Origin of the sequence: Curtobacterium sp. MCSS17_006, assembly GCF_003234215.1 — a bacterium.
Classification (GTDB): domain Bacteria; phylum Actinomycetota; class Actinomycetes; order Actinomycetales; family Microbacteriaceae; genus Curtobacterium; species Curtobacterium flaccumfaciens.
Map to the genome: position 1 here is coordinate 56,104 of NZ_QKSO01000018.1, position 40,604 is coordinate 96,707.

The window sequence follows — 40,604 nt, forward strand, 5'->3', positions numbered from 1 at the left end:
CAACCACAGTGCGGTGCGGCCGTCTCCGGTGTCTTGGTTGTCGCGCCAGGAGAAGATGAATCCTTCTCCTCGGCGGAGCTTGGATGCGATGACGATCTGGAGGTGCGCGAGGACTCGGTCGTCGAAGTCCGCGACCAACGTCGAGTCGTACGTAAGTTTTCCCATGACGCTTCCTGACCCGGTGATTGGGTAGCGTGCGCCCGGCTAATGACCAGTATGCCAGAGTCCTCCTGATCGGGCCCCAGGCCTGCTCATACTCCAGGTTCGACTTCTCAGTCAATCCCCTTCATCGCGGGGTCCGGGCGTCTTTACCGTTGGTGCACGTTCCGCAGACGCCTGGTTTCGGCGGGTTCAGGGAAGACCTGCTCCAGGCGTGCCGAACGTTCGAGGACAGCCATGATGACCGTGCGCGACGTTCGGACCAGGGCGTCCATTCGCGACACCGAATGGCGTCCGCAGCCCTCCGCCACACGCCGGGAGGTTCGCACTGTCCCTTGCGTGGAGGACGTGCGGCTGGAGCTGGTCGGCGATGACCAGTGGCGGGTCATGAACGCTGCGCTCGAGCCCACCGACGTGACCGCGCTCCTCGGATTCGTCGAACGCATCGCAGGGTTCTTCGAGGCGACGTTCTTCACCGACCCGACGACGATCCACCGGTTCCTGACCGGCGAGGATGCGCGGCGAGCGTTCGCCCCGTCCGACCCAACAACAGACGCTCCGGTGGTCGTGGAAGCCGGAACATCTGGACCGGGAGCCATCCCGATGTGGCTCCAGCGATCCGGACCGGAGCGTCACCCGGTCGCGGCTAGCGATTTCTGATCCGCCTGACCCAGGACAGGGATCGGACGGGGAATGTTCCTTCCCGGCTGAGCGGGAGAGAGCACCCGGCCGACATCGCATTCCGGCGCGGACGGCGCCGACAGAACAACCGACCGCTGCCAGCAGGCAGCCCGACGACGAAACAGGACGACCCGTGGGCCAGTACATCTCCAACCGTGACACCGCACCAGCTCAGCTGGTGACGCACACGCGCATCGCGCGGTTGCGCGCGCACGCGTCGCTCGAGGGTCTGCCGACGCATGATTCGGTTCTCTCCCAAGGCTTCTTCTGTAACGAGGCGTCGGTGCGTCGGGGGTTGGCAGCGATGAGCATCGCATCCGTCGCCACTCCAACAGACATGGCATCACACGACGTGTCAGCGGTCCGGGTGGAAGCTCGCGGATCCGGCAGGCGGTGGAGTACCTCCACGAGCACGCAGCGGAACCGGTGATGATCGGTGATGTCACCCAGGCGACGGGGCTCAGCGTGCGCAGCATCCAAGAGGCCTTCCAACGGCACCTCGCGGCAACCCCGATGGCTTACCTGCGTGAGCTTCGACTCGCCACGTCCGCGAGGAACTCCTCCAACAGACCCCAGAGACGACTGCCGTCGGCACGATCGCCCGCCGCTGGGGATTCGCCCACCTCGGCCGGTTCGCCGGCGAGTACGTCCGGAAGTTCGGCGAATACCCGAAAGACACCCTCCGCAGGTGAACACGCCATCAGCACGCGTGCTCGACGAGGCCCTGAGTGGACGTTCTTCCACGCTCACGCTGCAGGGCGCATCCACGACTGAGGGCCGCGCGCGCGTTGCACGAAAGACTCACCCGGTCGACCCCTATCCGCGGGGTGTGGGTGGGCGTAGCTTCAGGGCATCGCTTGCACCGCTCGGGGTGGAGCTGGGCAGGCGCCCGGCTCCCGGGCCGGTTGGCGCCAGAGGCGTACCGATGAACGCTCATCGAGCCCAGGCTCAAGTTGTCCCGGAGTACACCTTCGCGGACCGGTTCCGCTCATGACGAGCCGCTACGAACCCGACCCGAATATCGAGGCGGCACGCGTGGACTCCTACCGGCGTCGCCGTGCCCGCTTCCGGCGCGGCGAACCAGCCGACACCGTCGCCGAGGCACTCATCCGGCGCGTGTCCTGGGAACCGGTACCCCCGCCCGGACGCACCCGGAGTTCGACATGACCGATCCGATCGCTGGCGGTCCGGCCGGGGAGTGCGTGGTCGTCGCGGTCGCGTTCATGCACGCCCACGCGGGCAGGCCGGTGACCGTCGGGGAGATCGCCGCGGCGGCCGATGTCACTCCGCACGAGCTGCACCAGCAGTTCCGCGACCAGATTGGCGTCTCGCCGCTCCGGCACCTTCAGCAGCTTCGACTCGACGGCGTCCACGCCGCCCTCTGCACGACCGGCTCCGCTGTTGCCGTGCACGACCTCGTGCGGCACTGGGGATTCGTCCACTACGGCCGGTTCAGCGCCGCCTACACGGCCAGGTTCGGCGAAACCCCGAACACCACCCTCGACCGCTCACCCTGACCGGCGAAACCACGCCCGCCGCTCATGCCGAAGAGCGCATCACCGACTCGTCCCAGCCAAAGGCCGACCTGCCGCGCACGATTCGTGCGGGCCAGGTTCGGCACTCAACGAAAAGACACACCATGACTGACCTCCAGACTGCCCTCAGCAGCATTCGCTCCGCGTCCGTTCCGGACTCCGGCCTGAGCCCGCCCTTCCTCACCCTCATTCCGGGGGAGGGGGCATCAGTTGCGACGTTCGGAACGTTCGCCGGCAACGAGACGATCTCGATCACCGACAACCGCGCTGCCCGGATCGACCAGCTCCAGTTCGACCTCAACGAAGGCCCCTGCTGGGACGCACTCCAGCAGAACCAACCCATCGCAGAACCCGACGTGCGAAACCACCCCACGAACCGGTGGCCCGCATTCCTTCCGGCTGCTGCCGATGACGGGGTGGGAGCGTTGTTCGCGATACCGCTCCGGTTCGGGCCGTTCCTCCTCGGCGCCGTCGACGTCTATGCACGGGGCCCGCTCCATGTGTCAGCAGCTGCGGCGACAGCTGCGATGACCCTCGCCGACGCCGTCAGTCGACGGATTCTGCACCGCCTCATCGTTCACCGCAACAACTACGCCCCCATCCGACAGTTGCAGCGGCGCAGCGTGCACCAGGCGGCCGGCATCGTTCTCGCCCACCTGGACCTCACACCCAGCGACGCGTACCTCCTCATCCAAGGACACGCCGCCGCCCGCAACGAGACCACCGCGGACACCGCCGACCAGATCCTCACCGGCGACCTCCGCATCACAACCCTCGGCGACCTCACCACCGACCCGCACGCACTCCGGACCAGGGCTGACGTGTGAGCAGCGCTGCACGGCGACACACCGTCGTCTCGTATGACGATCGGCTGCCGGACGCCGTTGGAGGTGGATAGCGTCATGTCGTGATCACGATCGAGGCCGTCGCTCCGACCAATGCCCTAGCGGCTGACATCGTTCGGGAATACATGACCGACGTGGCGACACGGTGGTACCAGCGCCCGGTGACAGACGACGAGCTGGGCCAGGCACTCCAGGACGAGCCCTACGGCGATCTGCATGGGGCCAACGGTGTGCTGCTCATCGCCGTAGAACGTGGGCGAGTTGTCGGCTGCGCGGGCGTTCGCTTCCTAAACAGCGTGGCTGAACTCACCAAGGTCTTCACGACGCCGTCGCACCGAGGCCGGGGAGTCGGCTCACAGTTGCTGCGCGCGGCCGAGCAGGTCTGCCGACAGCGATCAATGGGTACGGTCCGGCTCGATACCCGCGCGGCCCTCGCGGAGGCATGCGCGATGTACGAGCGGAACGGCTACGAGCGGGTGGCGGCCTTCAACGACGAGCCGTACTCGGATCGTTGGTACAGCAAGACTCTTGGCGCGGGTGTCCGATAGCCGATCGCCTACCGGACGACTGAAGGTCAGGTAGTTGGCCTCAACCGTCGTCGCGCTCTGCGCGAAGTGCGCGTCGACCGGCGATTCGCTGATAGAGCTTGTACACGAAGACGGCTTCCAGCGCACCGAAGAGCCCTAGGGCTGCGACGGCGAGCAGGACACTCGCCGGAGGCTCGCCAGTGGTGAATGCGATGGTCGGCGAACCCACCACAAGTCCATCGCCCAGGACAGCGTTGAACCAAGCACCGGAGAGCCCGCCCGGAGCATCGGGCAGCCTGTCTATCCAGCGATCAGTCACGGCGCGACGGTGCTCGGAGCCCGCCTCGAGCGCCGTCCGATAGCCGGTCGGGTATCGAAAGACCGTCCAATCACGTCGCCCTGATCCCTACCGGTTGATCCTTCGACCCTCGCTAGTAGGCTCGTTGGGTGAAGGTGCGCTTGCTCGATGCCGATGACTCTGCCGCTCTCGTTCCCCTCCTCGACCAGCTCGGCTACCCGTCCTCGGAACAGGCAATCCGTGATCGCCTCGAGTTCCTCCTGTCCGACAGCGCCGTCGGCTGCTGGGTCGCCGAAGACGACGCGGGGCTCGCGGGTCTGCTCACCGGCCAGCTGAGCCGGAGCATAGAGACCGACGGGCCAGCAGCACGCCTGACAGCACTCGTCGTCGACGAACGCGCGCGCGGGCAGGGGACGGCGCGCTTGCTGACGGCAGCGTTCGAGGACTGGGCACGAAGCAACGGCGCCGCCAAGGCTGGGCTGAGTTCGAACACGAGCCGTGCAGACGCCCACGCTGCGTATCGGAAGCTCGGGTGGACCAACACGGCGTTGAGCTTCACAAAGGACCTTTCCGAGCCTGCCGCACGCTGAGGGTTGACCACTCACTGGGCACAACCTGCGGCGGTTGATGGCGTCCGACAGCCGGTCCTTCAACGCACGCGCCAGCGATGCCTGCTCTCACCACAACTTCTTCTGTCTCAGATGACTAGTCCGGTGATGTTCTCGCTGAGGGCCCGTATGCGGACGTCGGTGCGAGCTTCTACTGTCGCGCTCATGGGTCGTCGTCGTTCGGATCGTTGGATGCCCGGCTCGCCGTTTTCGCTCGAAGAGGATGCTCGCGGCACGGAGGTGCGCGAACTGCCGGAGCCGTTGCCGGTGCATGCGTGGTTCCAGTTGCCCGATCGCCTGATTCGTCGAAGTGACGCCCAGGCGTACCGCCTCACCCGAGACGCGGTTTGGGTGGAAGCCGGTCGTGGCGAGACCAAGCTGGCTGCTTGGGTGTGGCGCAGTTCGGTGAAGCACCGCCGGCAGAGCGGTGCGACTCCGATCTGATCGATCTCCCGCCGTCAGCTGGGCAGGTTGTGTCGCAGGTCGTACCCCGTGTCGGCGAGAAACTGCAGCCGGTCGCGGACTTCTTGCAGCGATGCCGCATCGTCGGCGTTGCGGTAGTCGGCGCGGAGAAGCGTGTTGGCGGTGATGATGTCGTCGGTGCGGTCCGTATAGCCGGCGGCGGCTGCGGTGAGGAAGATGGATGGGTCGGCGGGGCGGATGAGTTCGGTGCCGGCGAAGCCGATCGTGTCGGGTTCGAAGCCGAGCGCGACCATGTCGACTTCCTCCTCGGTGAAGGCGACGAGCCGGTAGGGCATCTCGCGCTTGCTGATGGCGGGGTAGCCGGGCCGGTCGGAGATGGCACGGCCGGAAATGCGGCAGCCCGCGTCCATGAGCCGCTTCGCTTGCTCGACCAGCGGGAGGTCGGACGTCCACCGGGTCCTCACGCCGCCGGGTCCTGGGTAACAGGCGATAGCAAAGTCGACGAGGCCGCCGACCTGCCGGGACTCCCAGCCGATGTCAGTGCGACGCACGCGTTTCCCAAGGCGTGCGAGGCCGTCATCAACCTGTCCGGCGGTCAGCCCTGCCCGGACGAGCCGGTCGAAGGTGGCGCCGTTCACGGCGAGCATGCGAGCGACGGCGAAGGTGACGTAGATGGGGGCGGCGTCCTTCCACCGTTCCTTCGTCCCGAGGGCTTGTCTGCCGTCAATCCAGACGCGGCGCCGGTCGACGTCGACCAGCAGCACCGTCGCGGTCTGTTCCGCGAGCGCAATCTGCGTGGCAGTGACGGTCCGTGGTGCCAGGAGGAGCAGTTCCGCGTCATTTGGGTCGTCGTTGCGGGGGCGTTGGGTGAGTGTTGGGAAGCGTGCGCGGCGACGGTCGGGGAGGCGGATCGTGTCGTGCGACTCCACGATCGCGCGAAGCCCAGCGAGCTTGAGGACCGAGAGAGCGATGGTGAGGTCGGTGGTGTCGCCGAGCCCGTACGGCATCGTGATCTGCGGCCTACCGGAGTACGCGGCGGTCACCCATTCGAGCCCAGGCATCATCAGCTGCGCTCTTCCGGGGTGTCGGGCCGTGTGAGGGCGATGAGCCAGCGAGCTTCCTCGAGGAACGGTTCCCATCCGGTGCGGTTGTCGCCGTGGGGTGGTTCGCAGATGTTGCCGGTGTCGGTGCTGCGGATGATGACCTGCCGCAGCGTGGTGCTGGGTGGGTCGCGGAAGAACACCTGCCCGTGCACGCCGGTGACGTCGTAGGCGACGTTGAGGAGGAACAGGTCGGGCCGGCTGGTCATGGTCGCCACCGTCGTCCGCGGAACAGGGCGATGATCGTCGCTAGCGGCCGGCCCTGCTGGAGCCAGGTCAACGGGGTCAGCGACACATCATCGACGGTTAGGAAGGTGCAGGGTGTGGTCATGAACTCCGTCATTGCGGCTGCGTCGAGGAGCGGTTGGGGTGCTGCTGCGTAGAGGACGTCCAGGCCGGGCAGCAGTGACGACGGGTCGCCGAACTCGGGGAGGGCGGGCTTGACGAGTTGCCAGTCGGGGATGCGTTCTTCGCCGTCGAGGTCGAAGCTCGTCAGCCGGTTCGCTTCAAACAGCTCCCCGACCTCGTCGATGCTGATCTGCAGGGCTGCGGCTACTTCCGGCTCGGTGAGGGTGGTGTTGAGAAGGTTCCGGCGGATGCGGGCTTGTGTGGCTTGCCACCAGTCCTCGGGTACGTCCGCCGGGCCGACGGCGGAGTGGTCGGGTTGGCGGGGGATCTGTCGGCCTTCGTCGGCGTATGCGGAGAGTTGTTCGCGGGTGACTTCACCGCGGGCGTACATCCACAGCTGCGACTGCCACGGCATGTCGTCCGGGAACCCTTCCAAGTAACCGGAGTGAATCACCGCTCGGACGGCCTTCTCCCGTCGTGCGATCTCGGATGCGGGGATAAGGAGGGTCTGCACGATGCGGTTCGCTTCCCGCACCGCCGGCACCGTGAGGTCCGACAGGACCGTATTGGTTCTGTCGTAGAGCTCGTACCCGGGCTCGACGTCGATGGGGCGGACGAGGATCTGCGTCAGGTGCGCGTCCGGGTTCTCGGTGTCCTCGAGGAGCACGTGCCCCCAGAGGATCCGGTCGTTCGAGAGGTGCATGGACAGCAGGCGCATCATCAGCAACTACCTCCAGGGGATTGGGCGTGAGCAGGGCGGGGTTAGGGCTGGGGGAAGTCGGCGGGGGTGCGGCCGATGCGGCCGGGCGTATAGCGGAGGAGGAACCGCATGACGCGGTCCGCTTCGACCATCGCCGGCACCGACGTGTCTTGCTCGTCCGGGTCGACGTTGGTGAGGCGGAACCAGGGCGGTTCGTCGGCGTGGTCGATGAGGACCGTGGCGGGCTTGTGGTTCGGGTGGTCGGGGTTGGTGAACATGACGGAGCCGAAGAAGCGGGTGTCGTCGTAGGCCAGCGTCAGCGACAGCAGCTGCAGCATCAGTTCATCCCGCCCGCACCGCTGCCGTTGTTGGGGTGCCAGCGGAGGTCGTGGGCAAGATCCGACTTGAAGTGCAGCAGCTGGCGCAACCCGTTCACCGCGTCCGTGTTCGCGGCCACCCAGCTGTCTTCGTAGAGGACGTGCGCGGTGATGAAGTCGTCCGTGCAGCACCCCTCTGCGGTGGCAAGGATGGTGGTGTCCTGCGGAATGACGACCGACACTGTCGCCTCGTCAACTGTCGCGGGCTCGTAGCCGAGCGCTGCCATGTCGGGGTGCTGGGCGAAGAACGCCGTCAGCCGGTTCGGCGGGACGATGACGCCGGACTGGTGCGCCGCCCACCGATCCGACATCACCCCACCCAGCACAATCAGCTGATCCGCCTGCGCGTCGATGGTGGTGTCGCGGCGCCAGTAGGTCCGGATTCCGCCGTAACCCGGGTACGCCGCCAGGGCCCAGTCGCACAGGGCGGCCTGGTCGGCTGCTTCCCATCCAATCGGCGTGTGGAACACATGCGTCCCGAGAGTGGGCATCGCGGCGCGGACGTCTTCGAGCGGGATGCCGATGCGGTCCGCGATAGCGCGTGTGCCACCGCCGTGCAGAGCAATGATGCGGGCGATGGCGAACACGGTCCGCCATCCAGGGGTCGCGTCCCGCTCCATCGACGACCCGGACACCTGCCGTCCGTTCGCCCAGACGCGTTGCCGTTTCCCGTTCACGACCACCAGATCCGGGTACCGGCGGACCAGCGAGAGCACGCCGCCTTCCGAACCGCCGGGCAGGACGATCAGGTCTTCGGTCCGTTCGGCGGGGGTGCCGTCGTCGTTGATGGTCGCGGTCGGGTTGGGGGTGGACAGGAATCCGGATCGGCCGTCCTCGAACCGGAGCCGATCGAACGCTTCCACACGAGCGGGCATCCCCGCCGTTTCGAGAGTGACCAGCGTTTGTGTGATGTCGATCGTCCACCCGAGCCCGAACGGCAACGACAGGATCGTCTGCTGGTCCCGGATGTCCTGCACCCACTGCCGGTCACTCATCAGCGCTAACCCCACCCGGTGATGACGGACGGGGTGCATCATGGCCAGCGAGCCGCGGGTCGTCTTCCGAGAGCCGCTCCAATCCGAGGCCGGATGCGTCGAGGATGGCGTTCTCGGACTCTTCGGTGGCGACGAACGACCCGATCTGCGCGTTGACCGCGACAAGAGTCCCGATCCGGCTGCTTGCGTCCAACACGACCGAGGCGACCTCCTCAGCAGTGCAATCGGACGTGAGCTCCGGCTTCGTCGGGTGCAGGGCGGGGAATTCGAGCTGTTGCACCGGCGGATGCCACTTCACCCCGATGCGCAGCACCCGTCCGTCGGCGTCGTTGCGGTAGAACATCGACCCGAACGGGTGCCCCATGTCCAGGGTGAGGTCCGCGCCGTACAGCGTCCAACCGTTGGCCGCGTAAGCGGGATCCCAACGCTGAACGGTGAGAGCGCCGAGCCCCATCTTCAGCCCCGGGATCAGTGCCTGGCCGTCGTGCAGTTCGGCGTAGAGGGCCTGGAGGTTCGGGGGACTCTGGTCGCGGACGGCCGATAGCGGGATTCGAGCGAGCCCGAATCTCGCGGACACTTGCCGCATCTGGCTCTCGAAGCCAAGCTCTCCGCGCAAATCGTCATGTTCGTTCTTCAACGCCGTTCCCCTCGTAGCTGCTTCAAGAGCGCTCCCACTGCTGTTCACCGGCTCTTCAGGACTCACGAGCATCGGCAACGCATCGGTACTCAAGCGCGGCGCTTCGTCGTCGTTGTCACGCAGCTCGCGAACTTTCACGTCGCCCCTTGGCCGAACCGACTTGCAACGACTTCGTCGAGCAGGCCCATGGGCTCAACCCGGGCGTATGGAATGCCCTCGACAGTGAGGACAATCTGTCCACCGCCATTCATGACGACCACCCATGCGACAGGGTGAGCGCCGAAGTCGGCAGCATCGACATATCGGACAGCGGGTGATGGCCCGCGGGAGGGGAGATCGTTGGAGACCGGCACGAGTGTCCCTTCGTTTGCAGCGAGGCCTGATTCGCCGTCGCCCCTCGATGGCAGGTTCGTGGCATGGTGCTCGCGGTCGAGTGGCGCGCGTGTTCACGATAGTGGCATTTTTGCCACTGCGTCGAGATGTGGTTTGCACCAACGTCGAGCGGTGGACACCCCCGATCGGCCAAACGTCAGCGCGCTGCGTGAGGCTGTCGAGGCGCAGCGCATCCGTGTGGGGATGACGTTCGACGCGCTCGCGGTCAGCACCGGGCTGGATCGTCGTACGGTCATCAGGTTGCTGCGGGACGACCAGACGCGAGGCGGGACGATCGATTCTTGGTGGCGCCTCTGCAGGGCGCTTGGGGTAGACCTCTCGGACTTGATTGGCCTACTGGACCATCGGGAAGGCGACCCGATCGCGGATGCGACTCAGGGCCCCGACGGGCGTAAGGTTGTCACTTGACCAGTGGTTGACACCCCTCAACCGCTAGAAAACCACTTCATCGAGGTCTCCCTCGACGAGCAGGACCGGGTCTGGCTCTTCCTGCACTCCGGGTCGCGGGGTGTCGGCAACAAGATCGCGCAGCGCCACATCAAGGTCGCCAAGAAGGCGATGGAGCGGTGGTGGATCCAGCTGGCGGACCCCGACCTGGCGTACCTGGTCGAGGGCACGCCGGAGTTCGACCGGTACATCGCCGAGCTGCGGTGGGCCCAGCACTTCGCGCTGCTCAACCGCGAGGAGATGATGGACCGCGTCGTCCGGCAGCTGTCCGAGGCCGTCGGCACGCCCGTCGACGAGCGCGAGCGGATCAACTGCCACCACAACTTCACGCAGCGTGAGACGCACTGGGGCAAGTCCGTGTGGGTCTCGCGCAAGGGTGCGATCCAGGCGAAGGCCGGTCAGCCCGGCCTGATCCCCGGGTCGATGGGCACCGCGTCGTACGTGGTCGAGGGACTCGGCAACAAGCCCTCGCTCGAGTCGTCCCCGCACGGTGCCGGCCGGCTGTTCTCGCGGAGCGCTGCCCGGCGGACCTTCACCCACGAGCAGCTGCGCGAGGCGATGGCCGGCATCGAGTACCGCGACACCGACGCGTTCCTCGACGAGATCCCGGCGGCCTACAAGCCGATCGACCAGGTGATGGCGGACGCCGAGGACCTCGTGTCGATCCGGCACACCCTGCGGCAGGTCGTCAACGTGAAGGGCGACTGAGACGCGCCCACCGACGGACGGGAGGCCCGTGGCGGCACCGCCACGGGCCTCCCGTCCACCACGGGGCGGACCGCACGGCCCGGCGCGCCCCGGACAGGACGGCACGCGTCGGGCACGCTGGTGCGTGATGAGCGACACGGCGGAGCACGCAGCGAAGGAAACCGGACGACAGGTCCGGCGGGCGGCCGACAGCCGCTGGTTCGAGGTCACGGCACGCGCCGGGTTCGTCGGCAGCGGCATCGTCCACCTGCTGATCGGGTACCTGGCGATCCTGCTCGGTATCGGCAACGCGTCCTCCGGCGGCGAGACGGACCAGTCCGGTGCGCTGCAGCAGATCGCCGCGGTCCCCGGTGGGGTGTTCCTGCTCTGGCTGATCGCCGTCGGCACGGCCGCACTCACCGTGCGTCTGGTCGTCGAGGCGATCGTCGGCGGCCGTTCCGACACCACCCGTGGCTGGCTCGCCCGGCTGAAGGACGTCGCGAAGGCCGTGGTCTACGGCGTGATCGCCTACTCGGCGGCCTCGTACGCGCTCGGTGCCGGGTCGAGCTCGAGCAGCTCGTCGCAGAGTGCTGCGGCGAAGACCCTGGCGACACCGGGCGGGGTGTTCGTGCTGGTCCTGGCCGGGGCGATCGCGGTCGCGGTCGGCATCGGCCTCGTGGTGATCGGCTGCCGCCGGTCGTTCCGCAAGCAGATCACGCGACCGTCGGGTCAGCTCGACCGCGTGGTCACCGTGCTCGGCGTCGTCGGGTACGTCGGCAAGGGGATCGCCGTGGTCATCGTGGGCGTGCTCATCGCCGTCGCGGGGCTGCAGAGCGACCCCGACCAGGCCACCGGCCTCGACGCCGCGTTCGACGCGGTGCGGAGCATGCCCGGTGGGGTGTTCGTCCTCGTCGCGATCGGCATCGGGTTCCTGGCCTTCGGCGTCTACAGCTTCTTCCGCGCGCGGTTCGCCCGCCTCTGACCCGCGGGCGCCGCCGCGGACTTTCGCGCTGCCCGACACCTCACGGGCCGAAAGGGGCGTGAGGTGTCGCTGAGCACGTGAACTCGCGGCCGTGCCACGAGCGACCTCGCGGCCGTGCCGCCTGAGCGACCACGGACCGCCCCCGCGGTAGACGGGGTCGATGAGCACCAACGTCACGACCGGCCCCGCGACCGTCTTCGCCGACGCCCGAGCGGTCCTCGCCGAGAGCATCGTCTGGGACCCGTCCGCACAGCTGCTCCGGTGGGCCGACATCACCCTCGGCACCCTCAACACCGCCGAGGCCGACGGCACCGTGCGCTCGAGCGTGCCGCTGCCGCCCCCGCTGGCGAGCTTCCAGCCCCGGGCCTCCGGCGGGTTCGTCGCGGCCCTCGGCGACACCGTCGTGGTGACGGACGAGCAGGCATCCGTGGAGCGTGAGATCGCCCGCGTCACCCACAGCACCTCGGGCAACCGGTTCAACGAGGGCAAGTGCGACCCGTTCGGCCGGTTCCTGGTCGGCAGCATGAACGTGACGACCGGCGAACCCGACGCGGCGCTCTACTCGATCGAGGCCGACGGCACGACCCGGGTGCTCCGCGGCGGCTTCGGCGTGACGAACGGCATGGAGTGGTCGGAGGACGGCAGCACGATGTACGTCACCGACACCAGCGCCTCGACCGTCTTCCGGGGGTCGTACGGCCCGGACGGCGAGCTCGGCGAACTCGAGCCGTTCATCGTCGGTCAGGCGCACGACGGCCTGGTCCGCGACGACGAGGGCTGCTTCTGGAGCGCGATCTACGGTGGGTCCCGCGTCGAGCGCTACGGGCCGGACGGCTCGCACCTGGAGACGGTGGAGCTCCCCGTCGCCAACCCGACGTCGGTGGCGTTCGGCGGCCCGGACATGTCGACGCTCTTCGTCGGGACGGCCCGCGAGAACCTCACCGAGCAGGACCTGGAGCAGGCGCCCCGGTCCGGCGCGGTCTTCGCGGTGCCGACGACGGTGCACGGGTTCCCCGCGAACACCTTCAGCGGCTGAGCACGTCGTCGCCGCCCGCACGGACGGCGACCGGGTATCCTGGGCGACCGCCCGACCGGAGGAGACCCACGTGGACGACGAACGCCAGGCACTCCGGCCGGACCCGGCCGGCGAACTCGCCCAGGCCGAGGACGCCGACGTCACGGTGCAGGTGGACCGTGTCGCGGTCGACGGCACCTACGTCCGGGTGAGCTCGATCGGTGAGCCGGGCGAGCGGGCCTTCCTGCTCGTCGCGGGGCTCGGCATCGCCTCGACCTACTACGAGCGGCTCGCGCCGCACCTCAATGAGAACGGTCCCGTGCACGCGCTCGACCTGCCGGGCTTCGCCGGGGTCCCGCGGTTCCGGGGGAAGGTCTCGATCGAGCGCTACGCCGACGCGGTCGAGCGGGTCATCGACGACCTCGGGCTCCAGGACCCGGTCCTGGTCGGGCACTCGATGGGCACCCAGGTCGTCACCGAGGTCGCCGCCCGCCGTCCGGGGATCTCCGACCTCGTGCTCATCAGCCCGGTGGTCGACTCGTCGGCACGGACCGTGCGGCAGTCGGCGTTCCGGTTCCTCCGGTCGACGCTGCACGAGCCCGCCGCGGTCCGCTGGCACGGCATCACGGCGTACGCACTGTGCGGCTGGCACTGGTTCCGGAAGGTCCTGCCGCGGATGATCGCGTTCCCGATCGAGGAGCGCGCCGCCCACGTGCAGGCCCGCACCCTGATCGTCCGCGGTGAGCACGACGCGATGGTGCCACGGGACTGGGTCCGTCGGCTGGCGCGGGTGTTCCCGTACGCGGTCCTCCGCGAGGTCGTCGACGGCGCACACTCGGTCATGCACGCACAGGCCGACGCGGTCGCGCGGCTCGCGGTGGCGCACGTCGACCACCGGATCCCCGACCGGGGCGTGTCGTCGCTGCAGCGGGTGCGCGACGACTCGACGTCGTCGGACCTGGCGCGGCTCAGCCCGGGGGACGCCTGGTTGCTGGTCAAGTCGCGGTTCATCGAGCTGTTCGGGATGGCCCGGAACGACGACGAGACGCTCGAGGCGGCCAAGTCCGCACACGCCGTCGCGATGGCGGACGGCGACGACCTGCCGGTCGACCCGGTCGATCGCCGTGCGGTCGTCGACGAGGTCGCACCGGAGTCGAAGTAGCCAGCGCCGTCGAAGTAGCGACCACGGTCGGACCATCGTCCGCCGCGATCTGCGGGTGACCGCCTGGAGGCCCGGTGCCGGTCCGACGGACCGGCACCGGGCCTCCAGGCAGCCGCGACCACCGCGACGGGCGAGCGGTCAGGGCGTGATGCGGCCCGGCAGCATGTCGGGCGTCAGCGCGTTCGCCTCGGCGAGGACCTTGCGGGCCTCGTCGGTCTTGTCCCACACGTTCCAGAGCAGCACGCCCCGGACCGTGTCGTCGTCGTCCAGGTAGTAGACGACGCCGGTCACGGTGGGGTCCTGCCAGTCCTCGACCGTGCGGAGCTTCGAGCTGACCTGCCCAACCGCCTCGTACCCCATGTCGAACACGTCGGAGTAGAACATCGGCGTGTGGTCGTAGGTCTCGTCGGCGTCGGCCAGGTTGCGGCCGGCCTGACGACCCTGCTGCTGGGCGTTGTCGACGTGCTCCACCCGGCGGGTGCCGAGGATCCGGTCCGGGTACTCGGCGACGTCACCGGCGGCGAACACGGAGTCGTCGTCGGTGAGCAGCGTCGAGGTCACCACGATGCCGTCGCGGACGGTGAGGCCGGCGTCGGCGGCGAGCTGCGTCGCGGGTTCGATGCCGAGCCCGGCGACGACCGCGTCGGCCTCGACCACGGAACCGTCGTCGAGCGTCAGTCGCACGCCGTCCGCCGTCTCGGTGCCCTCGGACACCCGGCGGCCGGTGCGGAGCTCGACGCCGTGGACGACGAAGCGCTGCTGGAACGCCCGGGCCAGGTCGTCGGGGAACATCCGTCCGCCGACGACCTCGTCCGGGTCGACCAGCGTGACGCGCGCACCGTTCTGCACGATGCCTGCCGTGATCTCCTGACCGATGTACCCGCCGCCGACGACGGCGACGTGCGCTCCGGCGTCCGCGAGTTCGCGCAGCCGGCGGTAGTCCGACGCGCTGCGGTAGTCGAGCACCCGTGCCGACGGGGACAGCCCCGGCAGCCCGCGGGGCTTCCCGCCGGTCGCGAGCAGGAGCCGCTCGTAGCCGTGGGTTGCGCCGTCGGCCGTCGTGACGGTCTTCGCGGCACGGTCGATCCCGGTGACCGCGGTTCCCAGGACGAACTGCGCCCCGGTCTCCTCGGTGTGCAGGTCGACCTTGTCGTCCCAGCTGAAGTCCGGGTCGGTCCAGAGCTTCTTCGAGAGCGCGGGTCGGGCGTAGGGCCGGTCGACGTCCTCGCTGAGGATGCCGATCGACCCGTCGGTGTCGAGCTCGCGGATGCCACGGGCAGCGGCGTCGGCGACCATCCCGCCGCCGACGATGAGGTAGCGGAAGTCGGTCATGACGCCTCCTGGCGGTGCTGTGGTGCCACGATCAGATCGTGGCGACCGAGCCGGAGTCGACCCGGTAGTTGGCGCCGTTCACGAAGCTGGCCAGGTCCGAGCACAGGAAGGCCACCACGTTCGCGACCTCTTCCGGCTCGCCGCGGCGCTTGAGCTCCATGTACGGCCGCTCTTCTTCGAGGAAGCTGCCGATGGCCTCGTCGAACGAGGTCCCGCGCTGCTTGGCCCGCTTGTCCATCATCGCGTCGGTCATCGGCGTGTGGATGAACGCGGGGGAGACCGTGTTCACCAGCAGGCCCTCGGAGGCGTAGGAGCGCGACAGGCCCTTCGCGAACGAGAGCACCCCGGCCTTCGCGGCGCAGTAGGGCAGTTCGTCGTCGTACGGCTGCGAGGCGTCCTCGGACACCAGGTAGACGATGCGTCCCCAGCCGCCCTGTCGCAGGTCGCCGATGAACTCGCGGGTGATCCGCACCGGCCCCATCAGGTCGATGTCGATCGTCTCCGCCCAGCCGGCCTCGTCGATCTCGTGGAACATGCCCTGGGCACCGGTGACGCCCGAGGACTGCACCAGGATGTCGATCTCGCCGACGGCTTCACGCACCTTGTCGTGCAGGGCGGCGAGGCTCTCGGCGCTCCGGACGTCGGCGGCGAAGGCGTGCAGCTTGCCGATCGGCGCCTCGAGCTGGTCCGCACTGGTGTCCAGACGGCTCTGGTCGATGTCGGTGACGACCACGGTCGCACCCTCTGCCAGGAGGATGCGCGCCGTGTTCCAGCCGATGCCGGAGTCGCCGCCGAAGACGAGTGCGGTCTTGCCCTGGATACCGAGGTCCACCCGGGCCCCTACGCGTGTGCCGACGCGTCGGCGACGGCGGGCGTGGTGGCGGAGGCCAGCGGGGTGCTGGGCGCGCGGTTCTCGGCGGAGACCATCCACGCGAGCTGCTCGAGGCGCTCGATGAAGCCGTGGAGCAGGTCCGCGGTCGTCGGGTCTTCCTCGTCGACCTCGTCGTGGACGTCGCGCATGGTGCCGGTCGCCTGGTACAGCCGGAGCGTGACCTGGTCGATGGCGTCGTGCGTGGTGATCTCGCCCGAGGGGAACGCGTCGAGGTGGCTGCCCGCGGAGACGGTCGCCGAGCGGCCGTCCGGCACGAGGTACAGCGCACGCATGCGCTCGGCGGTGTCGTCGGCGAACTCACGGGCCGCGTCGACGATCTCGTCGAGCTGCAGGTGGAGGTCGCGGAAGTTGGTGCCCAGGATGTTCCAGTGGGCCTGCTTGCCCTGCAGGTGCAGGTCGATGAGGTCCACGAGGACCGCCTGGAGGTTCTTGGCCATCTTGTCCGAAGCGTGCATGGTTGTGGCTCCTTTCGCGTCGGTGTGACCGTTCCGGTCTACGCGGTGCCGCAGTGCACGCTCTCAGTGCGCTCGGAGGCAGCGTCCCCCGGGGGCGTCCGGCGCGGTGCCGCTCAGTGCGACGGCGCGGGGTCGACCTGGTCGACGGCGTCGCGCATCTGCTCCAGGAACCCGGCGACGATCCGCGCCTCGGACGCGGGGAGCCCCTCGGCGATCGACATCATCCGGCGGTGCATCACGCCGAGCGTGGCGCGGACCTCGTCGTCGGTCTCGGTCGTCGGCGTGATGACGAGGGCCCGGCGGTCGGTGGGGTGCGGATCGCGGCGGACGTGGTTCGACTTGACCAGGCGGTCGATGAGGATGGTCGTCGAGGCCGACGAGATCTTGAGGTACGCGGCGAGGTCCTTCGGGCTCACGGCGGTGCCGGAGCGCTGCGCCTGCAGCAGGAAACGCACGGCGAGCAGGTCGGTCTCGCCCATGCCCATCGAGTCACGGGTCCGGCGGCGCATGGCCGTCTCGGCGGATCGGTACCGGCGCAGGGCGTTCAGCACCGCGACCCCGCGTTGGGTCGCGTCGTCGTCCGGGAACCAGTACCCGGACGCCTCGGTGATCTCCTGCGTCGACATGGCGTTCAGGGTAACCCGTCTCGTATCTCGGCCGTCTAGTGAACTCCCGGGTTCTGCCGCGACCGGTGCGTCCGCGACGTCCGCGACGTCCGATGCGTCCGCACCGGACGGACAGGAGGCCCGTGGCGGGGTCGCCACGGGCCTCCTGTCCGACGGTCGGTCGCGTTACGCGGCTGCCTGCTCGTCCGTGCCGGCTGCGGCCTCGGCGAGCGCGGTGAGCGCGCCCTGCACGAGCGTCGTGACCTCGGCGTCCTCACGCGGGTGGGTCTCCGCGAAGCGGACGACCGACTGCGGGATGGCGACCTTGACGTCCTCCAGGACCTTCGCTCCGGCGATGCCGGCGGCCTTGCGGGCGTCGTCGTGGGCCCAGACACCGCCGTACTGGCCGAACGCCGAACCGATCACGGCGAGGGGCTTGCCGGACAGCGGCGAGGCGCCGAACGGACGCGAACCCCAGTCGAGCGCGTTCTTCAGGACGGCGGGGATGGTGCCGTTGTACTCGGGGGTGATCAGCAGGACGGCGTCCGAGGCCGCGATCGCGTCGCGGAAGGCGACGGCAGCGGCGGGCGGGGTGTCGCCGTCGATGTCCTCGTTGTAGAACGGCAGGTCGACGATGCCGTCGAAGGTGTGCAGCTCGATGCCCTCCGGTGCGTGGTGCGCGGCGGCCTCGGCGAGCTTGCGGTTGATGGAGTCGGCGCGCAGGCTGCCGACGAGGACGAGGACGTTCGTCATGGAGCTCCTTCTGTTGCGGGATGTTGTTGCTGGACGGAAAGGTGTCAGCGACAACCAACGCGATCGTAGGGCGCGCTGTTCCCAGCAGCCTGGGTACGGTGGCGGCGTGACCACGCTTCGGACCCCGGCCAGCACGCCACGAACCACCGACCCGACCTGGTGGCGCGATGCCGTCGTCTACCAGGTCTACCCGCGCAGCTTCGCCGACACGGACGGCGACGGGCTCGGTGACGTCGCGGGCATCACGAGCCGGGTGCCGTACCTGGCGTCGCTCGGCGTCGATGCCCTGTGGCTCTCCCCGTTCTTCCCGTCGCCGCTCGCCGACGGTGGCTACGACGTCGCCGACTACCGCGCCGTCGACCCGAAGCTCGGTTCCCTCGACGACCTGGACGCCCTGGTGCGGGCCGCGCACGAGCACGACCTCAAGGTCATCGTCGACATCGTGCCGAACCACACCTCGGACCAGCACGAGTGGTTCCGGGCTGCGCTGGCGTCCGCGCCGGGGTCGGCCGAGCGTGCGCGGTACGTGTTCCGCGAGGGCTCCGGCGCCTCCGGGGAACTGCCGCCGAGCGACTGGGTGTCGAACTTCGGCGGCAGCGCGTGGACCCGGGTTCCGGACGGGCAGTGGTACCTGCACCTGTTCGCCCCCGAGCAGCCGGACCTGGACTGGTCGAACCCCGAGGTCCGCGCCGACTTCGAGGACACCCTGCACTTCTGGTCGGACCGCGGCGTCGACGGGTTCCGCGTGGACGTCGCGCACGGGCTGGCGAAGGACCTGTCGACCCCGTACCGGCCGTCGAACGAGCAGGACCTGCCGCTCGACGGCTCCGACCCGCTGTACGACCGCGACGAGGTGCACGAGATCTTCGCCACCTGGCGCCGGGTGCTCGACGAGTACGACCCGCCCCGTGCCGCGGTCGCCGAGGCCTGGGCCCCGGCACCCCGCCGTGTCCTGTACGCCCGGCCGACGGAGCTCGGGCAGGCCTTCAACTTCGACCTGCTCGAGGCCCCGTTCGAGCCCGATGCGTTCCGTCGGATCATCGAGCGGAACCTGGCCGCCTCGGAGCAGTCCGGTGCCTCGAGCACCTGGGTGCTCTCGAACCACGACGTCGTGCGGCACCCCACCCGCTACGGCCTGCCGGACGGCACCGACACCGACGCCTGGCTCATGACGGACGGCACGACGCCGGAGCTCGACCGTGCACGGGGGCTCCGTCGGGCCCGAGCGGCGACGATGCTGATGCTGGCGCTGCCCGGGTCGTCGTACGTCTACCAGGGCGAGGAGCTCGGGCTGCACGAGGCCGCCGCGATCCCGCGCGACCTGCTGCAGGACCCGAAGTGGCTCCGCACCGGGCACACCGTCAAGGGCCGGGACGGCTGCCGCGTACCGATCCCGTGGACGCGCTCCGGGCCGTCGTTTGGCTTCGGGGACGTCGCACCGCACCTGCCGCAGCCGCAGGACTTCGGGGAGTCCTCGGTCGAGGCCGAGGACGGCGATCCCGAGTCGACCCTGTCGCTGTACCGCCGGGCGCTGGCCGCACGGCGTCGGCTGCAGCAGGGGGAGGCGCTGACGTGGCTGGAGTCCGGCTCCGAGGTCGTGGCGTTCGCGCGGCACGACGGCTGGCGGTCGGTCATGAACTTCGGCACCACGCCGGTGCCCCTGCCGGCCGGGACCGTCGTCGTCGCGTCCGGGCCGCTCGACGGGGTCGCACCGGGGCTGCTGCCGGGTGAGACGACGGTGTGGCTGGCCTGAGCGGTCCGCTTGCGCCGTTCGTCCTCCACAGCCGGGAGGCCCGTGGGGGCGTTCCACAGATCGTCCCGCCGCCGTCCGGGGGTGACGTCCCGGTCGCGAGCATCGGGGCATGACAGATCCCACTGCTCCAGCTCCTGCCCCAGCGCCTTCCCTCGACCGGCGGTCGTTCCGCTCGCGGGTCGTCCGCCGTCTCGCCGCGGCGTGCGCCACCCTGACCGCGCTCGGTGTGCTCGCGGCGCCCGCGGTCCTGCCGTCCGGGTCGAGTGCGGCCGCCCTCGACTTCCCGTACGTCAACCAGTTCTCCAGTGCGTCCGGCGGTGCCCTGCACGGTGACGCCGCGGTGTCCGGCGGCCGACTGCGGCTCACCGACGACATCCGGAACCAGGCGGGGGCGTGGTCGACGAACGACACGTTCCCGTCCGACACCGGGCTCGAGATCGAGTTCACGTACGCGATGCACACCGAGAAGGACGACCCCGGCGCCGACGGCCTGCTGCTGTACCTGGCCGACGGCGCTGCGGCGCAGGGCGTCGGGTCCTTCGGCGCCGGTCTCGGGTACGCCTGCCGGAAGGAAGCGACCGAGGGCGGCGGTCGCGAATGTGACCTGCCGGGCGTCCCCGGGGGCTTCGCGGCCGTCGCGATCGACCACTACGGCAACTTCTCGTCACGCATCAACGGGTCCGGTCCCGGAGCACAGCCCGACCACGTGGTGGTCCGGGGCTCCGGCAACGGGACCGAGGGCTACCGGTACGTCGCCGGTGCCGCGGCACCTGGTGGCACCGTGACGGCCGGTTCCACGCCCCGGACGGTCCGGATCACCCTGCTGCCCGACGACGACGGCGGGCTCGCGGTCTCCGTCCGGCTGCAGGTCGGCTCGACCATGCGCACCGTGCTCGACTCGGTCCCGCTGCACGGCGACGGGCAGGCCTCGCTGCCGAGCACGCTGCGCCTCGGGTTCGCCGGGGCCACCGGCAGCCACGTCGACAAGCACGAGGTCGACGCGCTCCGGGTCTGGAAGCCGGCGGACCTGTCCGTCGAGCACGACCTGCCCGCGACCGCGACGGCGGGCGAACCGCTCCGCTACACCGTGACGGCGCGGAACCCCGGCCCGAACGCCGCCGACCCGAGTCCGCTGCAGGTCGACGTGCCCGACGGCGTCGAGGACGTCACCTGGACCTGCACGGCCGCGGACGGCTCCGCCTGCGCGACCGGGTCGGGCACCGGTGACGTCGCGACCGACCTGTCGTTGCCCCGAGGGGGTTCGGCCGTCGTCACGATCGAGGGGCGGGTGGCCGAGGGCACGTCCGGAGCGCTGGAGAGCGTGGCGACCATCGCCCCGCCGACCTCGTTGTCCGACACGAACGAGGCCGACAACGCCTCGCGGGCGACCACCACCGTGACGGCACCGGTGATCGCCGCCGACGTCGAGACCGACAAGTCGGTGTCGCCGTCGACCGTGCGGCCCGGTGACGAGGTCGAGTACCTCGTGACGGCCCGGAACCGGGGGCCGTCCGTGGCGCAGCAGGTCGGGGCGGTCGACGACCTGCCCCAGGCCATGCGGTTCGTGGGCTCCGAGGACGGGTGCACGGCCGAGGGACAGCGGGTGACCTGCAGCTCCGACGTGTCGCTCGAGGTGGGCGAGACCCTGGACTTCCGGATCCGCGCCGAGCTCGACCCCGCGTACCAGGGGGACGGCTCCGACGTGGTGAACGTGGCGACGGCGACCTCGCCGACCGACGCGGACGGCGGCGACCCGTCCACCGGCGTCGCGATCGTCGTGGGTCCGGACGACGAGGGGCCCGCGCCGAGCCCCGTGCCGACGAGCGGCCCCGTGCCGACGACCGGGCCGGCTCCGGACGACGGGGACGCCGGTGGTGACGGTTCCGGCGGTGACGACGGTGACGGCGCCGGTGCCGACGACGACGGCGGAGCGGGTGGCCCCGCGGCCGACCGTCGGGCGGCTGCCCCCGTCGGCGCGCTCGCCTACACCGGCGCCGAAGGGCTCGGCCTCGCCGCAGCGCTCGCCGCCCTGGCCGCCGCCGCCGGGTCCGTGTGCTGGTGGCTCGCCCGACGTCGTGCTCGCCGGAACGCGCCGTCCGACGACCCGCAGCAGCCCTGACACCGCCCGGGACGGCACCGGACGGGGGTGTCGTCCCGGTGCACGGGTGTGGACGTCCACAGGGGGTCGAGTCCGCTCCGGTCGGGCGTCCACCCCACCGGCGGTAGGATCGGATCCACGATCCGCATGCCCGAAAGAGGTCTCGTGTCCGACACCGTGGACGACGCCACCACCGTGGAAGACGCGACCCAGCGCGCGCGGTACTGGCCGATCCCGATCCTCCGGGCGGTCCCCGCAGCGGTCGTCGCGATGGTGATCACCTTCTCGACCAACCACGCCGCGGGCTACGGTCTCCTGCTGTTCGGCGGCTTCGCCCTGGTCGAGGGCCTCGTGCTCCTGTTCGGCGGGATCTCCCGACTGCCCCTCGACGGCCGTTCGCGTCGCACGACCCTGCTGCAGGCCGTCATCACCCTGCTCGCCGCCGTCGCCGCGTTCGCGTGCAACGGGTTCGGGCTGCCGGCCTTCATCACGGTCATCGTCGCGTTCGCGGTGCTGACCGGGGCCCTCGAGCTGTCGCAGGGGCTCCGTGCCCGGCGACGCTCGCCCTTCGCTCGCGACTGGACCACGATCGGCGGCCTCACGCTGCTGCTCGCGGTCGCCTTCCTCGTCACGCCGCCGGACTACTCCCAGCAGCTCGGTGGCGTGGAGCAGGTCACCGGCACCCTCGACGCCTCGATCGTGCTCGTCGGCCTGCTCGGCGCGTACCTCGCCATCACGGCCGTCTTCCACGTGATCGCCGGCCTCTCGCACAAGTGGGGCACGGCCACGCCGGCCGTCGCCCCGGACGGAGCACCACACGCATGACCACCCCCAGCCGTCGTGACCGTCTGCGCCCGGTCGAGCTCCTCGGGATCTCCGCGATCATCGCGGTGTTCACCGGGCTCGTCGTGCTGTTCTCGACGCGGGAACTGCAGCTGGCCGTGATCTTCCTCGGCGTCGCGTTCATCGTGGTCGTCGTCGTGCTCGCGATGCTGCAGCTCGCCTCGTCGAGCGAGCAGGACGACAACGACATGCTCGGCGGGCACAAGACGCCGGGCGAGGGCGACGGCGACGACTTCCACTGACCGCTGATGTCTGACAGCTGACAGCTGACGGCTCCGGGCGGACACGCCCGAGATCACGAATCCGCCACGGTCCTGTCAGGATCGCGGGTCCTGCCGACACCTCTGAGTGAAGGAGGTGGGATGTGGACGTGACGACCGGCACCGACACGGACGAAGGACTCGTCCGTGCGATGGCACAGGGAGACACCGGCGCGCTCGCCCGGGCGTTCGACCGGTACGCCGCCACCCTCACCCGCTACGCGTGGGCGCTCGTCGACGACCGGTCCGACGTCGAGGAGATCGTGCAGGACGCGTTCCTGACGCTCTGGCAGCGTGCCGCGACCCTCGAGCTGCCGGCGGACACGGTGCTGCCGTGGCTGCTCGTCGTGTGCCGCAACCACGCCTTCAACACCGGGCGCAAGCAGGCCCGGCGCCGCACGGACGAGCTCCCGGAGCACCTCGCCTCGCCCGCCGACCACGACGAGGCCCGCGAGACCCTGCGCTGGGTCCGCGCCGAGATCGCCGCGCTCCCGGACCTCGACCGCCGCATCTGCGAGCTCTGCCTGCTCGAGGGCCACTCGTACGCCGAGGCCGCCGAACTCCTCGGACTCACGGTCGGCGCGGTCACTCAGCGGGTGTCCCGCAACCGTCGACGACTCAAGAAGGTGGTGATGCACGATGAACACTGAGCCTCCGCAGGGAGACGACCTGCAGCGCATGCTCGTCTCGATGAAGCAGAACGTCCTCGAACGTGCCACCCCGCTCCCGAAACGTCGTCGGGGCCGGTCCGGGATCGTCATCGGTGTCGTCGCGCTGCTCGCCGTCGGCACCGCGACCGGCGCCGTCGCTCTGACCCTGTCGCAGCAGAACGCCGACCCGGTCGCCGCTCCCACCCAGACCCAGCAGCCCGAGCCCGCGCCGTCCTCCACGACGCCGAGCTCCGCCCCGATCACGGGTGCCCCGGTCCCGAAGCCCACCCCGACGTCGACACCGACCCCCGCCGCGGCGACCATCCCCATGGACTGTCGTGCGCTCGTCCCCGCCGAGGACTACGACCGCTTCTTCGGTGACACTCCGCTGACGCAGGCCGACCCACCGTCGGGTACCGATCGAGTGCCGGACGGTCAGGACCCGGCGGGCACCCAGTCGAAGGTCTCCTGCTCGTGGCGTGACCCGCGTGCGGACGTGTCCGGGATCGAGGTCCGGGCCGGGACCGCCACCGAGGCGACCATCCAGCGGGAGATCGAGGAGTTCCCCGCGTACGACGGCGGCGGGACCTGCACGGAGCGTGACGGCGGAACCTTCTGCCAGTCCCGCGGGACCGTCGAGCCGTACGGCGTCGAGAAGGCCTACACGTACTTCGCCCGCGGTGACACCTGGATCACCATCGAACAGACCAACGTCCCGACCGACGGGCTCCTGCCCGCCCTCATCGCGACGTTCTGGGGGGACTGACGGCCCGGAGGCACGTGGCGGACCCGACCCGTGCCTCCAGTCCGTCGGTGGTCAGATCGTGAGCAGGAATGGTCGCCTCGCGCACCGTGACGCGACCGTTCCTGCTCACGAAGCACAGTGAACGCGCCCCGCGTCACCCCACCCGCGCCGCCACGATGTCGCGCGCCAGCGTCCGGACCGCGCGGCTCGGCTCCGGGGACGTCCGGACCGCCAGGCCGATGCGGAGCGGGTCGACCTCGTCCTCCAGGTCGAGCACCGCCCCGTCGTACCGCACCCCCGAGTCCGGCACGACCCCGACGCCGAGCCCGGCCGAGGCGAACCGGATCACGGCGGGCATGTCGTTCATCTCCGCGACGATGCGCCGACGGATCCCGAGACGCTCGAGTGCCCCGTCGAGGATGATCCGGTTGCCGAACCCGTGCGCGGTGTCGACGAAGGGTTCATCGGCGAGTTCGGCGAGCGACACCGACGACCGGCCGGCGAGCGGGTGGTCCGACGCGGTGAACACCCGGAACGGCATCTCCCGCAGCGGCTCCACGACGACCCCGGCGGGCACGGTGGGCAGGCCCGTGTAGGCGATGTCGAGCCGCCCGGCGACCAGGTCCTGCACGAGCCCGGTCGTCCCCGACGGCGAGGTCATCAGCTCCACGGCGACGAGCGGGTGCTGCCGCCGGAACCGCTGCAGCACGCCCGTCAGGTCGACGATGTCCATGCTCGTGAAGATGCCGAGCCGCACCCGGCCCCGCAGGTCGGCGTCGTCGGCGGTGGCCAGGTCGTGCATCCGGTCGAGGGACTCGAGCACCGCGCGGGCGTGGGGGAGCAGGTCCTCGCCGGCGGGGGTCAGCACGAGCTGTCGTCCGGTGCGGTCGAAGAGCCGCACCCCGAAGCTGCGCTCGAGCGAGGCGATGCCCGCGGACACCGTGGACTGCGCGGCCCAGAGCCGTTCCGCCGCCCGGGTGACGCTGCCCTCGGCTGCGACGGTGACGAACTGTTCGAGCAGTCGGGTCTCCATCGTCCGAGTATCGAGCAGATCGATCGCGCGCATCAAGCGCATCCGTTGGACTCGATGCACCGCGAGCGCGATCATCGGAGCATGTCAACCGTCACCGACACCCCGACGGGCACCGTCCCCGCCACCACCGCCGCTCCCGCATCCGCGAGCGACCGTGTCGTCGCCCCGCGCGGACGCCGTGTCCACACCCGTCGGCGCCACGGTTTCGGCTTCTGGGTCGTCGCCTTCGCCTTCCTCGCGGTGATGGCCTTCGCGACCGTCCCCGCACCCCTGTACGTCATCTACCAGGCCCGCGACGGCTTCCCGACCTTCACCACGACGGTGATCTTCGCGGCGTACGGGGTCGGGGTCGTCGGGTCGCTGTACCTGGCGGGGCACCTCAGCGACGTGCACGGACGCCGTCCGCTCATCCTGGTGTCGATCGCCCTCGAACTCGTCGCCGCCGTGCTGTTCCTGCTCTGGAACGACGTCACCGGCCTCATCGTCGCCCGGCTCGTGACCGGCCTCGGCGTCGGGACGCTGACGGCGACCGCGACGGCGCACCTCGGTGAGCTCCGGGTCCGTGCCACCGGGTCGAGCGACTCCGCGAAGGGCGCGAGCGTCGCCGCCGGAGCCGTGAACCTCGGGGGGCTGTCGCTCGGCGCCCTGGTCGGCGGAGCGCTCGCCGAGTTCGTCGGGCAGCCGCTCATGGTCCCGTACGTGGTGTTCGTGATCGCGTTGGCCGTCGCGTTCGTGCTCGTGCTGGCCGCACCGGAGACGGTCGACCGTCCCGAGCAGCCCGTGGCCTACCGCCCGCAGCGCATGCAGGCGCCGGAGGGGCAGGGTGCCGCGTTCTGGGCCGCCGGCGCAGCGGCGTTCGCGGCGCTCGCCGTGCAGGGCCTCTTCACCTCGGTCGCGCCGAGCTTCCTCGGCACCACGTTCCACGTCACCGACCGCCTGGCCGCCGGTGCCACGACCTTCGGGGTCTTCGCCGCGAGCGCGCTGTCGCAGATCGTCTTCGCCCGACTGTCGCAGCGTGCGCAGATCCGGCTCGGCATGGTGCTCCTGGTCGTCGGGCTGGTCGTCCTCGCCGTCGCCGCGGTCCTGCTGCAGGTCGCCGGGTTCATCGGCGGCGGGGTCGTCGCGGGAGCCGGCGTCGGCCTGCTGTTCCGCGCGGCGATCGGCAGCGCCGCAGCACTGGTCGGCCCGGAGCGTCGGGGCGGCGTGCTCGCCGCCACGTTCCTCCTCGCGTACGCCGGGCTCACCGTGCCGGTCGTGGCCGTCGGGGCGGCGCTGCTGGTGATCCCGACGCTCCCCGTCCTGATCGGGTACGTGGTGCTCGTCGCCGTCCTGGCCGTCGTCGCCGGCACCCGGCTGGCCGCGCGCGCCTGACGCGTGGCGGGCCTCCCGTCCGCCCGGAACCAGGTTCCGGACACCGCACCACGCGATCGCGCGGTGCCGTGTCCGGAGCCTGGTTCCGTCGTGCGGTCGAACTCCCGGCATACTGGGCGCGTGCCCCGGAACCGCAACCGTCCCGTGATCACCGGCGTCGCGGCCGTGGTGGCCGCCGGTCTCCTCGCCGGCGGGTTGTTCCTGACGGCACGGCAGGGCGCGGACGACCCGACCATCGGTGCCGGCTCGGCCTCGCGGACGCCGAGCGACGCGCCGACGGCCGCCGGTGACGGCACCGTCACGATCACCCGCACCGGGCCGGACATGCCCGGCAGCACCGCGCTCGGCCGGTGCGACATCACGACCCAGGCGGCCGTCGCGCAGTACGAGACCGAGGCCCTGGGCCGCGTCACCCTGCAGTGCGGCACCGCTGCCCAGGGGTACGAGCACATCCGGGTGCGGCACACCGCCGACTGGCAGGACGTCGTCACCGGGCACGGCTCGCGCGACTGGGACGACGCCATGCTCACCGCGGTGCAGACGGCGCTCGAGGACCCGCGCTCCGGGTTCCCGCTCGACGCCGGCGACGGCAAGGTCTGCTACGCCGCACCCGTCCGGTTCGACGACGGTTCACGCCCCGACGACGAGCCCTGGGTCAAGGTGATCGTCTCGGCCACCACCGACCGGGTGATCACGGCGTACCCCACGCGCACCGACGACTGCTGACGCGGCACCTGCGGACACCCGTTCTGCGACAGACCACGCGTCGATCACCTGGTGGATCGTCGCGAAGCCGAAGCGACCCCGACCGACGCCCACACGCCCGAGCGCGGACCCCTACGCGTGCACCTCGTACTCGTGCCGCCGGTGCGACACCGGCTCCAACTGGAACGTCGAGTGCTCCACCGGCACGTCGAAGTGCTCCGCTACGCACCGCTGCAGCTCGTCGAGGATCGCCGGGGCGTGCGCCGTCGAGAAGCAGTGGTCGTCGACGACCACGTGCGCGGTCAGGTTCGGCACCCCGGTCGCCACGAGCGTCGCGTGCAGGTCGTGCACCGCGATGACGTGGTCGAGTTCGAGGATGTGACCACGCACGTCGTCGAGGTCGAGCCCCGGCGGCGTCGACTCGAGCAGCACGTTCGCGGTCTCGCGCAGCAGCCGGATCGCCCGCGGCAGGATGAGCAGGCCGATCAGGATCGCGGCGACGGAGTCCGCCCGCTCCCACCCGGTCAGCATGAGCACGATCGCGGCGATGATGACGGCGACCGAGCCGAGGGTGTCGTTGAGGACCTCGAGCCGGGCGGCGCGCGAGGTGAACCCCTCGCCCGAGGCCCGCAGCAGCACCGCGTAGGCCACCAGGTTGCCGACGAGTCCGACGATGCCGAAGACGAGCAGCGGTCCGGAGTGGATCTCCTCCGGCACGAACAGCCGCTGCACCGCCGAGATGATCACGTAGACCCCGACGGCGAGCAGGATCGCGGCCTGCGCGGTGGCCCCGAGGACCTCGGCCCGCTGGAAGCCCCAGGTGCGCTGCGCGGTCGGGGACCGGCGGGCGAGCCGCGTCGCGACGAGCCCGATGCCGAGTCCGCCGGTGTCGACGACCATGTGCCCGGCATCGACGAGCAGCGCGAGCGAGCCCGTGACCACGGCGCCGACGACCTCGGCGAGCAGGATGCCCGCCGAGATGCAGAACGCGATGAGCAGGGCGCGCTCCGAGGCGTGCCCGACGCCGTGCCCGTGGTCGTGTCCCATGTGCGACATCGTAGGGATCCGCACTGACGACATGCCAGGATCGAACCGTGAGCCGGTCGCCCTACGAGCTGTCCACACCATCCGACGTGCTGGCCCGGTTGCACCCGCGACTGTCGACGTACTTCGGCGCGATCCCGCCCGGTCACGTCGGCCGCGGTGAAGGGGTGTTCGACGTCGTCGGCACACCGCGCCGGTGGCTCTGGCCGCTGCTCGCCTGGTTCGCCCGGGATTCCGTCATGTTCCCGGTCTGGGAACGGGACGTCCCCTTCACGGTCGAGAACCGGCCGGCTCACGTCCGTCGTGGTCGTGCCGGACGGGAGGCCCGGGTCGCGGTCCGCGCGCACCGCACCTTCCGGTTCCGCTCCGGCAGCCGCACGATGGTGGACGCCATCACCGCCGAACCGGACGGCCTGGTCGACCACCTCGGTCGCCACGGGCGCATCAGCGCCCGGCTCCGGGCGCAGGTCGACGGGGACGGTCCCGATGCGGGCGCCCTGCGCCTGGTCTCCACGCGCGTGACGTTCCGAGCGCTGGGACGCGAGGTACGCCTCCCGGCCCTCATCGCACCGCGTGTGACGCTCACAGAACGATTCGATGACGAAGCCGACCTGCAGCGCGTGTCCCTGGTGCTCACGGCGCCGGTGCTCGGCACGCTGTACCGGTACGAGGGGGCGTTCCGGTACGAGATCGCGCCGGACACAGAACGGGGATGAGATGAGCGACCAGAAGGGCCGCGTCGTGATCGCGGGAGCGAGCGGCTTCGTGGGCCGGTACCTGCGGGACGCCTTCACGGAAGAGGGGTACCGGGTCGTCACCATCGGCCGGACCGGCGACGCCGTGTGGGGCAACACCATGCGCATCCGGGAACTCGTCGACGGCGCCGCCATGGTCGTGAACATGGCGGGCAAGAGCGTCAACTGCCGCTACGGCCGACGCAACCGCGCGGAGATCATGCGCTCGCGGGTGGACACCACGCTCGAGCTCGCCGAGGCCATCCGGACGTCCGAGCACCCGACGCCCCTGTGGATGAACGCCTCGACCGCGACGATCTACCGGCACGCCGACGACCGACCGCAGGACGAAGCGACGGGGGAGATCGGCGAGGGGTTCTCGGTCTCCGTCGCCCGCGCGTGGGAGGACGCCTTCTTCGGCGCCGACCTGCCCGGCACCCGTCGTGTGGCGCTGCGGATGGCGATCGTGTTCGGCGACGGCAGCGCCCTGCTGCCACTCCTCCGGCTCGCGCAGGCCGGCCTCGGCGGGCCGCAGTACGACGGGCCGTGGGTGCCGACGCGCTCCCGGCTCCGCGCCGGCACGTACCACCACCACCGGCCCACGCACGGTCGGCAGCGCTTCAGCTGGGTACACATCGCCGACGTCCTCGGGTCGATCCGGTTCCTCCGCGACCACCCGGAGATCGAGGGGCCGGTGAACCTCTCGAGCCCGAACCCGTCCGACAACCGCACCGTGATGGCGACCCTCCGCGACGCCGTCGGGCGCCGGTTCGGCGTGCCGACCTGGCGGTGGATGCTCGAGCTCGGGTCGTTCGCGATCCGCACCGAGACCGAACTCGTGCTGAAGAGCCGGTGGGTGGTGCCGACCCGGTTGACCCAGGCCGGCTACGAGTTCCGGTACCCGCACCTGCGCGGGGCGCTCGCCGGGATCATCGCGGAGCGTCGCCAGCACCGGGGCTGAGCGCCGGGTCGAGGTCGCGCGGACTGCCGCTCGCGAGCGGTCCGGGCGGCACGTCGTGCGACCTCGGCGACACGGCAGCGGCACGTCGTGCGCCCTCGTCGACGGGGGCCGGTCGCGGCCCGCGGTCCCGCGCCGGTCGCGACGACCACAGCACGGCGGCCACGACGACCGCGCCGGCGAGCACCTCGACCAGGTCGGGCACCTCGCCGAAGGCCGCCCACGACGCGAGCACCCCGACCACGGGCACGAGCATCGAGAACGGCGCGACCGTGCTCGACGGGTAGGCCGCCAGCAGCCGCGACCAGATGCCGTAGCCCACCAGGGTCGCGACGACCACGATGTAGAGCAGGCCGAGGTCGGCGGGCAGCGCGGCCGCCGTGAACGCCGAACCGAGTGCGGTGCCGATGCGGTCCGGCCCCTCGACCACGAGCGACAGCACGACCATCGGGACCGGCGGCACGACGGACCACCACAGGGTCAGGTGCAGCGGGTTCGCAGCCCCCGCCCGCCGGGTCGCGACATTGCCGATCGCCCACCCGAGCGCACCGCACAGCGCGAGCACGACGGGCAGCAGCGCGGCGGTCTGGGAACGGTGCAGGGCGATCGCGGCGAGGGCGGCCACGGCGACGGTGACCCCGACGACCTGCCGGCCGGTCAGCCGCTCGCGCAGGAACACCCCGGCCAGCACCACCGTGAACGGCGCGGAGGCCTGCAGCACGAGCGAGGCCAGCCCCGACGGCATGCCGGACGCCATGCTCAGGTACAGGAACGAGAACTGCAGCACGCCGAGCCCGAGACCGACGAGCAGCAGCCGCCCGAACGGGATCCGCGGCCGCGGCACGAACAGCAGCGTCGGGACCGCCAGGATCGTGAACCGCAGCGCCGCGAGCAGGAACGGCGGGAAGTGCTCGAGCGCGAGTGCCGTCGCGGGGAAGTTCAGTCCCCAGACCACGGCGACGACGACGGCGAGGAGGCGGTCTCGGGTGGTCATGCTCCTCATCGTCCCGGGCGCGACGTTGTAGGTCCATCGAAACCTTCGTGAACCACGATGTAGGGTTCCTGCATGGTCGACTTCGACGTGCAGCTGCTGGCGGTCCTGCGGGAGCTCGCCGAGCGCGGCAGCGTCACAGCCGTCGCCGAGGCCACCCACCGCACACCGAGCGCCGTCTCCCAGCAGCTGCAGACGCTGCAGCGGCAGGTCGGGGTCCCGCTGGTCGAACGCGTCGGGCGCGGGGTCCGGCTGACCTCGCACGGCGAAGTGCTCGCGGGCCTGGCGTCCGGGGTCGCGACCGCCATCGCGCGGGTGGACGCCGCCTGGCAGGAGCACCTCGGTGGCACGACCGGACCGGTGTCGCTGGCGATCTTCCCGTCGGCGGCGGAACTGCTGCTGCCCGGCGTGCTCACCCGGATGCAGGCACACCCGGGCATCGCGCTGACCCTGGTCGACGTGGACGTCAGCGAGGGGGAGTTCGCACCGCTCGCGGCCGACCACGACGTCGTCGTCGGGCACCGGTCCGACGGCGTCCGCCCGGCGGACCAGGGATCGGTCGACACCGTGCCGCTGCTCCGCGAACCCCTCGACGTGGCCCTGCCGCCCGGGCACGCCCTGGCCGGCCGCGCACGCGTGGGCATCGACGAGGTCGTCGGGGAACGCTGGATCGGCGTGCCGGAGGGCTACCCGATCGACCGGGTGCTGCACGCGATGGCCGCGGCGACGGACACCCCGCCGAGTGTCGCGTTCCGCACGATCCACCTGCCGGTCATCGAGAACCTGGTGGCGGGCGGCCACGGCATCGCACTCGTCCCGCGGTACACGTCGGGCACGCGGGCCGCCGGGCGCTTCCACCTGGCGGAGCTCGCCGACGTCCGTGCCGGACGCCGCATCGAGGCACTGGTCCGCCCCGACCGTGCCGTCCGTCCCGTGGTGCGCACCGTCCTGGAGGCGCTGGTCGCCGTCGCCCTGGACGTCACCACCTGAGACGGTGGCGCCCACTGCCGGGCGCACGCCGTGCCTCCAGGCCGCCTGTCAGCGCATCTGGAACGTCAGCGCACCTGGAACGTCAGCGCACCTGGAACGGCGTGCCGAGCGGCAGGCGCTCCGCCAGCGCCGTGATGTCGGCGTTGTGCATGCGGATGCAGCCGTGCGAGGCGGCGGTGCCGATGCTCGACGTGTCCTCCGTGCCGTGCAGCCCGATCTGGCCGGGGCCACCGCCGAACGAGTTGAGCACGTCCGAGAACGCCGTCGTGCCGTACGCGTACGGGCCGTAGCCCTCGTTGGTCGGTGCGAGCAGCTCGGTCAGCGCGAACCGGCCGGTCGGCGACGGTGTGCCGCCGGTGCCGGTGGCGACGGGGTAGCTGTCGACGACCTTGCCGTCCTTGTACAGGTCGAGCGTCTTCGTCGAGCGGGTGACGACGATCGCGTACGGGTCCTCGGTCAGGGTGACGGCGCTGGTCGGCACCCAGCCGGTGCTGCCGTTCGGGCGCTGTGCGAGCTGCACCTCCGCCCAGCCGTCCTGCTGGTCGACGACCCGGAAGACGAGCGGGGCACCGGACGCCTGCGGGTTCTCGAGGGTCTGGGTCGCCTTGCCACCCGCGCTCGCGCTGACCGGGACGGACGCGCCGGTCACGGCAGCGACCGTGGTGCTGGCCGGCGCGTCGAGCGCGTCGACGGGTGCTGCCGACCGGGTCGGCTCCGGTGTCGTCGTCGGGGTGGGCGACGGTGCCGCGACGGACCGGGTGGGGGTCGGGGCGGGCGCGGCTGACAGGGGACCGAGGGCGACGAACGCGACGGCCCCCGCACAGACGACGGCCACGGCGGCGGCGATCACAGTCGCACGCCGCCGTGGCTCGGTCGGGAGGATCGGCAAGATCAGCCCGTGAAGTTCGCCGTTCCGGGCACCGGGACGGCGACCGGTGCCGTGCCCGGGTCACCGGCAGCGGCCGGGTCGGCCGTGACGGTGAGCGCGGCCTGCGCGGCCTGTGCCGACGAGGCGCCGACGAGACCGACGCTGTACGCGCCGGCGGTGTTCACGAAGTCGGCGGGCAGGACGATGGTGCCGGAGACGTTGCCGTCGGCGTCGGCGCGGAACGCGACCCCGGGGATGTCGGTGCCCTGGGCGCCGGTGCCGACTCCGGCGCCGACGAGCTCGTTCGGAGCGAAGCCCGAGCCCTGGATGCGGACACCGGTGGTGGTGGCCTCGGTCAGCGTGGCCGTCGGGGTGAGGAGCTCGGCGGCCGCGGTGGGCTGCGGCGTGAAGTAGGTCGTGGTGTCGTCGACGCGGAGCGCGGAGATCGAACCGCTGGCGTCGGCGGCGAGGGACTGACCGTTCGCCTCGAGCGGGGCGGCGAGGCTCTTCAGCTCGCTGCTGGGCAGCGCGCTCGGTGCCGGGGTGCCGTCGACCGTCGGGGCCGGGGTGGGCTCGTCGGTCGGAGCGGGCGTCTCGGTCGGCTCGGGCGTCGGCGGGGCCGTGGTGTCGGCGGCGACGTCGATGCCGACGTAGACGACGTACCCGACGACCTGCGCGTCGGCGGCCTCGAGGTCGGCCGTGAGCTCCGTCGTCGACTCGACCTCGCCGGTCGCGGGGTCGATCCAGTTGCTGGTGCCGTCGGAGATGCCGACGCCGTCACCGGTCTCGGGCGCGTCCGTGGCGAAGACCACGGTCTGCGCGCTGGTGTCGCCGCCCTCCTGGACCGCGAGACCGAAGCTCGTCGCGCCGGTGGTCGTCATGCTGATGCCGGCGGCGAGGGCGGGGACGCTGCTCGCGGGCACGGGCTTGTTCAGGCCGCGGACCAGGCCGACGGCCTCGCCCTCGGAGACGGACAGGCCGTCCTCGTCCAGCGTGGCGTGGTCGGTGATCGAACCGCCACCGTCCAGGTCGGTCACGGACGCCCAGTACCACTGGTCGGTCAGCGGGAAGGTGCCGGTCGGCGCGGCGGTGAAGTCGTCGGCCGAGTCGGTCCAGGTGACGATGGCCGAAGCAGCGGTGCTCGTCACCAGGGCGGTCGAGACCGTCGGGACGAGGGCGGCGGAGACGCCGAGCACGGTGGCGCCGACGGCGGCCGCGGTGATGCGAGAACGAAGCACGGTGTGGAGATCCATCCGGTCAGTGGACAGGGTGCATCCACTGCGACGCCCCCCGTGCTGAGATGTACTCAGCGATACGAACCTATCGAACCGTTCAGGATTCCGCACCCCCCGGACGCGGATCCGACGACGGACCGACGACCGTCCGGCCGCCGGTCCGTCGTGCTCAGACGTCGAGGTGGTCGACCAGCTCGTCCGCCAGGCCCGTGTAGGTCGCCGGCGTCAGGTTGGTCAGCCGGGCCTTCGCGCCGTCGGAGATGTCGAGACGGTTCACGAAGACGATGAGGTCCTGCTGGCTCACCCGCTTGCCGCGCGTGAGCTCCTTGAGCATCGCGTAGGGGTCCTCGATGTTCGACTGCCCGGCCGTGACCTCGGCGCGGATGACCGTCTGGATGGCCTCGGCGAGGACCTCCCAGTTGTGGTCGAGGTCGTCGGCGAGCTTGGCCTCGTTCACGGCGATCTCGCCCAGACCGCGGCGCAGGTTGTCGAGCGCGAGCAGCGAGTGCCCGAACGCGACGCCGATGTTCCGCTGGGTGGTGGAGTCGGTCAGGTCCCGCTGCAGTCGGCTCGTCACGAGGGTCTCGGACAGCGTCGAGAAGAGCGCCGACGAGATCTCGAGGTTCGCCTCGGCGTTCTCGAACTTGATCGGGTTGATCTTGTGCGGCATCGTCGACGACCCGGTGGCCCCCGCGACGGGGATCTGCGTGAAGTACCCCATCGAGATGTAGGTCCACACGTCGGTGGCCAGGTTGTGCAGGATCCGGTTGGCGTGACGCACCCGGTCGTAGAGCTCGGCCTGCCAGTCGTGCGACTCGATCTGCGTGGTGAGCGGGTTCCACGTCAGGCCGAGGCCCTCGACGAACTCGCGGGACAGCGCGGGCCAGTCGGCCTCGGGGTCGGCGGCGAGGTGTGCCGAGAAGGTGCCGGTCGCGCCGGAGAACTTGCCGAGGTACTCGCCGCCCTCGATCTGGGCGAGCACGCGCTCGAGCCGGTAGACGACGACCGCGAGCTCCTTGCCGAGCGTCGTCGGGGTGGCCGGCTGACCGTGGGTGTGCGAGAGCATCGGCACGCTCTTCAGCTCGACGGCGAGCGTCCGGAGCTTCTCGAGCACGGCACGGAAGCCGGGCAGCCAGACCTGGTCGACGGTGTCCCGCACGGTGAGTGCGTAGGACAGGTTGTTGACGTCCTCGCTGGTGGCGGCGAAGTGGGTGAGCTCGGCGATCGCGTCGAGCCCGAGCTCGGACAGCCGGCGGCGCACGAAGTACTCGACGGCCTTGACGTCGTGACGGGTCGTCGCCTCGATCTCGGCGAGCTCCGCGATCTGGTCCTGGCCGAAGGTCGAGGCGATCGCGCGCAGTGCTGCCTTGTCGTCGACGCTGAGCGGCGAGGTGGTGAACATCGCGTGGTCGGTCAGGAAGATGAGCCACTCGACCTCGACCACGATGCGCGCGCGGTTGAGGCCGGCCTCGGAGAGGTGCTCGCCCACCGTGTGCACGATCGGGTAGTAGCGCCCGTCGAGCGGGCTGATCGGCTGCGGGGGAAGGGGGGTCATGGGGCTCCCTGACGGACTGCCGGCTCGAGCTGGTGGAAGAGCGCCCGGCAGGCCCGTTCGACGGTCGAGAGCACTCGGTCGAACTCGTGCCGGTCCGCGTAGTACGGGTCCGGCACGTCGGCCTGCTGGGGCCAGGCGGCGTCGTACCGCAACAGGAGCGTCACCTTGGCGGAGTCGTCCATGGTCGGGGCCCACGAACGCAGGATGCGCTCGTGGGAGCGGTCGAGTGCGACCACCAGGTCGAGGTCCGGGAACCGGTCCGGGTCGAACTGACGGGCGCGATGCCTGCTGCCATCGTATCCGCGCGCCGCCAGCGCTGCGATCGTGCGCTCGTCGGCGGGTTCGCCGACGTGCCAGTCACCGGTGCCGGCCGACTCCACCTGGAACCGGTCGGCGAGACCGGCGTCCGCGGCGATCTGCGCGAACACGACACCGGCCATGGGGGAGCGGCAGATGTTGCCGCTGCAGACGAACGAGACGCGGAACGGGGCGTCGACGTCCTGGGTCATGAGCACATCATGACGCAGGGCGGGGTCCTCCGCGAGGTCCGCCGGGGTCACGCCCGCTGGCGGTTGAGCACCGGGCGGGCGAAGAGCCCGATCAGCCAGGCGAAGACCGCGAGCACGAAGGCGCCGACGATGCCCCAGCCGAAGGAGTCGACCTCGAGCCCGAAGCCGAACGCCTCCGAGATGCCCGCGACGATGAGCAGCAGGATCGCGTTCACGACGAACGAGATGAGCCCGAGCGTGAGGATGTAGAGCGGGAACGCCACGATCCGGATGAGCGTGCCGATCACCGCGTTCACGAGACCGAACACGAACGCCACGAGCAGGAAGGTGAGGACGGTCGCAGTGGTCCCGCCGTCGCCGAACGGCGTCACGGAGACGCCGCTGACGATGAGCGTGGTGAGCCAGAGCGCGAGGGCGTTGACGACGAGGCGGACGAGGAATCGCATGCGCCCATGATGCCCTCGTTCCCCTCGTGGGTGCCGTGGGCCTGCCGGTAGCCTGAACCCGTGAGCGAGCAGCGTGTGCACATCCGGCCCGAGGTGGCCGTCCTCCCCGCGTACAAGCAGGGGCGACAGGCGTCCGACTCCGCCTTCAAGCTGTCGAGCAACGAGAACCCGTTCCCACCGCTCCCCGGGGTCGTCGAGGCCGTGCAGGCCCAGACCTCGTACAACCGCTACCCCGACGCCACCGCCCTCGCCCTGCGCGCCGTGCTGGCCAACCGCTTCGGGCTGACCGCCGAGCAGGTGCACGTCGCCCCGGGCAGCGTCGCGATCCTGCACGAACTCGCCCGCGCGACCTCGGGCCCCGGCGACGAGATCGTCTACGCGTGGCGCTCGTTCGAGGCGTACCCGGGCGTCGTCACGGTCGCCGGCGCCACCAGCGTGCAGGTGCCGAACCGCGCCGACGGTGGGCACGACCTCGACGCGATGGCCGCGGCCGTCACCGAGCGCACCCGCATGGTGCTCGTCTGCTCGCCGAACAACCCGACGGGGCCGATCGTGACCGCCGCGGAGTTCGACGCGTTCATGGCCGCGGTGCCGCAGTCGGTGCTGGTCGTGCTCGACGAGGCATACGCCGAGTTCGTGACCGACGAGGCCGCCGTGCACGGTCACCCGCTGCTCGCCGCGCACCCCAACCTCGTGGTCCTCCGCACCTTCTCGAAGGCGTACGGGCTCGCCGGGCTCCGGGTGGGCTACGCGCTCGGTCCGGACTACGTGCTCGACGCCGTCCGGGCCTGCGCCATCCCGCTGTCCGTGACCGCCCAGGGCCAGGCGGCGGCGCTCGCCAGCCTGGAACGCGAGGCCGAACTGCTCGGACGCGTGACCGAGATCGCCACCCTGCGCGACCGGATCGTCGTCGAGCTCCGGGCCCAGGGCTGGGACGTCCCGGACGCCCAGGGTAACTTCCTCTGGCTGCCGACGGGCGAGCGGACGGCCACCGCGGCGGCCGCGTTCGAGGACGCCGGCATCATCGTCCGGGCCTTCCCGCCAGAGGGCATCCGCATCTCGATCGGCGAGCACGAAGCTGTGGAAACGCTCCTCCAAACAGCCCGCTCACTTGTGGGGGACCTCCAGGTGGCCGACTAGTGCCTGGCGCTACGCTGGCCCGCATGTCATTCCGCGCCGCGGCTCCCGCGACGACCACCGTCCGGCTCCTCGACCCCGAGGGTCGGTTCGTGGAGACCGACGAGAACGCCGAGTTCGCCGCCGCCGCGCGGGCGATCCCCGACGAGACCCTGCTGGCGATGCACCGCCGCATGGTGCTCACCCGTCGGTTCGACCACGCCGGCCACAACCTCCAGCGCACCGGCCAGCTCGGCCTGTGGGTGCCCAGCCACGGGCAAGAGGCGGCACAGACCGGCTCGGCCTTCGCCCTGCGCGCCCAGGACCACGTGTTCCCGTCCTACCGCGAGCACGCCGTCACGATGCACCGCGGCGTCGAGCCGATGGAGATCATCGCGATGTACCGCGGGCAGACCCACGGCGGGTGGGACCCGGACCAGCGTGGCAACACGCACATCTCCACCCTGGTGATCGGCTCGCAGACCCTGCACGCCACCGGGTACGCGCTCGGCCAGAAGCTCGACGGCGACGTCGGCACGGGCGACCCGGACCGCGACGCCTGCTCGATCGTCTACTTCGGCGACGGCGCCACCAGCCAGGGCGACGTGAACGAGGCCTTCGTGTTCTCCGCGTCGACCAAGGCGCCGGTCGTGTTCTTCCTGCAGAACAACCACTGGGCCATCTCGGTGCCGGTGTCGGTGCAGTCCCCGACGCCGCTCGTCGACCGCCCGCGCGGCTTCGGGATCCCGAGCGTCCTGATCGACGGCAACGACATCCTCGCGTCCTACACGGCCTCGGTCGTCGCGACCGAGCACGCCCGCAGCGGCCAGGGCCCGGCCTTCATCGAGGCCGACACCTACCGCATCGGTGCGCACACCAGCTCCGACGACCCGAGCCGGTACCGCGCCGACGGCGAGCTCGAGGAGTGGGTCCTGCGCGACCCGATCGTCCGGTCCGAGGCGTACCTCCGCTCGAAGGGTGCGACGGACGAGCAGTTCGCCGCGTTCGACGAAGAGGGCGAGGACATCGCCGCCGACGTCCGACGCCGCACCGTCGCCCTGACCGCACCGTCCGTCGACGTCATGTTCGACAACGTGTACCGCGAACCGCACCCGCGGATCGCCGAGCAGAAGGCCTGGCTCGCCCAGTACGAGGCCGGCTTCGAAGGGGGCGCCCACGCATGAGCACCACCGAGCAGCTCTTCGACTACACCCTGCGCTCCCACCCGGGCGCCGGCGAGGTCCCGAGCGACCCCACCCCGACCCTGCCGATGGCCAAGGCCCTCAACGCCGGGCTCGCCGCGGCCATGGAAGCGGACGACAAGGTCCTGCTGATGGGCGAGGACATCGGCCAGCTGGGCGGCGTCTTCCGCATCACCGAGGGCCTGCAGGACCGCTTCGGGCCCGAGCGCGTGCGGGACACCCCGCTCGCCGAGGCCGGCATCATCGGCACCGCGATCGGCCTCGCCCTGCGCGGCTACCGCCCGGTCGTCGAGATCCAGTTCGACGGCTTCGTGTGGCCCGGGTTCGACCAGATCACCTCGCAGCTCGCGAAGATGGCGAACCGCCTGCCGGCACACATGTCGCTGCCCGTCGTCATCCGCATCCCCTACGGCGGCCACATCGGTGCCGTGGAGCACCACCAGGAATCCCCCGAGGCGTACTTCGCGCACACCCCGGGCCTGCGGGTCGTCAGCCCGAGCACGCCGAACGACGCCTACTGGATGATCCAGGAAGCCATCGCGTCGAAGGACCCGGTGATCTTCCTCGAGCCGAAGTCCCGCTACTGGCCCAAGGGCCAGGTGGACCTCGTCGACGGCCACGTCCCGATGCACACCACCCGCGTCGCCCGCACCGGCACCGAGGTCACCCTGGTCGGGCACGGCGCCATGGTCGCCACCCTGATGCAGGCGGCGGACATCGCCGAGGCCGAGGGCACCAGCTGCGAGGTCATCGACCTCCGCTCGATCTCGCCGATCGACTGGGAGCCGCTGCTCGCCTCCGTCCGCAAGACCGGCCGCCTGGTCATCGCGCAAGAGGCATCCGGCTTCGTCAGCGTCGGCAGCGAGATCGCCGCGACCGTCGCCGAGCGGGCGTTCTACACGATGCAGGCACCGCCGCTCCGGGTCTCCGGCTTCGACGTGCCGTTCCCGGTGTCGAAGCTCGAGCACCTGCACCTGCCGGATGCCGACCGCATCCTCGAGGCCGTCGACCGCGCCCTCGCCTACTGACCCGTCCGACCGAGCACGACCAGATCCGCGAAGGAGCCGTAGTGGCCGCCGCCGAATTCCCCCTGCCCGACGTGGGTGAAGGTCTCACCGAGGCCGAGATCGTGCAGTGGCGCGTCGCGATCGGGGACGAGATCGCCGTCGACCAGGTGCTCGTCGAGATCGAGACCGCGAAGTCGCTCGTCGAGCTGCCGTCGCCGTTCGCCGGCACCGTCACGGGTCTGCTCGTGTCCGAGGGAGACACGGTCGAGGTCGGCAAGCCGATCATCCGCGTCGACTCGGACGCGTCGGTCGCCTCCGGTGCGGCCCTCACGCCGCCTGCGGAACAGCCTGTCGAGCAGCCTGGAGGCGCGGCGCCCGTCGCCCAGACCGCCCCGGTCTCGCCCGTGGTCGCGTCCACCCCGCAGGCCGCTGCCGCCCCGTCGGCCCCGGTCGCGCAGACCCCTCCCGCTCCCGCGGCGGTGCCGGCGAACGGCGACGGCAGCTCGACGAGCGCCTTCGCGGCCTCGATCCCGAC

General features: G+C 70.8%; 47 protein-coding genes and 1 pseudogene (1 of these 48 running past the window's edge). 27 read left to right on the top strand and 21 right to left on the bottom strand.

Annotation, left to right across the window (positions count from 1 at the left end):
- Positions 1–165, bottom strand: the 5' portion of a protein-coding gene (locus DEJ21_RS15790; RefSeq protein WP_111225231.1) for an ATP-dependent DNA ligase. Its footprint begins 150 nt before the window's first position; 165 of the gene's 315 nt are visible here — the first part of the coding sequence; its start codon is at positions 163–165; its stop codon lies beyond the left edge, outside the window.
- Between the two features lie 333 nt (positions 166–498).
- Here DEJ21_RS15790 and DEJ21_RS15795 point away from each other — a divergent pair, with 333 nt between their 5' ends.
- The 4 genes from DEJ21_RS15795 (at position 499) to DEJ21_RS15815 (ending at position 3,768) form a co-directional block, all read left to right on the top strand.
- On the top strand, positions 499–819 hold the full coding sequence (locus tag DEJ21_RS15795) for a hypothetical protein (protein WP_146245368.1): 321 nt from the start codon (positions 499–501) through the stop codon (positions 817–819).
- A 1,184-nt stretch (positions 820–2,003) separates the two neighbouring features.
- Entirely contained in the window at positions 2,004–2,357 is a 354-nt protein-coding gene (locus tag DEJ21_RS15805) for a helix-turn-helix transcriptional regulator (protein ID WP_111225233.1), read from the top strand.
- A gap of 122 nt (positions 2,358–2,479) precedes the next feature.
- The gene (locus tag DEJ21_RS15810) at positions 2,480–3,202 is read left to right on the top strand and encodes a GAF and ANTAR domain-containing protein (protein WP_111225234.1); all 723 of its coding nucleotides are present in this window, start codon (positions 2,480–2,482) and stop codon (positions 3,200–3,202) included.
- A gap of 80 nt (positions 3,203–3,282) precedes the next feature.
- A complete protein-coding gene (locus tag DEJ21_RS15815; protein ID WP_111225235.1) occupies positions 3,283–3,768 on the top strand; it encodes a GNAT family N-acetyltransferase in 486 nt (161 codons plus the stop codon).
- Between the two features lie 40 nt (positions 3,769–3,808).
- On the opposite strand, the gene DEJ21_RS18050 is transcribed toward DEJ21_RS15815, so the two are convergent.
- Positions 3,809–4,066 (bottom strand): hypothetical protein, encoded by a 258-nt coding sequence (locus DEJ21_RS18050; protein WP_146245369.1) that lies wholly within the window; start codon positions 4,064–4,066, stop codon positions 3,809–3,811.
- A 128-nt stretch (positions 4,067–4,194) separates the two neighbouring features.
- Here DEJ21_RS18050 and DEJ21_RS15820 point away from each other — a divergent pair, with 128 nt between their 5' ends.
- Both DEJ21_RS15820 and DEJ21_RS18055 read left to right on the top strand, forming a co-directional pair.
- Positions 4,195–4,635, top strand: coding sequence for a GNAT family N-acetyltransferase (locus tag DEJ21_RS15820; RefSeq protein ID WP_111225236.1), 441 nt, complete (start codon positions 4,195–4,197; stop codon positions 4,633–4,635).
- A 210-nt stretch (positions 4,636–4,845) separates the two neighbouring features.
- Positions 4,846–5,097 carry a hypothetical protein gene (locus DEJ21_RS18055; protein WP_146245370.1) on the top strand — a complete coding sequence of 84 codons (252 nt, stop codon included), beginning with the start codon at positions 4,846–4,848 and terminating at the stop codon, positions 5,095–5,097.
- 14 nt (positions 5,098–5,111) lie between these two features.
- Here DEJ21_RS18055 and DEJ21_RS15825 read toward each other — a convergent pair whose 3' ends face one another.
- The 6 genes from DEJ21_RS15825 to DEJ21_RS15850 are packed head-to-tail and all read right to left on the bottom strand — an operon-like array spanning position 5,112 to position 9,371.
- Positions 5,112–6,119: a hypothetical protein gene (locus DEJ21_RS15825; protein ID WP_146247815.1), complete on the bottom strand. Its 1,008-nt coding sequence runs from the start codon at positions 6,117–6,119 to the stop codon at positions 5,112–5,114.
- A gap of 20 nt (positions 6,120–6,139) precedes the next feature.
- On the bottom strand, positions 6,140–6,385 hold the full coding sequence (locus DEJ21_RS15830; protein WP_111234747.1) for a hypothetical protein: 246 nt from the start codon (positions 6,383–6,385) through the stop codon (positions 6,140–6,142).
- Positions 6,382–7,245, bottom strand: a complete 864-nt coding sequence (locus tag DEJ21_RS15835) for an antitoxin VbhA family protein (RefSeq protein WP_111225239.1) — start codon at positions 7,243–7,245, stop codon at positions 6,382–6,384. Before DEJ21_RS15835 ends, DEJ21_RS15830 begins: the two co-directional genes overlap by 4 nt.
- 41 nt (positions 7,246–7,286) lie before the next feature.
- Positions 7,287–7,562: a hypothetical protein gene (locus DEJ21_RS15840; RefSeq protein WP_111225240.1), complete on the bottom strand. Its 276-nt coding sequence runs from the start codon at positions 7,560–7,562 to the stop codon at positions 7,287–7,289.
- Positions 7,562–8,596 (bottom strand): hypothetical protein, encoded by a 1,035-nt coding sequence (locus DEJ21_RS15845; protein ID WP_111234748.1) that lies wholly within the window; start codon positions 8,594–8,596, stop codon positions 7,562–7,564. Before DEJ21_RS15845 ends, DEJ21_RS15840 begins: the two co-directional genes overlap by 1 nt.
- Positions 8,589–9,371 (bottom strand): hypothetical protein, encoded by a 783-nt coding sequence (locus DEJ21_RS15850; RefSeq protein ID WP_146245374.1) that lies wholly within the window; start codon positions 9,369–9,371, stop codon positions 8,589–8,591. The genes DEJ21_RS15845 and DEJ21_RS15850 overlap by 8 nt, the downstream gene beginning before the upstream one ends.
- An 8-nt stretch (positions 9,372–9,379) precedes the next feature.
- Between DEJ21_RS15850 and DEJ21_RS18390 the strand changes: the two genes are divergently transcribed.
- From DEJ21_RS18390 to DEJ21_RS15875, 6 genes and pseudogenes are all read left to right on the top strand, one after another.
- On the top strand, positions 9,380–9,550 hold the full coding sequence (locus DEJ21_RS18390; protein ID WP_181435931.1) for a hypothetical protein: 171 nt from the start codon (positions 9,380–9,382) through the stop codon (positions 9,548–9,550).
- Positions 9,551–9,737: 187 nt separating this feature from the next.
- Positions 9,738–10,034, top strand: coding sequence for a helix-turn-helix domain-containing protein (locus DEJ21_RS15855; RefSeq protein ID WP_111225243.1), 297 nt, complete (start codon positions 9,738–9,740; stop codon positions 10,032–10,034).
- A 30-nt stretch (positions 10,035–10,064) separates the two neighbouring features.
- A pseudogene (locus DEJ21_RS15860) lies at positions 10,065–10,781 on the top strand (RtcB family protein); the annotation flags it as partial.
- A gap of 127 nt (positions 10,782–10,908) precedes the next feature.
- Positions 10,909–11,742, top strand: a complete 834-nt coding sequence (locus DEJ21_RS15865; RefSeq protein ID WP_110864988.1) for a DUF1206 domain-containing protein — start codon at positions 10,909–10,911, stop codon at positions 11,740–11,742.
- Positions 11,743–11,902: 160 nt separating this feature from the next.
- Positions 11,903–12,778 carry an SMP-30/gluconolactonase/LRE family protein gene (locus DEJ21_RS15870; protein WP_111225244.1) on the top strand — a complete coding sequence of 292 codons (876 nt, stop codon included), beginning with the start codon at positions 11,903–11,905 and terminating at the stop codon, positions 12,776–12,778.
- Between the two features lie 70 nt (positions 12,779–12,848).
- Positions 12,849–13,919 (top strand): alpha/beta fold hydrolase, encoded by a 1,071-nt coding sequence (locus tag DEJ21_RS15875; RefSeq protein WP_111225245.1) that lies wholly within the window; start codon positions 12,849–12,851, stop codon positions 13,917–13,919.
- A gap of 138 nt (positions 13,920–14,057) precedes the next feature.
- Here DEJ21_RS15875 and DEJ21_RS15880 read toward each other — a convergent pair whose 3' ends face one another.
- The 5 genes from DEJ21_RS15880 to DEJ21_RS15900 form a co-directional block, all read right to left on the bottom strand.
- A complete protein-coding gene (locus DEJ21_RS15880; RefSeq protein ID WP_111225246.1) occupies positions 14,058–15,251 on the bottom strand; it encodes an NAD(P)/FAD-dependent oxidoreductase in 1,194 nt (397 codons plus the stop codon).
- A 31-nt stretch (positions 15,252–15,282) separates the two neighbouring features.
- A complete protein-coding gene (locus DEJ21_RS15885) occupies positions 15,283–16,083 on the bottom strand; it encodes an SDR family NAD(P)-dependent oxidoreductase (RefSeq protein WP_111101471.1) in 801 nt (266 codons plus the stop codon).
- Between the two features lie 8 nt (positions 16,084–16,091).
- Positions 16,092–16,598, bottom strand: a complete 507-nt coding sequence (locus tag DEJ21_RS15890) for a Dps family protein (protein ID WP_017886495.1) — start codon at positions 16,596–16,598, stop codon at positions 16,092–16,094.
- A 113-nt stretch (positions 16,599–16,711) separates the two neighbouring features.
- On the bottom strand, positions 16,712–17,224 hold the full coding sequence (locus DEJ21_RS15895) for a MarR family winged helix-turn-helix transcriptional regulator (protein ID WP_111024711.1): 513 nt from the start codon (positions 17,222–17,224) through the stop codon (positions 16,712–16,714).
- Positions 17,225–17,389: 165 nt separating this feature from the next.
- Positions 17,390–17,956: an NADPH-dependent FMN reductase gene (locus DEJ21_RS15900; RefSeq protein WP_111225247.1), complete on the bottom strand. Its 567-nt coding sequence runs from the start codon at positions 17,954–17,956 to the stop codon at positions 17,390–17,392.
- Positions 17,957–18,062: 106 nt separating this feature from the next.
- On the opposite strand from DEJ21_RS15900, the gene DEJ21_RS15905 reads away from it, so the two are divergent.
- The 6 genes from DEJ21_RS15905 to DEJ21_RS15930 all read left to right on the top strand — a co-directional run bounded on the left by DEJ21_RS15905 (position 18,063) and on the right by DEJ21_RS15930 (position 24,326).
- The gene (locus tag DEJ21_RS15905) at positions 18,063–19,709 is read left to right on the top strand and encodes a glycoside hydrolase family 13 protein (RefSeq protein ID WP_111225248.1); all 1,647 of its coding nucleotides are present in this window, start codon (positions 18,063–18,065) and stop codon (positions 19,707–19,709) included.
- A gap of 109 nt (positions 19,710–19,818) precedes the next feature.
- Entirely contained in the window at positions 19,819–21,828 is a 2,010-nt protein-coding gene (locus tag DEJ21_RS15910) for a DUF11 domain-containing protein (protein WP_111225249.1), read from the top strand.
- 144 nt (positions 21,829–21,972) lie between these two features.
- Positions 21,973–22,632, top strand: a complete 660-nt coding sequence (locus tag DEJ21_RS15915; protein ID WP_084740820.1) for a DUF308 domain-containing protein — start codon at positions 21,973–21,975, stop codon at positions 22,630–22,632.
- The gene (locus DEJ21_RS15920; protein ID WP_071404886.1) at positions 22,629–22,892 is read left to right on the top strand and encodes a hypothetical protein; all 264 of its coding nucleotides are present in this window, start codon (positions 22,629–22,631) and stop codon (positions 22,890–22,892) included. Before DEJ21_RS15915 ends, DEJ21_RS15920 begins: the two co-directional genes overlap by 4 nt.
- Positions 22,893–23,020: 128 nt before the next feature.
- Positions 23,021–23,560: an RNA polymerase sigma factor gene (locus DEJ21_RS15925; protein ID WP_017886488.1), complete on the top strand. Its 540-nt coding sequence runs from the start codon at positions 23,021–23,023 to the stop codon at positions 23,558–23,560.
- The gene (locus tag DEJ21_RS15930; protein ID WP_146247816.1) at positions 23,550–24,326 is read left to right on the top strand and encodes a hypothetical protein; all 777 of its coding nucleotides are present in this window, start codon (positions 23,550–23,552) and stop codon (positions 24,324–24,326) included. Before DEJ21_RS15925 ends, DEJ21_RS15930 begins: the two co-directional genes overlap by 11 nt.
- 133 nt (positions 24,327–24,459) lie before the next feature.
- Here DEJ21_RS15930 and DEJ21_RS15935 read toward each other — a convergent pair whose 3' ends face one another.
- Entirely contained in the window at positions 24,460–25,371 is a 912-nt protein-coding gene (locus DEJ21_RS15935; protein WP_181435932.1) for a LysR family transcriptional regulator, read from the bottom strand.
- A 48-nt stretch (positions 25,372–25,419) separates the two neighbouring features.
- Here DEJ21_RS15935 and DEJ21_RS15940 point away from each other — a divergent pair, with 48 nt between their 5' ends.
- On the top strand, positions 25,420–26,709 hold the full coding sequence (locus DEJ21_RS15940) for an MFS transporter (protein ID WP_111225252.1): 1,290 nt from the start codon (positions 25,420–25,422) through the stop codon (positions 26,707–26,709).
- Positions 26,710–26,829: 120 nt separating this feature from the next.
- Positions 26,830–27,435, top strand: a complete 606-nt coding sequence (locus DEJ21_RS15945) for a hypothetical protein (protein WP_111225253.1) — start codon at positions 26,830–26,832, stop codon at positions 27,433–27,435.
- Positions 27,436–27,546: 111 nt separating this feature from the next.
- Here the strand turns inward: DEJ21_RS15945 and DEJ21_RS15950 are convergent, their stop codons facing one another.
- On the bottom strand, positions 27,547–28,461 hold the full coding sequence (locus DEJ21_RS15950; RefSeq protein WP_111046242.1) for a cation diffusion facilitator family transporter: 915 nt from the start codon (positions 28,459–28,461) through the stop codon (positions 27,547–27,549).
- A gap of 47 nt (positions 28,462–28,508) precedes the next feature.
- Here DEJ21_RS15950 and DEJ21_RS15955 point away from each other — a divergent pair, with 47 nt between their 5' ends.
- Together DEJ21_RS15955 and DEJ21_RS15960 are read left to right on the top strand one after the other, a co-directional pair.
- A complete protein-coding gene (locus DEJ21_RS15955; RefSeq protein ID WP_111225254.1) occupies positions 28,509–29,174 on the top strand; it encodes a DUF4166 domain-containing protein in 666 nt (221 codons plus the stop codon).
- Between the two features lies 1 nt (position 29,175).
- Positions 29,176–30,153, top strand: a complete 978-nt coding sequence (locus DEJ21_RS15960) for an epimerase (RefSeq protein WP_111225255.1) — start codon at positions 29,176–29,178, stop codon at positions 30,151–30,153.
- Here the strand turns inward: DEJ21_RS15960 and DEJ21_RS15965 are convergent.
- A complete protein-coding gene (locus DEJ21_RS15965) occupies positions 30,122–31,144 on the bottom strand; it encodes an EamA family transporter (RefSeq protein WP_258375111.1) in 1,023 nt (340 codons plus the stop codon). The two genes, DEJ21_RS15960 and DEJ21_RS15965, sit on opposite strands and share 32 nt — an antisense overlap.
- Positions 31,145–31,216: 72 nt before the next feature.
- On the opposite strand from DEJ21_RS15965, the gene DEJ21_RS15970 reads away from it, so the two are divergent.
- Positions 31,217–32,131 (top strand): LysR family transcriptional regulator, encoded by a 915-nt coding sequence (locus tag DEJ21_RS15970; protein WP_111225256.1) that lies wholly within the window; start codon positions 31,217–31,219, stop codon positions 32,129–32,131.
- A gap of 82 nt (positions 32,132–32,213) precedes the next feature.
- On the opposite strand, the gene DEJ21_RS15975 is transcribed toward DEJ21_RS15970, so the two are convergent.
- From DEJ21_RS15975 to DEJ21_RS15995, 5 genes are all read right to left on the bottom strand, one after another.
- Positions 32,214–33,020: a L,D-transpeptidase family protein gene (locus DEJ21_RS15975; RefSeq protein WP_258375112.1), complete on the bottom strand. Its 807-nt coding sequence runs from the start codon at positions 33,018–33,020 to the stop codon at positions 32,214–32,216.
- A gap of 2 nt (positions 33,021–33,022) precedes the next feature.
- Positions 33,023–34,252, bottom strand: coding sequence for a hypothetical protein (locus DEJ21_RS15980; RefSeq protein ID WP_111104999.1), 1,230 nt, complete (start codon positions 34,250–34,252; stop codon positions 33,023–33,025).
- Positions 34,253–34,403: 151 nt separating this feature from the next.
- Positions 34,404–35,789 (bottom strand): adenylosuccinate lyase, encoded by a 1,386-nt coding sequence (gene purB, locus DEJ21_RS15985; protein WP_111123552.1) that lies wholly within the window; start codon positions 35,787–35,789, stop codon positions 34,404–34,406.
- A complete protein-coding gene (locus tag DEJ21_RS15990) occupies positions 35,786–36,298 on the bottom strand; it encodes a low molecular weight protein-tyrosine-phosphatase (protein WP_017886476.1) in 513 nt (170 codons plus the stop codon). Before DEJ21_RS15990 ends, purB begins: the two co-directional genes overlap by 4 nt.
- 47 nt (positions 36,299–36,345) lie before the next feature.
- Positions 36,346–36,744, bottom strand: a complete 399-nt coding sequence (locus DEJ21_RS15995) for a phage holin family protein (protein WP_071404898.1) — start codon at positions 36,742–36,744, stop codon at positions 36,346–36,348.
- Positions 36,745–36,804: 60 nt separating this feature from the next.
- Here DEJ21_RS15995 and DEJ21_RS16000 point away from each other — a divergent pair, with 60 nt between their 5' ends.
- The 4 genes from DEJ21_RS16000 to DEJ21_RS18650 form a co-directional block, all read left to right on the top strand.
- Entirely contained in the window at positions 36,805–37,884 is a 1,080-nt protein-coding gene (locus tag DEJ21_RS16000; RefSeq protein WP_071404899.1) for a histidinol-phosphate transaminase, read from the top strand.
- A gap of 23 nt (positions 37,885–37,907) precedes the next feature.
- Positions 37,908–39,044, top strand: coding sequence for a thiamine pyrophosphate-dependent dehydrogenase E1 component subunit alpha (locus DEJ21_RS16005; RefSeq protein WP_027464965.1), 1,137 nt, complete (start codon positions 37,908–37,910; stop codon positions 39,042–39,044).
- A gap of 86 nt (positions 39,045–39,130) precedes the next feature.
- Positions 39,131–40,090, top strand: coding sequence for an alpha-ketoacid dehydrogenase subunit beta (locus DEJ21_RS16010; protein ID WP_111225265.1), 960 nt, complete (start codon positions 39,131–39,133; stop codon positions 40,088–40,090).
- 41 nt (positions 40,091–40,131) lie between these two features.
- Positions 40,132–40,604, top strand: a 473-nt coding sequence (locus DEJ21_RS18650; protein ID WP_146247818.1) for a biotin/lipoyl-containing protein, incomplete at its 3' end; no start/stop codon positions are given.

What these genes read in the sequence shown, in the direction of transcription:
- DEJ21_RS15835 (WP_111225239.1), bottom strand. Translation starts at nt 7,245, where the DNA reads ATGATGCGCCTGCTGTCCATGCACCTCTCGAACGACCGGATCCTCTGG.
- DEJ21_RS15995 (WP_071404898.1), bottom strand. Translation starts at nt 36,744, where the DNA reads ATGCGATTCCTCGTCCGCCTCGTCGTCAACGCCCTCGCGCTCTGGCTC.
- DEJ21_RS15830 (WP_111234747.1), bottom strand. Translation starts at nt 6,385, where the DNA reads ATGACCAGCCGGCCCGACCTGTTCCTCCTCAACGTCGCCTACGACGTC.
- DEJ21_RS15805 (WP_111225233.1), top strand. Translation starts at nt 2,004, where the DNA reads ATGACCGATCCGATCGCTGGCGGTCCGGCCGGGGAGTGCGTGGTCGTC.
- DEJ21_RS15810 (WP_111225234.1), top strand. Translation starts at nt 2,480, where the DNA reads ATGACTGACCTCCAGACTGCCCTCAGCAGCATTCGCTCCGCGTCCGTT.
- DEJ21_RS15920 (WP_071404886.1), top strand. Translation starts at nt 22,629, where the DNA reads ATGACCACCCCCAGCCGTCGTGACCGTCTGCGCCCGGTCGAGCTCCTC.
- DEJ21_RS18055 (WP_146245370.1), top strand. Translation starts at nt 4,846, where the DNA reads ATGCCCGGCTCGCCGTTTTCGCTCGAAGAGGATGCTCGCGGCACGGAG.
- DEJ21_RS15840 (WP_111225240.1), bottom strand. Translation starts at nt 7,562, where the DNA reads ATGCTGCAGCTGCTGTCGCTGACGCTGGCCTACGACGACACCCGCTTC.
- DEJ21_RS15845 (WP_111234748.1), bottom strand. Translation starts at nt 8,596, where the DNA reads ATGAGTGACCGGCAGTGGGTGCAGGACATCCGGGACCAGCAGACGATC.
- DEJ21_RS15970 (WP_111225256.1), top strand. Translation starts at nt 31,217, where the DNA reads ATGGTCGACTTCGACGTGCAGCTGCTGGCGGTCCTGCGGGAGCTCGCC.
- DEJ21_RS15935 (WP_181435932.1), bottom strand. Translation starts at nt 25,371, where the DNA reads ATGCGCGCGATCGATCTGCTCGATACTCGGACGATGGAGACCCGACTG.
- DEJ21_RS15960 (WP_111225255.1), top strand. Translation starts at nt 29,176, where the DNA reads ATGAGCGACCAGAAGGGCCGCGTCGTGATCGCGGGAGCGAGCGGCTTC.
- purB (WP_111123552.1), bottom strand. Translation starts at nt 35,789, where the DNA reads ATGACCCCCCTTCCCCCGCAGCCGATCAGCCCGCTCGACGGGCGCTAC.
- DEJ21_RS15910 (WP_111225249.1), top strand. Translation starts at nt 19,819, where the DNA reads ATGACAGATCCCACTGCTCCAGCTCCTGCCCCAGCGCCTTCCCTCGAC.
- DEJ21_RS15870 (WP_111225244.1), top strand. Translation starts at nt 11,903, where the DNA reads ATGAGCACCAACGTCACGACCGGCCCCGCGACCGTCTTCGCCGACGCC.
- DEJ21_RS15880 (WP_111225246.1), bottom strand. Translation starts at nt 15,251, where the DNA reads ATGACCGACTTCCGCTACCTCATCGTCGGCGGCGGGATGGTCGCCGAC.
- DEJ21_RS15965 (WP_258375111.1), bottom strand. Translation starts at nt 31,144, where the DNA reads ATGACCACCCGAGACCGCCTCCTCGCCGTCGTCGTCGCCGTGGTCTGG.
- DEJ21_RS15895 (WP_111024711.1), bottom strand. Translation starts at nt 17,224, where the DNA reads ATGTCGACGCAGGAGATCACCGAGGCGTCCGGGTACTGGTTCCCGGAC.
- DEJ21_RS16005 (WP_027464965.1), top strand. Translation starts at nt 37,908, where the DNA reads ATGTCATTCCGCGCCGCGGCTCCCGCGACGACCACCGTCCGGCTCCTC.
- DEJ21_RS15930 (WP_146247816.1), top strand. Translation starts at nt 23,550, where the DNA reads ATGAACACTGAGCCTCCGCAGGGAGACGACCTGCAGCGCATGCTCGTC.
- DEJ21_RS15900 (WP_111225247.1), bottom strand. Translation starts at nt 17,956, where the DNA reads ATGACGAACGTCCTCGTCCTCGTCGGCAGCCTGCGCGCCGACTCCATC.
- DEJ21_RS15980 (WP_111104999.1), bottom strand. Translation starts at nt 34,252, where the DNA reads ATGGATCTCCACACCGTGCTTCGTTCTCGCATCACCGCGGCCGCCGTC.
- DEJ21_RS15990 (WP_017886476.1), bottom strand. Translation starts at nt 36,298, where the DNA reads ATGACCCAGGACGTCGACGCCCCGTTCCGCGTCTCGTTCGTCTGCAGC.
- DEJ21_RS15865 (WP_110864988.1), top strand. Translation starts at nt 10,909, where the DNA reads ATGAGCGACACGGCGGAGCACGCAGCGAAGGAAACCGGACGACAGGTC.
- DEJ21_RS15890 (WP_017886495.1), bottom strand. Translation starts at nt 16,598, where the DNA reads ATGCACGCTTCGGACAAGATGGCCAAGAACCTCCAGGCGGTCCTCGTG.
- DEJ21_RS15940 (WP_111225252.1), top strand. Translation starts at nt 25,420, where the DNA reads ATGTCAACCGTCACCGACACCCCGACGGGCACCGTCCCCGCCACCACC.
- DEJ21_RS16010 (WP_111225265.1), top strand. Translation starts at nt 39,131, where the DNA reads ATGGCCAAGGCCCTCAACGCCGGGCTCGCCGCGGCCATGGAAGCGGAC.
- DEJ21_RS15950 (WP_111046242.1), bottom strand. Translation starts at nt 28,461, where the DNA reads ATGGGACACGACCACGGGCACGGCGTCGGGCACGCCTCGGAGCGCGCC.